The organism is Streptomyces sp. NPDC020422 (assembly GCF_044386705.1).
Taxonomy (GTDB): domain Bacteria; phylum Actinomycetota; class Actinomycetes; order Streptomycetales; family Streptomycetaceae; genus Streptomyces.
On record NZ_JBIRVJ010000002.1, the window covers coordinates 52,820 to 106,375 of the forward strand.

The 53,556-nt window shown below is 73.4% G+C and carries 58 protein-coding genes, 1 tRNA gene and 1 pseudogene (2 of these 60 only partly in view); 34 read left to right on the top strand and 26 right to left on the bottom strand.

Annotated elements, in window-relative coordinates:
- Positions 1 to 385: the final stretch of a hypothetical protein gene (locus ACH414_RS04275; RefSeq protein ID WP_382543151.1), read on the top strand. 509 nt of this gene lie to the left of the window's left edge; 385 of the gene's 894 nt are visible here — the last part of the coding sequence; the start codon falls outside the window, past its left edge; it ends in the stop codon at positions 383 to 385.
- A 22-nt stretch (positions 386 to 407) separates the two neighbouring features.
- Here the strand turns inward: ACH414_RS04275 and ACH414_RS04280 are convergent, their stop codons facing one another.
- The gene (locus ACH414_RS04280) at positions 408 to 2,147 is read right to left on the bottom strand and encodes a hypothetical protein (protein ID WP_398940770.1); all 1,740 of its coding nucleotides are present in this window, start codon (positions 2,145 to 2,147) and stop codon (positions 408 to 410) included.
- 73 nt (positions 2,148 to 2,220) lie between these two features.
- On the opposite strand from ACH414_RS04280, the gene ACH414_RS04285 reads away from it, so the two are divergent.
- The 3 genes from ACH414_RS04285 to ACH414_RS04295 all read left to right on the top strand — a co-directional run bounded on the left by ACH414_RS04285 (position 2,221) and on the right by ACH414_RS04295 (position 5,219).
- Positions 2,221 to 3,123: an N-acetylmuramoyl-L-alanine amidase gene (locus ACH414_RS04285; protein WP_398940771.1), complete on the top strand. Its 903-nt coding sequence runs from the start codon at positions 2,221 to 2,223 to the stop codon at positions 3,121 to 3,123.
- Positions 3,124 to 3,244: 121 nt separating this feature from the next.
- Entirely contained in the window at positions 3,245 to 4,093 is an 849-nt protein-coding gene (locus ACH414_RS04290) for a DUF5336 domain-containing protein (protein ID WP_382543161.1), read from the top strand.
- Positions 4,094 to 4,208: 115 nt separating this feature from the next.
- Positions 4,209 to 5,219 (top strand): LLM class F420-dependent oxidoreductase, encoded by a 1,011-nt coding sequence (locus ACH414_RS04295; RefSeq protein WP_398940772.1) that lies wholly within the window; start codon positions 4,209 to 4,211, stop codon positions 5,217 to 5,219.
- A 26-nt stretch (positions 5,220 to 5,245) separates the two neighbouring features.
- On the opposite strand, the gene ACH414_RS04300 is transcribed toward ACH414_RS04295, so the two are convergent.
- A complete protein-coding gene (locus tag ACH414_RS04300; protein ID WP_382543167.1) occupies positions 5,246 to 5,806 on the bottom strand; it encodes a hypothetical protein in 561 nt (186 codons plus the stop codon).
- A 383-nt stretch (positions 5,807 to 6,189) separates the two neighbouring features.
- Between ACH414_RS04300 and ACH414_RS04305 the strand changes: the two genes are divergently transcribed.
- From ACH414_RS04305 to ACH414_RS04315, 3 genes are all read left to right on the top strand, one after another.
- Entirely contained in the window at positions 6,190 to 6,885 is a 696-nt protein-coding gene (locus ACH414_RS04305) for a helix-turn-helix domain-containing protein (protein ID WP_382543170.1), read from the top strand.
- Positions 6,886 to 7,004: 119 nt separating this feature from the next.
- Entirely contained in the window at positions 7,005 to 7,448 is a 444-nt protein-coding gene (locus ACH414_RS04310; RefSeq protein ID WP_386569725.1) for a hypothetical protein, read from the top strand.
- 107 nt (positions 7,449 to 7,555) lie between these two features.
- Positions 7,556 to 8,491 (top strand): hypothetical protein, encoded by a 936-nt coding sequence (locus tag ACH414_RS04315; RefSeq protein ID WP_386569726.1) that lies wholly within the window; start codon positions 7,556 to 7,558, stop codon positions 8,489 to 8,491.
- Positions 8,492 to 8,499: 8 nt separating this feature from the next.
- On the opposite strand, the gene ACH414_RS04320 is transcribed toward ACH414_RS04315, so the two are convergent.
- The 4 genes from ACH414_RS04320 to ACH414_RS04335 form a co-directional block, all read right to left on the bottom strand.
- Positions 8,500 to 9,321, bottom strand: a complete 822-nt coding sequence (locus tag ACH414_RS04320; RefSeq protein WP_382543179.1) for a DUF2690 domain-containing protein — start codon at positions 9,319 to 9,321, stop codon at positions 8,500 to 8,502.
- Positions 9,322 to 9,419: 98 nt separating this feature from the next.
- Positions 9,420 to 10,478: a prenyltransferase gene (locus ACH414_RS04325; protein WP_386569801.1), complete on the bottom strand. Its 1,059-nt coding sequence runs from the start codon at positions 10,476 to 10,478 to the stop codon at positions 9,420 to 9,422.
- 14 nt (positions 10,479 to 10,492) lie between these two features.
- Positions 10,493 to 11,242 (bottom strand): class I SAM-dependent methyltransferase, encoded by a 750-nt coding sequence (locus ACH414_RS04330; RefSeq protein ID WP_382543182.1) that lies wholly within the window; start codon positions 11,240 to 11,242, stop codon positions 10,493 to 10,495.
- Positions 11,243 to 11,375: 133 nt separating this feature from the next.
- Positions 11,376 to 12,695 (bottom strand): glycosyltransferase family 4 protein, encoded by a 1,320-nt coding sequence (locus ACH414_RS04335; protein ID WP_382543185.1) that lies wholly within the window; start codon positions 12,693 to 12,695, stop codon positions 11,376 to 11,378.
- 229 nt (positions 12,696 to 12,924) lie between these two features.
- Here ACH414_RS04335 and ACH414_RS04340 point away from each other — a divergent pair, with 229 nt between their 5' ends.
- Positions 12,925 to 13,551 carry a TetR family transcriptional regulator gene (locus ACH414_RS04340; protein WP_382543188.1) on the top strand — a complete coding sequence of 209 codons (627 nt, stop codon included), beginning with the start codon at positions 12,925 to 12,927 and terminating at the stop codon, positions 13,549 to 13,551.
- An 11-nt stretch (positions 13,552 to 13,562) separates the two neighbouring features.
- On the opposite strand, the gene ACH414_RS04345 is transcribed toward ACH414_RS04340, so the two are convergent.
- From ACH414_RS04345 to ACH414_RS04360, 4 genes are all read right to left on the bottom strand, one after another.
- Positions 13,563 to 14,096: a hypothetical protein gene (locus tag ACH414_RS04345; RefSeq protein ID WP_382543191.1), complete on the bottom strand. Its 534-nt coding sequence runs from the start codon at positions 14,094 to 14,096 to the stop codon at positions 13,563 to 13,565.
- 78 nt (positions 14,097 to 14,174) lie between these two features.
- Positions 14,175 to 14,735 carry a hypothetical protein gene (locus tag ACH414_RS04350; RefSeq protein WP_382543194.1) on the bottom strand — a complete coding sequence of 187 codons (561 nt, stop codon included), beginning with the start codon at positions 14,733 to 14,735 and terminating at the stop codon, positions 14,175 to 14,177.
- A gap of 56 nt (positions 14,736 to 14,791) precedes the next feature.
- Positions 14,792 to 15,025: a ferredoxin gene (locus tag ACH414_RS04355; protein WP_382543851.1), complete on the bottom strand. Its 234-nt coding sequence runs from the start codon at positions 15,023 to 15,025 to the stop codon at positions 14,792 to 14,794.
- Positions 15,025 to 16,494, bottom strand: coding sequence for an aldehyde dehydrogenase (locus ACH414_RS04360; protein WP_382543196.1), 1,470 nt, complete (start codon positions 16,492 to 16,494; stop codon positions 15,025 to 15,027). The genes ACH414_RS04355 and ACH414_RS04360 overlap by 1 nt, the downstream gene beginning before the upstream one ends.
- Before the next feature lie 207 nt (positions 16,495 to 16,701).
- Here ACH414_RS04360 and ACH414_RS04365 point away from each other — a divergent pair, with 207 nt between their 5' ends.
- The 8 genes from ACH414_RS04365 (at position 16,702) to ACH414_RS04400 (ending at position 24,934) form a co-directional block, all read left to right on the top strand.
- On the top strand, positions 16,702 to 17,160 hold the full coding sequence (locus ACH414_RS04365) for a hypothetical protein (protein ID WP_382543199.1): 459 nt from the start codon (positions 16,702 to 16,704) through the stop codon (positions 17,158 to 17,160).
- A gap of 91 nt (positions 17,161 to 17,251) precedes the next feature.
- Entirely contained in the window at positions 17,252 to 18,307 is a 1,056-nt protein-coding gene (locus ACH414_RS04370; RefSeq protein WP_398940773.1) for an MBL fold metallo-hydrolase, read from the top strand.
- A 275-nt stretch (positions 18,308 to 18,582) separates the two neighbouring features.
- A complete protein-coding gene (locus ACH414_RS04375; RefSeq protein WP_382543206.1) occupies positions 18,583 to 19,830 on the top strand; it encodes a prenyltransferase/squalene oxidase repeat-containing protein in 1,248 nt (415 codons plus the stop codon).
- Positions 19,831 to 19,871: 41 nt separating this feature from the next.
- Entirely contained in the window at positions 19,872 to 20,516 is a 645-nt protein-coding gene (locus tag ACH414_RS04380) for an SCO2322 family protein (RefSeq protein WP_382543854.1), read from the top strand.
- Positions 20,513 to 21,622 (top strand): energy-coupling factor transporter transmembrane component T, encoded by a 1,110-nt coding sequence (locus tag ACH414_RS04385; protein WP_382543209.1) that lies wholly within the window; start codon positions 20,513 to 20,515, stop codon positions 21,620 to 21,622. Before ACH414_RS04380 ends, ACH414_RS04385 begins: the two co-directional genes overlap by 4 nt.
- Positions 21,619 to 23,358 (top strand): ABC transporter ATP-binding protein, encoded by a 1,740-nt coding sequence (locus ACH414_RS04390; RefSeq protein ID WP_386569735.1) that lies wholly within the window; start codon positions 21,619 to 21,621, stop codon positions 23,356 to 23,358. The genes ACH414_RS04385 and ACH414_RS04390 overlap by 4 nt, the downstream gene beginning before the upstream one ends.
- The gene (locus ACH414_RS04395; protein ID WP_398940774.1) at positions 23,355 to 24,242 is read left to right on the top strand and encodes an ECF transporter S component; all 888 of its coding nucleotides are present in this window, start codon (positions 23,355 to 23,357) and stop codon (positions 24,240 to 24,242) included. The genes ACH414_RS04390 and ACH414_RS04395 overlap by 4 nt, the downstream gene beginning before the upstream one ends.
- A 290-nt stretch (positions 24,243 to 24,532) precedes the next feature.
- Positions 24,533 to 24,934: a transglycosylase SLT domain-containing protein gene (locus tag ACH414_RS04400; protein WP_382543857.1), complete on the top strand. Its 402-nt coding sequence runs from the start codon at positions 24,533 to 24,535 to the stop codon at positions 24,932 to 24,934.
- Positions 24,935 to 25,026: 92 nt separating this feature from the next.
- Here ACH414_RS04400 and ACH414_RS04405 read toward each other — a convergent pair whose 3' ends face one another.
- Positions 25,027 to 25,623, bottom strand: coding sequence for a TetR/AcrR family transcriptional regulator (locus ACH414_RS04405; protein ID WP_398940775.1), 597 nt, complete (start codon positions 25,621 to 25,623; stop codon positions 25,027 to 25,029).
- A gap of 91 nt (positions 25,624 to 25,714) precedes the next feature.
- On the opposite strand from ACH414_RS04405, the pseudogene ACH414_RS04410 reads away from it, so the two are divergent.
- Both ACH414_RS04410 and ACH414_RS04415 read left to right on the top strand, forming a co-directional pair.
- Positions 25,715 to 26,314 (top strand): annotated as a pseudogene (locus ACH414_RS04410) (nitronate monooxygenase); the annotation flags it as partial.
- Between the two features lie 61 nt (positions 26,315 to 26,375).
- The gene (locus ACH414_RS04415) at positions 26,376 to 26,807 is read left to right on the top strand and encodes an NAD(P)H-dependent flavin oxidoreductase (protein ID WP_398940776.1); all 432 of its coding nucleotides are present in this window, start codon (positions 26,376 to 26,378) and stop codon (positions 26,805 to 26,807) included.
- On the opposite strand, the gene ACH414_RS04420 is transcribed toward ACH414_RS04415, so the two are convergent.
- The gene (locus ACH414_RS04420) at positions 26,791 to 27,960 is read right to left on the bottom strand and encodes a steroid 3-ketoacyl-CoA thiolase (RefSeq protein WP_382543223.1); all 1,170 of its coding nucleotides are present in this window, start codon (positions 27,958 to 27,960) and stop codon (positions 26,791 to 26,793) included. The two genes, ACH414_RS04415 and ACH414_RS04420, sit on opposite strands and share 17 nt — an antisense overlap.
- Positions 27,961 to 28,187: 227 nt before the next feature.
- On the opposite strand from ACH414_RS04420, the gene ACH414_RS04425 reads away from it, so the two are divergent.
- The 3 genes from ACH414_RS04425 (at position 28,188) to ACH414_RS04435 (ending at position 31,411) form a co-directional block, all read left to right on the top strand.
- On the top strand, positions 28,188 to 29,432 hold the full coding sequence (locus tag ACH414_RS04425; RefSeq protein ID WP_398940777.1) for a cytochrome P450: 1,245 nt from the start codon (positions 28,188 to 28,190) through the stop codon (positions 29,430 to 29,432).
- Positions 29,433 to 29,672: 240 nt separating this feature from the next.
- Positions 29,673 to 30,740: a DUF2330 domain-containing protein gene (locus ACH414_RS04430; protein WP_386569746.1), complete on the top strand. Its 1,068-nt coding sequence runs from the start codon at positions 29,673 to 29,675 to the stop codon at positions 30,738 to 30,740.
- A complete protein-coding gene (locus ACH414_RS04435; protein ID WP_382543232.1) occupies positions 30,737 to 31,411 on the top strand; it encodes an O-methyltransferase in 675 nt (224 codons plus the stop codon). Before ACH414_RS04430 ends, ACH414_RS04435 begins: the two co-directional genes overlap by 4 nt.
- A 6-nt stretch (positions 31,412 to 31,417) precedes the next feature.
- On the opposite strand, the gene ACH414_RS04440 is transcribed toward ACH414_RS04435, so the two are convergent.
- The gene (locus ACH414_RS04440; protein WP_398940778.1) at positions 31,418 to 32,461 is read right to left on the bottom strand and encodes a serpin family protein; all 1,044 of its coding nucleotides are present in this window, start codon (positions 32,459 to 32,461) and stop codon (positions 31,418 to 31,420) included.
- A 12-nt stretch (positions 32,462 to 32,473) separates the two neighbouring features.
- Here ACH414_RS04440 and ACH414_RS04445 point away from each other — a divergent pair, with 12 nt between their 5' ends.
- A complete protein-coding gene (locus tag ACH414_RS04445) occupies positions 32,474 to 32,806 on the top strand; it encodes an antibiotic biosynthesis monooxygenase family protein (RefSeq protein ID WP_382543238.1) in 333 nt (110 codons plus the stop codon).
- Between the two features lie 61 nt (positions 32,807 to 32,867).
- On the top strand, positions 32,868 to 33,353 hold the full coding sequence (locus ACH414_RS04450; RefSeq protein WP_382543241.1) for a GNAT family N-acetyltransferase: 486 nt from the start codon (positions 32,868 to 32,870) through the stop codon (positions 33,351 to 33,353).
- An 8-nt stretch (positions 33,354 to 33,361) separates the two neighbouring features.
- Here ACH414_RS04450 and ACH414_RS04455 read toward each other — a convergent pair whose 3' ends face one another.
- On the bottom strand, positions 33,362 to 35,422 hold the full coding sequence (locus ACH414_RS04455; protein WP_382543244.1) for a DHA2 family efflux MFS transporter permease subunit: 2,061 nt from the start codon (positions 35,420 to 35,422) through the stop codon (positions 33,362 to 33,364).
- A 163-nt stretch (positions 35,423 to 35,585) separates the two neighbouring features.
- On the opposite strand from ACH414_RS04455, the gene ACH414_RS04460 reads away from it, so the two are divergent.
- The 5 genes from ACH414_RS04460 (at position 35,586) to ACH414_RS04480 (ending at position 40,165) form a co-directional block, all read left to right on the top strand.
- Positions 35,586 to 37,094 (top strand): peptidoglycan-binding protein, encoded by a 1,509-nt coding sequence (locus ACH414_RS04460; protein ID WP_398940779.1) that lies wholly within the window; start codon positions 35,586 to 35,588, stop codon positions 37,092 to 37,094.
- A gap of 162 nt (positions 37,095 to 37,256) precedes the next feature.
- Positions 37,257 to 37,922 carry an HAD-IA family hydrolase gene (locus ACH414_RS04465; RefSeq protein WP_398940780.1) on the top strand — a complete coding sequence of 222 codons (666 nt, stop codon included), beginning with the start codon at positions 37,257 to 37,259 and terminating at the stop codon, positions 37,920 to 37,922.
- Between the two features lie 285 nt (positions 37,923 to 38,207).
- Positions 38,208 to 38,858 carry an HNH endonuclease family protein gene (locus tag ACH414_RS04470; protein WP_386569773.1) on the top strand — a complete coding sequence of 217 codons (651 nt, stop codon included), beginning with the start codon at positions 38,208 to 38,210 and terminating at the stop codon, positions 38,856 to 38,858.
- Positions 38,859 to 38,964: 106 nt separating this feature from the next.
- On the top strand, positions 38,965 to 39,426 hold the full coding sequence (locus ACH414_RS04475; RefSeq protein ID WP_382543256.1) for a DoxX family protein: 462 nt from the start codon (positions 38,965 to 38,967) through the stop codon (positions 39,424 to 39,426).
- A 94-nt stretch (positions 39,427 to 39,520) separates the two neighbouring features.
- Positions 39,521 to 40,165, top strand: a complete 645-nt coding sequence (locus ACH414_RS04480) for a DedA family protein (RefSeq protein ID WP_382543860.1) — start codon at positions 39,521 to 39,523, stop codon at positions 40,163 to 40,165.
- A 700-nt stretch (positions 40,166 to 40,865) separates the two neighbouring features.
- Here the strand turns inward: ACH414_RS04480 and ACH414_RS04485 are convergent.
- The gene (locus ACH414_RS04485; RefSeq protein ID WP_398940781.1) at positions 40,866 to 41,120 is read right to left on the bottom strand and encodes a DUF2277 domain-containing protein; all 255 of its coding nucleotides are present in this window, start codon (positions 41,118 to 41,120) and stop codon (positions 40,866 to 40,868) included.
- A gap of 42 nt (positions 41,121 to 41,162) precedes the next feature.
- Entirely contained in the window at positions 41,163 to 41,387 is a 225-nt protein-coding gene (locus ACH414_RS04490) for a hypothetical protein (protein ID WP_382543262.1), read from the bottom strand.
- Positions 41,388 to 41,581: 194 nt separating this feature from the next.
- On the opposite strand from ACH414_RS04490, the gene ACH414_RS04495 reads away from it, so the two are divergent.
- Positions 41,582 to 42,346 (top strand): GntR family transcriptional regulator, encoded by a 765-nt coding sequence (locus tag ACH414_RS04495; protein WP_386569778.1) that lies wholly within the window; start codon positions 41,582 to 41,584, stop codon positions 42,344 to 42,346.
- Here ACH414_RS04495 and ACH414_RS04500 read toward each other — a convergent pair.
- Positions 42,288 to 43,130, bottom strand: coding sequence for an MBL fold metallo-hydrolase (locus tag ACH414_RS04500; protein ID WP_398940782.1), 843 nt, complete (start codon positions 43,128 to 43,130; stop codon positions 42,288 to 42,290). The genes ACH414_RS04495 and ACH414_RS04500 overlap by 59 nt on opposite strands.
- Positions 43,131 to 43,349: 219 nt before the next feature.
- Between ACH414_RS04500 and ACH414_RS04505 the strand changes: the two genes are divergently transcribed.
- Complete coding sequence (locus ACH414_RS04505) at positions 43,350 to 43,799, top strand: lamin tail domain-containing protein (protein ID WP_391769153.1); 450 nt, start codon at positions 43,350 to 43,352, stop codon at positions 43,797 to 43,799.
- Here the strand turns inward: ACH414_RS04505 and ACH414_RS04510 are convergent.
- Entirely contained in the window at positions 43,789 to 44,436 is a 648-nt protein-coding gene (locus tag ACH414_RS04510; RefSeq protein WP_382543271.1) for a DUF4231 domain-containing protein, read from the bottom strand. The two genes, ACH414_RS04505 and ACH414_RS04510, sit on opposite strands and share 11 nt — an antisense overlap.
- 32 nt (positions 44,437 to 44,468) lie before the next feature.
- Positions 44,469 to 45,416 (bottom strand): RNA polymerase sigma factor SigJ, encoded by a 948-nt coding sequence (sigJ, locus tag ACH414_RS04515; RefSeq protein ID WP_398940783.1) that lies wholly within the window; start codon positions 45,414 to 45,416, stop codon positions 44,469 to 44,471.
- Positions 45,417 to 45,503: 87 nt separating this feature from the next.
- Here sigJ and ACH414_RS04520 point away from each other — a divergent pair, with 87 nt between their 5' ends.
- The gene (locus ACH414_RS04520; RefSeq protein WP_386569787.1) at positions 45,504 to 45,878 is read left to right on the top strand and encodes a hypothetical protein; all 375 of its coding nucleotides are present in this window, start codon (positions 45,504 to 45,506) and stop codon (positions 45,876 to 45,878) included.
- A 261-nt stretch (positions 45,879 to 46,139) separates the two neighbouring features.
- On the opposite strand, the gene ACH414_RS04525 is transcribed toward ACH414_RS04520, so the two are convergent.
- The gene (locus tag ACH414_RS04525) at positions 46,140 to 46,712 is read right to left on the bottom strand and encodes a DUF4262 domain-containing protein (protein ID WP_398940784.1); all 573 of its coding nucleotides are present in this window, start codon (positions 46,710 to 46,712) and stop codon (positions 46,140 to 46,142) included.
- An 83-nt stretch (positions 46,713 to 46,795) separates the two neighbouring features.
- Complete coding sequence (locus tag ACH414_RS04530) at positions 46,796 to 47,857, bottom strand: HNH endonuclease (protein WP_398940785.1); 1,062 nt, start codon at positions 47,855 to 47,857, stop codon at positions 46,796 to 46,798.
- 180 nt (positions 47,858 to 48,037) lie between these two features.
- On the opposite strand from ACH414_RS04530, the gene ACH414_RS04535 reads away from it, so the two are divergent.
- The gene (locus tag ACH414_RS04535; protein WP_398940786.1) at positions 48,038 to 48,631 is read left to right on the top strand and encodes a hypothetical protein; all 594 of its coding nucleotides are present in this window, start codon (positions 48,038 to 48,040) and stop codon (positions 48,629 to 48,631) included.
- A gap of 32 nt (positions 48,632 to 48,663) precedes the next feature.
- Here the strand turns inward: ACH414_RS04535 and ACH414_RS04540 are convergent, their stop codons facing one another.
- The 3 genes from ACH414_RS04540 to ACH414_RS04550 all read right to left on the bottom strand — a co-directional run bounded on the left by ACH414_RS04540 (position 48,664) and on the right by ACH414_RS04550 (position 49,577).
- Complete coding sequence (locus ACH414_RS04540; RefSeq protein WP_398940787.1) at positions 48,664 to 49,095, bottom strand: VOC family protein; 432 nt, start codon at positions 49,093 to 49,095, stop codon at positions 48,664 to 48,666.
- Between the two features lie 78 nt (positions 49,096 to 49,173).
- Positions 49,174 to 49,386 (bottom strand): hypothetical protein, encoded by a 213-nt coding sequence (locus ACH414_RS04545; RefSeq protein WP_382543283.1) that lies wholly within the window; start codon positions 49,384 to 49,386, stop codon positions 49,174 to 49,176.
- A 119-nt stretch (positions 49,387 to 49,505) separates the two neighbouring features.
- A tRNA-Val gene (locus ACH414_RS04550) sits at positions 49,506 to 49,577 on the bottom strand.
- A 158-nt stretch (positions 49,578 to 49,735) separates the two neighbouring features.
- Between ACH414_RS04550 and ACH414_RS04555 the strand changes: the two genes are divergently transcribed.
- Both ACH414_RS04555 and ACH414_RS04560 read left to right on the top strand, forming a co-directional pair.
- Entirely contained in the window at positions 49,736 to 50,986 is a 1,251-nt protein-coding gene (locus tag ACH414_RS04555; RefSeq protein WP_398940788.1) for a hypothetical protein, read from the top strand.
- 23 nt (positions 50,987 to 51,009) lie between these two features.
- Positions 51,010 to 51,225 carry a zinc ribbon domain-containing protein gene (locus tag ACH414_RS04560; RefSeq protein ID WP_382543289.1) on the top strand — a complete coding sequence of 72 codons (216 nt, stop codon included), beginning with the start codon at positions 51,010 to 51,012 and terminating at the stop codon, positions 51,223 to 51,225.
- 11 nt (positions 51,226 to 51,236) lie between these two features.
- On the opposite strand, the gene ACH414_RS04565 is transcribed toward ACH414_RS04560, so the two are convergent.
- Positions 51,237 to 52,109: an HAD family hydrolase gene (locus ACH414_RS04565; RefSeq protein WP_398940789.1), complete on the bottom strand. Its 873-nt coding sequence runs from the start codon at positions 52,107 to 52,109 to the stop codon at positions 51,237 to 51,239.
- Positions 52,106 to 53,556 carry the 3' portion of a phosphoribosyltransferase gene (locus ACH414_RS04570; RefSeq protein ID WP_398940790.1) on the bottom strand. 979 nt of this gene lie beyond the right edge of the window, so 1,451 of the gene's 2,430 nt are visible here — the last part of the coding sequence; the start codon falls outside the window, past its right edge; its stop codon occupies positions 52,106 to 52,108. The genes ACH414_RS04565 and ACH414_RS04570 overlap by 4 nt, the downstream gene beginning before the upstream one ends.

The window sequence follows — 53,556 nt, forward strand, 5'->3', positions numbered from 1 at the left end:
CCTCTCGGCGCTCACCATCATGTGGCTGCTCCGGGGGCACGGCCTCGACGGCATCTGGATGACGTCGCTCGCCTATGTGTTCGCGTTCTTCATCGACGACTGGATCATCATCAGCGAGTACAGCATCCGGCTGGACGTCTCCTCGCTCCCCTTCCACCGCTGGCGGCTCCGGCTCGCCTATGTGTGCCTGCTGATCCCGAGCGTGGTCCTCGCGTGGGACGCGTTCGGCTGGTGGGGAGCGGGCGTCATGGTCTGGTACGCCGTCTCGCTGTTCGCCGTCCAGTCCCCGCACCGGCGCGGGCCCGACGGCTCCCGGCCGAGGCCGCGACTGCCCCGGCAGCGGGAGGCGGAGGCCGGCCGTCCGGCGTCCCGGCCGGCCCCCTGATCCCCGCCGTGCGCGTCCGCGCTCAGAATCCCGAGGTCACGTACAGGCAGTTGGTGTAGCTGTAGCCCGATTCGATCTTCGTGTTGCTCGGCTTCTTCATGCCCGCGGAGCTGCCCGTCGCCGCCCGCTTCTGGAGCATCTGGTAGTTGCCCGGAGGCAGCGTCAGCGTCCGCTTCGGGTACTTGGAGGAGGGGCCCGAGCACGGCTTGAGCTTCGGGCTCGGCAGCAGGAGGGTCGGGTAGCTGGTGCACGTGCCGCAGGCCGGGATCGTGATGCGGCCGGTGACCGGCCCCGTGTAGAGGAGCTCGACCTCGCCCGGGCCGTCGTTGCTGACGACCATGACCATGCCGGAGCCGTCGGACGTGGCGGCCGAGGGCACCTTGTCGCCGGCCGCCGGGGTCTCCTCGGCGATCTCGGCGGCGATGGCGATGTTGCGCGCCTGGGCGGTCTGCGGGCTGGAGGGGTACGCCTTGGCGTAGTCGTTCATCGCGGACAGGGCCTCGGCGAACTCCTTCTTCTTGAAGTAGTCGAGCCCGCAGGCGAAGTCGCCGCGCTGGATCGCCCGCCGGGTGTCCTCGCCGAGGTCGGCGTAGGTCGCGCTGGGAAGCAGGGCGACCGTGGTGTCGAAGCGGCGGAGCTCGGCGATGGCGTCGCAGGGCGCGGTGCGCACGGCCTTGTCCCGGGTGCGCAGGCCCTCGCGGAGGGTGGGCTCGATCCGCTGGGTGAAGGGGGACTGCGGGAACGTGGCGATCAGGTCGTTGAGGTGGCCGCCGGACGCGGTCTCCTGGCCGGCCGAGCCGATCGTCCGCGTGCCGCACTCGAACCAGGACTCGGCCAGCGGCTCGTCGGCCTTGCCGACCAGGTTGCCGAGCAGCTTGCGGTCGACGGTGCCGGGCAGGGCGCGCAGGTGCTCCAGCGCGGGAACGGCGGCGCAGTAGTCCTTCTTGGCGTACGGGGCGGAGACCGAGGTGTAGTAGGCGGCGAGGCGGTCCGGGACGAGCTTTCCGGCGCGCGAGCCGGCGTGCCGGGTGCCGAGGTCCTGGTAGGTCGCGAGGACCTTGCGGTAGGTGGCCTCGACGCTGGTGAAGCTCTGGCCCTCGCTCTGTTTGACCTGCGCGTCGGCGGCGGCCAGCCGGTCCAGGAGCTGCTGCTCGACGGCCTCGTCGCGGGCGGCCCCGTAGGCGAGGGTGCCGCCCGCCGGGACGAGGAGCAGGAGCACGAGGGCGAGGGGGAGCACCAGCTTGCGGCGGCCGGGGGCCTGGAGGGCGGGGGCGTGTCCGCGCAGCCCGCGGCGGGCGCCGTCGGCGGCCACGACCAGCAGGAAGACGCCGTACCCGACGAGGACGCCGGGCGGGACGCCGTCCGGGTCGGCGGGGAGCGCGACGACGAGCAGGGCCGCGGTGGCGGCCCAGCAGAGGGCGGCGGACTTCCAGTGCTTGAGCAGGACGTAGCCGAGGCCCAGGCAGGAGAGGTTCAGGAGGGCGACGGCGAGGGCCTGCGCCGGGTTCGGCGGGCCGGGCGGAGGGCCGGGCGGGGGCGGCGGGGCGGCGACCGTCACCGGCGGCCGGCCCGGGGGCTCGGGCGGCTGCCCGTACGGACCGGGCGCCGGCTGCGGCGGTAAGGGCTGCGACTGCGGCGGACCCGACGGCGGCTGCTGGGCCCCCGGGCCGGTCCATTCCCATGGGGAGGGCTGCCTCCCCGCCCCGTGGGCGTCGTGGGCGTCGTGGGCGTCGTTGCTGCGGTCCTGGTCTTCCCCCGCCACAGGTTCCCCCTCTGTGGTCGTTGCGACAGTGCCCCGCACATACCCTTCACGCTCTCCCCACACACGTCCGGCGATGCGCGCAATCCGGCGCCGGAACGCCTACAGTCGCGGGGTGCCGTACGACCACCGGAAACTCCTCGCCCTCCCCCTGGCCCTGACCGCCTGCGCCGCGTTCGCGGGCTGCGGGGGCTCCGCCGAGTCGGCGACGCAGGCGTCGTCGGGGCCCTCTCCGCGTACCGGCGAGGCCAAGGCGTCGGCCCCCGCGACCGGGGCGATCCCGGCCGGGCCGCCGCGGAAGAAGCTGCCGCTCGCGGGGCGGACGATCGTGATCGACCCCGGTCACAATCCCGGCAATTTCCGTCATTCCTCGGAAATCAATCAGACCGTGAACATCGGGACGAACCGCAAGGAGTGCGACACCACCGGGACCTCCACGAACGCCGGTTACACCGAGGCCGCGTTCACCCTCGATGTTTCACACCGTCTCCGCGATCTCCTCAAGGCCCGCGGCGCCGAGGTCGTCCTGGTCCACGACGCCGAGCGCCCCTACGGGCCCTGCATCGACGAGCGCGCCCGGATCGGCAACGCGGCCGGGGCGGACGCCGTCGTCTCCGTCCACGCGGACGGCTCGGCCGTGGGGCACCGCGGCTTCCATGTGATCCTGCCCGCACGTGTGCACGAGGGCGCCGCCGACACCACCGCGATCGTGGGACCCTCGCGGACCCTGGGCGAGAAGCTGGTCACGCAGTTCGGGCGCGCGACCGGCACCCACCCCGCCAACTACATCGGTTCCGGGACCGGGTTGGATGTACGCAGGGATCTCGGGGGGCTCAACCTCTCGACCGTCCCCAAGGTCTTCATCGAATGCGGCAATATGCGTGATCCGCAGGACGCCGCGCTGCTGACCGAGGCCGCGTGGCGCCAGAAGGCCGCGCAGGGGATCGCCGACGGCATCGGCGCCTACCTCAAGGGGTAGGGCCACCGTCCGAGCGGACGGACGATAGATTCGCTCCGTACGATGCTCGATGCTCCGTACGATGGGGCCGCCCCCGTGATCCGCGCCACCCCGACGAGACGACCCGACGAAGGACTCTTACGTGAATATCCGCTCCCTCACTCGAGGCGATGGCGTGCTGATCGGTGCAGCGGTGGTGCTGTTCATCGCCTCGTTCCTCGAGTACGTCTCCTACAAGGGCCTGGGGCCCGAATCCCCCAACGCCTGGGACTCCCTGGGCAACGCCATCGGCGTGTACCTGGTGGGCGTGATCGGCGCGGCGCTGATCGTCCTCACCCGGGCCCTGCCCCAGCCGCGCAAGGTGCTGGGCCTCGACCTCGGCCAGTTCGGCGTCGCCGCCACGATCTTCACGGCCTGGTCGCTCTTCTGGACGATCATCGACCTCGGCGGGGTCGACGCCGGCGCGGGCCTCATCCTCGGCCTGATCGCCTCGCTGGTGCTCGCCGGCACGGCCGTCGCCGCCCCGCTGGTCCCGGCCCTCGGCGGCCCGCTCGTCGGCGCCCCGAAGCCCCAGACGCCGCAGCCGTACGGCATGCAGCCGGGCGCCCAGCAGGGCGTCCCCGGCGGCTACGGCTACCCGGGCGCCCAGCAGCCGCCGTACGGCGGCCAGCCGGACCCGTCGCTCGGCGGCCAGCCCTTCGGCGCGCAGCCGCAGGCCCAGCAGCACGCCCCGCAGCCCCAGGCCCAGCAGCAGGCCCCGCAGCAGGAGGCCGCCGCTCCGGCGCCCGCCGGGGACTTCGCGCCGTTCTGGTTCGCCGTCCCGGTGGCCCGCCCGCTGTACGCGGAGGACGGTTCCCAGGCGCCGATCGCCGAGCTGGCGCCCGGCACCTGGTACCTGGCGGTCGAGCAGCGCGGCCCGGCCCTGGTCGCGCAGACCCAGGACGGCCGCCGCGGCGTCCTCCAGGACACCACCGGCATCCAGCGCGGCTAGCAGCACCGGCGCGCGGCAGACGGCCCCTCGCCCGGATCCCTTCCGGGCGGGGGGCCGTTGTCGTACAGTCCAGCCGACCGACGAAGCTGACGTACCGTCAGAAAGGCTGGCCGTCATGCGTCTTGGACTCGCCCTCGGCTACTGGGGCCGCGGCCCCTCGGCCGCCCACCTCGACCTCGCCCGCGAGGCCGAGCGGCTCGGCTACCACTCGGTGTGGACCGCCGAGGCGTGGGGCTCCGACGCCTTCACCGCGCTCACCTGGATCGCCGCCCACACCGAGCGCGTCCGGCTCGGCACCGCCGTCGCGCAGATGGCCGCCCGCACCCCGACCGCCACCGCGATGCACGCGCTCACCCTCGACCACCTCTCCGGCGGCCGGATGATGCTCGGGCTCGGGCTCTCCGGACCCCAGGTCGTCGAGGGCTGGTACGGGTGCCCCTTCCCGCGCTCTCCGCTCACCGCGACCCGGGAGTACGTGGACGTCATCCGCCAGGTGCTGCGCCGCGAGGGCCCCGTCCGGCTCGACGGGCGCTACCACTCCCACCCGTACGCGGGCGCCGACGGCACCGGGCTCGGCAAGCCGCTCAAGCCGATCACCCACCCGCTGCGGGCCGGCCTGCCGGTGCTGCTCGGCGCCGAGGGCCCCAAGAACATCGCGCAGACCCTCCAGATCGCCGACGGCTGGCTGCCGCTCTACTGGTCCCCCACCCGCTGGGCGGAGGTCTACGCGCTCCCCGACCGGCTCCCGGAGTCCTTCACGGTCGCCCCGATGGTCCGCGCCCAGGTCTGCGCCGACGTCGCCGAGGGACTGCTCCCCGTCAAGGCGATGCTCGGCTTCTACATCGGCGGCATGGGGCACACCGCCCGCAACTTCCACGCCGACCTCATGGGGCGCATGGGGTACGAGGCCGAGGCGCGGCACATCCAGGAGCTCTTCGCCGCCGGACGGCGCCACGAGGCCGTGCTCGCCGTGCCGGACGCCTTCGCCGACGAGATCTCCCTGGTCGGCCCGCGCGAGCGGATCGCCGAACGGCTCGCCGCATGGCGGAAGGGCCCGGTCACCGACCTCCTGGTCACGGCACCGGACCCCGCCACGCTCCGCGTCCTCGCGGAGCTCAACGCCTAGCGCACGGCCGTCAGCCGCCCGGGCCGTCAGCCGCCGCTCAGCTGGGAGGCACTGGGCACCTTGTCGACGACCTCGGCGCCCGCGCTCTTCCCCGCCTCCTTCACCTGGTTGATGATGCTGTCGAAGGAGCCGATGTCCGCGTCGGTCGCCTCGCCCTTGCGCAGCTTCGTCCCGAGGTTCTTCAGCGACTCGATCCCGGCGCTCATCGGCGCCACCGCCTTGGAGAGCAGCGGGTCGCCCTTGGCGTTGTTCACCGCCGCCTTGAGCCGGTTGTAGGTGAACGCGCCCGCGAGGCCGGCCTTCACGAGGGCGAAGGTGCGTCCGTCCGCGCCCTTCTTGAACTTGCCCGCCCGATAGGGCTTCACGATCCACTGGTACGTGGCGCCGGCCGCCAGGCCCGCGTTGGCCACGAACCGGGTCTTGGCCAGCTTCTGCTGCTCGAAGCTCGCCGAGGCGGTCGGGGTCGAGTCGGCGCTCGTGGTCATGGACTGCGAGCTGTCGCCGCCACAGGCCGCGGTCGTGACGAGCAGCGCACCGGACAGGAAGACGGCGGCGAACGCGCGGCGGGCGCGCAGGAGACTGGGCACGGTGAAACCTCCCGGGACTGGTGGCGCCAGCCTCGCCCGGGGTCTCCCGATCCACCACCGGAGTGACTCCGTTCGGGGTCCACGCGAGGCCCCCTCCGTCCCTTCCTTCCCACATCCCTGCAGGTCAGAGCCGTGGGACGTCCCACCACGTCCCTGGGACGGCGGCGCCTCTGGATCACCTCTCGTGCCCGTCCAAGAGTGGATCGGCGGCCCGGGACGGTTCCGGGCGCGTGACGTGCGGGAGTGCGATGGTGAGGCGCCGCGTGTGTGCGGGGGGCGGCCGGTGTGAGTGGCTCTACAAGAAGCCGGACGCCCGGCTCGGCAGGGGGATCGGTACGTATCGGGGGTTCCGTTCGACGGCGGGGGTCCCCCAGGAGCGGCTCGTGGTGCCGAGCGGGCGGGTGTCGCTGCTCATCGGCTTCGGCGGCGAGCTGCGGGTGCGCGGGGCGGGAGGGCACACGTCCGTGGTGTCGGGGCTGCACACCCGTGCGCGGGTCCTCGGGCACGGCGGGGACGTGCACGGCGTGGAGCTGGCCCTGGCCCCGTGGGCGGCGCAGCGGCTGTTCGGCGCCCCGCTGGCGGAGCTCGCCGACACCCTCGCCGATCCGGCGGACGTGATCGGCGCGCGGGCCCGGGGTCTGGCCGAGGCCCTGGCGGAGGCCCCGGGCTGGCCCGAGCGCTTCGCGCTGCTCGACGAGACGCTGCTGCGCTGGTCGGCCGAGGCGGAGGGGGCCGCGGGCCCCGCTCCCGCGGTCCTGGAGGCCTGGCGGCTCCTGGAGCGCTCGGCGGGGGCGCTGCGGATCGGCGAGGTGGCGGCGGCGACGGGCTGGAGCCAGCGCCATCTGGAGAACCGGTTCCGCGAGCAGATCGGGCTCGGGCCGAAGCGGCTCGCCCGGATCCTGCGCCTGAACCACGCGATCAAACTGCTCACGGCCGGCGGCCGGGCGGCGGAGACGGCGGCCCGGTGCGGCTACTACGACCAGGCCCACCTCAGCCGCGACTTCACGGCGATGACCGGGCTGCCCCCGGGTCGCTTCCTGGCCGACCGGGGGACGGCGAGCGCGTGGATCGCGGGCTGAGGGACCGTTCCGGCCTGCGGTTTTTTCCAATACGGGACCACGCGCCGGGTGTGAGTCTGGCGCTCGCGTGCGGGTGCGTACGCAACGTCGACACGAGTAGGGAACGATAAGTCATGGGCATGAGCACGGGGCTCCGCAGGAAGGCCGCGGCCGTCGCCGCCACCACCGCGCTGCTCGTCGGCGGCGGCATCGCCACGGCGACCCAGGCGTCCGCGGGATACATGTGCGGCGCCGGCTACCACTGCGCGTACTGGGGCAACCTGGGCGACAGCGGCTCGCACGACTTCTACAACAGCGACGCCAACTTCACCAACGACTACTTCAACGACAACAGCCCGGCGCCCGGCACCGGCGCGGTCGTCAACGACAACGTGTCGTCGGCCAGCAACTCCAGCACGGGCGGCTACGAGAGCCACTACTACCGGGACATCAACTACCAGGGCGGCCTGCTGTTCTGCGTGAACCCGGGCAGCCAGGTCTTCATGGGCAGCCTCGCCGACTGGCAGCGCGACCAGGCCAGCTCCCTGCAGCTGCGCCCCTCCACGACGATCAAGTGCTTCTGATCCCGCACGTCTGATCCTCGCTCCCCGCGCGTGACGCGGGCCCGGTGCTACAGGGGTGCACCGGGCCCCCGTCCGCCACTCGCCGCCGACGAAAGGCAACCGCCACCATGTCAGGGACCCGCCGTCCCCGCCGCGTCCAGCTCACGCTCTCCGCCGTCGTGGCGGGCGGAGCGGCCCTCGTCGGCGGAACGCTGCTGGCCACGTCCGGCGGGACTCCCGCGCACGGCGACGAGCCCCTCGCCTCGACGGCGGGCCTGGAGCGGCTGCACCGCCTCCCGCCCATCACGGAGCAGGTGTTCACCTGGGACGAGGTCCAGGCGCGCAGCGCCGAGGCCCAGCGGGACTACGCGATCGACTGCATGGCCCGCGCCGGCTTCCGCTACGCGCCCAAGGCCACTCCCCCGGCGGGCAGCGGCGAGGACGAGCGTCCGCGGCCCTTCGGTCTGGAGACCGCGCCCTCCACGGCGCCGCCCGCTGCGCAGCAGCCGGGCGAGACGCCCCCGAAGCCCGGGAGCCCGGAGGCCTCTGCCGCCTACGCCAAGGCGCTCTTCGGCGACGAATCGAAGCGCATCACGGTCAGGGGCGCGAAGGGCATGAGCGTGACTCGGCCCGGCGACGGGTGTCTGGCCGAGGCCGAGACCCGGGTGCTCGGCGACGGCCGGGCGCGCTGGCTCCAGGTGCGGATCATGCTCTTCGAGGGCCAGGAGTACGCGCGCACGGAGGTCGAGAAGGACCCGGAGTTCCGCAACGCGACCGGCCGCTGGGAGCAGTGCATGGAGCGGGCCGGCTTCCCCGGGCAGCGCGACCCGCAGGCGCTCCTGAAGACGCTGCCGAGCCAGAAGGCGCGGCTCGGCGGGCGGGACGTCCTGAAGGCCGATCTGCGCTGCAAGAGCGAGACCGGCTATCTCACCACCGCGTACACCCGGCTGGCCGCCGTCCAGCAGCGCTGGCTCGACGCCAACCCGGCCGTCGGCAGGGACTGGGCGGCGCTGCTCGCCCGGCAGGACAAGACCTCCCGCGAGGTGCTCGCGGGCAAGGCCTGACCCTGCGGCTACGGCTGCTGCGCCTTCTCCTGGCTGGGGATGAAGCGGCCGGTGCAGGTGGGCACGCTGTCCTTGCCGTTCTTCTTGGGCAGGGCGGCGCAGACGAAGACCGAGCCGTCGTCCGGGGCGGCGATCAGCGGCGTGTAGACGTCGCGGTCGTAGTGGACGACATCGGCCTGGGCGGCGCCGTCGGAGTTGTTGACGACGACGGTGGCGCCGACCTCGGCGTAGGAGATGCGGCCCCAGGCGGCCTTGCAGGCGCGGCTGTAGCGCAGCTCGATGACGAGGTCCTTGGGGATGGAGCCGGTGCGGACGGTGACCGCGTCGGCGCCGCAGTTCATCTTCTTCGGGTCCTTGCCCTCGCACCCGGTGAGGGTGCAGCCGGTGGCCGGGCCCGCGACCTTCACGACGGGCTTCGGCTTGGGCGCCGTGGGCTCGTCGGAGCCGGAGAGGGCGACGACCGCCCAGGTGCCCGCGCCCGCCACCAGGAGGACGGCGAGGACGAGCGAGAGCCACAGGGTGCGGCGGTTCCTGGGGGCCGCCGCGCCCCCGGCTTCCTCGTCCGCGGCGTCCGCCTCCCCCTCGGGAGCGGTGCGCCGGGCCTCCTCCTCGTCCCAGAGGGAGAGGAGCGGCGCCGGGTCGGTCCCGCAGAGCCTGGCGAGGCTCTCGACCGCGTCGCGCGGCGGGAACTGCTTGCCGTTGACCCACCGCTCCCACGACGACTTGGCGTAGTGGGTCTTCTCGCTGAGCTGGGCGAAGCTCGCTCCCGACGCCTTCTTCAGCGCGAGCAGTTCGCCCGCAAGGTCTCTGACCGACCCCGCACGGTCCATCTTGACCGATTCTCCCTGATATGCATGTCCATGCCAGCCATGGACGTGGACATACTAGAGCCGGTCGAACGACCGCTTTTACGTGCATCGCGCACGGATCAGGAACAGCAGTCGGGCTCCAGTCCCCGGGGCAGCCGCTCGCCGCCGAAGACCGCGACCGTGGCCTCGTCGCCGCCGAGCGCCGCCACCGCCAGCAGCAGCGAACCGGCGGTCCAGGTGGTCTGCTCCTCCGGCCAGACCGCCCGGTTGCCCTCGAAGACGTAACCGGTCCAGTAGTTGCCGTTGTCGGCCCGCAGGTGCCGGATGGACTGGAGGATCTCCAGGGCCCGGTCCGACTCCCCCATCGCCCAGAGGGTCAGGGCCAGCTCACAGCTCTCGCCGCCGGTGACCCAGGGGTTCGGCAGCACACAGCGCACACCGAGCCCGGGCACGACGAAGTCGTCCCAGCGGGCGTCGATCCGCGCGGTGGCCTCGGGACCCGTCACCGCGCCGCCGAGGACCGGGTAGTACCAGTCCATCGAGTAGCGGGACTTGTCGAGGAAGCGCTCGGGGTGGCTGCGGATGGCATGGCCGAGCGCGCCGGCCGCCAGCTCCCAGTCGGGCTGCGGCTCCTCGCGCTCCTCGGCGATCGCCAGGGCGCAGCGGAGCGCCTGGTGGATCGAGGAACTGCCGGTGAGCAGCGCCTCGTTCACGGGCGTGCCGTCGGCCTCGCGCTTCCAGCCGATCTCGCCGCCCGGCTGCTGGAGCCGCAGGACGAACTCGACGGCCGCGTAGACGACGGGCCACATGCGGTCGAGGAAGGCGTCGTCGCCGGTCGACAGGTAGTGGTGCCAGACCCCGACGGCGACGTACGCGACGAAGTTGGACTCCAGGCCGCGGTCGGTGACGTCCTCGGGGTCGCCGTCCCGGTAGGCCGCGTACCAGGAGCCGTCGGCGTTCTGGTGCCGGGCGAGCCACGCGTAGGCACGGGCCGCGGCCTCGTGCTCGCCGGCGGTGTCCAGGGCCATGGCGGCCTCGGTGTGGTCCCAGGGGTCGAGGTGGTGGCCGCGGAACCAGGGTATGGCGCCGTCCTCGCGCTGGACGGCGAGGATGCCGGCCACGGTCTCGGCGGCCTGTTCGGCGGTCAGCACGCCCTGCAGGACGAGGTGCTGCGCCATCCGCTCGGGAGAGGTCACTTGGCGGCGTCCACGGCGGCGTCGGACTTCGGCAGGTGCGGCTTGGTCGCGTAGGCGACGAAGCTCTTGCCGACGACCGGGTTGAGCAGCTGCTCGGCGACCCGGGTCAGGGCGGGCTTCTTCATGATGTCCCAGACCAGGAGCTTGTGGTACGCGCGGACCGGCAGCGCCTTGTCGTTGTCCACGCCGAAGGCGCACTTGAGCCACCAGTACGGGGCGTGCAGGGCGTGCGCGTGGTGGGTGCCGTACGGCTTGAGGCCGGCCTGGCGCATCTTGGCGAGCAGTTCGTCGGCCTTGTAGATGCGGATGTGGCCGCCCTCGACCTCGTGGTACTCGTCGGAGAGCGCCCAGCAGACCTTCTCGGGGCCGTAGCGCGGGACGGTGACGGCGATGCGGCCGCCGGGCTTGAGGACGCGGACCATCTCGGCGAGCACCCCCTTGTCGTCGGGGATGTGCTCCATGACCTCGGAGATGATGACGACGTCGAAGGACTCGTCGGGGAAGGGCAGGTTGAGCGCGTCGCCCTCCATGGCGGTGGCGCTGGCGCCGGCCGGGGCCTCGCCGGCCTCCTTCATCGCGGCGAACCACTTGGCGACCTCGCGGATCTCCTCGCCGTTCTGGTCGAGGGCCACCACCTGGGCACCGCGCCGGTAGCACTCGAAGGCGTGCCGACCCCCACCGCAGCCCAGATCGAGCACGCGGTCACCGGGGGCGAGCGGGAAACGGGTGAAGTCGACGGTCAGCACGGGGTCTGCCTTTCGGGGGTACGGGGGTTGTGGGCAGTCGTTCCGCTCGGGGGCCGCCCCGGAGGAGGTCCGGGGGTGGAACGGGTGGGCACGGCCCACCCACCGGGCTGCACCCGGCCGACAGGGCTGCGTGTCACCGGCGGACCCCGGCACCCTGCCGGGCGACGGCCTCGCGGTACAGCTCGGCCGTTCCCTGGGCGGCCCGCGCCCAGGTGAAGTTGGCCAGGACACGCTCACGGCCCGCCGCGCCGAGCCGGGCCCGCAGCTCGGCGTCACCGAGCATCCGCCCCAGCGCCGCCGCAAGTGCCCCCGCATCCCCCGTGGGCACCGCCAGACACGTCTCCCCGTCGGGCCCGGCGACCTCCGGAATCGCCCCGCCGGTCGTGGCGACGAGCGGCGTGCCGGTCGCCATCCCCTCGGCGGCGGGCAGCGAGAAGCCCTCGTAGAGCGAGGGCACGCAGGCCACCTGCGCGGACCGGTAGAGGTCGACCAGCTCCGCGTCCGTGACGCCCTTGACGAACGACACGGCGCCCTGAAGCCCGTACCGCTCGATCGCCTGGGCGACCGGCCCGTCCTCGGCGCGCTTGCCGACGACGACGAGGTGGGCGTCGGGGTTCTCGGTGCGCAGCTTGGCGAGCGCCTCGACGAGGTACACGAGGCCCTTGAGCGGCACGTCGGCGCTGGAGGTGGTGACGATCCGGCCGGGGACCTCGGCGACGGACGGGTCGGGCGACCACAGGTCGGTGTCGGCGCCGATGTGGACGACGCCGATGCGGTCCTCGCGGACGCCGAGGTGCTCGACGATCTCCTGACGGGAGGTGCCGGAGACGGTCAGGACGGAGGGCAGCCGCCGGGCGACCCGCTTCTGCATCCGGGTGAAGGCGTACCAGCGGCGGACGGAGGCGCGGCGCTTCCAGTCGGCGGCGGCGTCGAGCTCCAGCTGCCGGTCGACGGTGATCGGGTGGTGGATCGTGGTGACGAGCGGGGCGCCGAGGGCGCGGGGGCCGCCGAGGAGTCCGTACCCGAGGGTCTGGTTGTCGTGGATGACGTCGAAGTCGCCTCGGCGGGCCGCGAGCATGCGGCGGGCGCGCAGCGAGAAGGTCAGCGGCTCGGGGAAGCCGCCGGTCCACATGGTGGCGACCTCCAGGCCGTCGATCCAGTCCCGGTACTCCTCGCGCCCGGGGGTGCGGAACGGGTCGGGCTGGCGGTAGAGGTCGAGGCTGGCGATCTCGGTGAGCGGGACGCCCTCGTCCAGGGTGGGGTACGGCTGGGAGCCGATGACCTCGACGCTGTGGCCGAGGCGGGCGAGTTCGCGGGAGAGGTGGCGGACATAGACGCCCTGACCACCGCAGAACGGATTCCCCTTGTACGTGAGGAGAGCGATCCGCAACGGACCGTCACCGCCCGGACGGGCGCCCTGCCGGGGGCTTGCCTCTATGGCCTCCGCGGTCATGTGCGACCCCCTTCGAGCGTGCGTTTCGCGGGAGCGTATCCGCCCGCGCTAATCTAGAACAAGTTACAGACTTGATCGTTCATGATCTTCTGGCTTGATCTTCTTGATCCTTCAAGGAGCACAGAATCTACCGGCAGGTAGCTCCACCGTGAGAGCCGGATCAGGTGATTCGCGCCACGGCGGGAGCCCGGCCATACTGTCGCTCCGCCACCGCACGGAACGGGACCTCATGACCGCGGAAGACAGACCTGCGTCGCCGCCCCTGACAGAGCGCCAGGAGGCGCGCCGACGGCGCATCCTCACCGCGAGCGCGCAGCTCGCCGGGCGGGGCGGGTTCGAGGCCGTGCAGATGCGCGAGGTGGCCGAGGCGGCCGGGGTCGCGCTCGGCACGCTCTACCGCTACTTCCCGTCCAAGATCCATCTGCTGGTCGCCACCATGCAGGACCAGCTCCAGCACATGCACACCACGCTCCGCAAGCGTCCGCCCGCGGGCGCGGACCCGGCCGAACGGGTCGCCGAGACGCTGATGCGGGCCTTCCGGGCGCTGCAGCGCGAACCGCAGCTCGCGGACGCCATGGTCCGGGCGCTGACCTTCGCGGACCGGAGCGTGAGCCCCGAGGTGGACACCGTCTCGCGGCTGACCACCGCGATCATCCTGGACGCGATGGGGACCGAGCACCCGACACCGCCGCAGCTCTCGGCGGTGCGGGTGATCGAGCACACCTGGCACTCGGCGCTGATCACCTGGCTGTCGGGACGGGCCTCGATCGCACAGGTGAAGATCGACATCGAGACGGTCTGCCGGCTGATCGACCTGACCGCGCCGGGGACCGGGCAAGCCCCCGCGCGCGGCTGACCCCCGAGGGGTCAGGAGGACTTCTTGCCCTTGTTCTTCTCCAGGTCGGCCTTGAACAGCGCCTCGCACTGAGGGGAGTTGTCCGTGGCGATGAACATCACCATCTTGAACTCGCCCATGGTGTGCTCGCTGGCCTTCAGCTTCCACTGGGCCTTGGTGAAGGGCACGATCCTGGACTCCGCCTGGTCGATGCCCTGCCCCTCCTTCCAGCCGCCCTTGCCGAGGGCGTCCAGCGTGTCCGTGTAGGACTTCTTGGGGTTGACGGCCTTCTCGGTGTCGGGCGTCCAGGAGACCATGCAGTTCTCCAGGCCGGCCGGCACGTCGTCGCCGGTGGCGTCCTGGGTGAAGCCCGCGCCCGTGGCGGCGGTCTCGATCTCCTTCTTCACCGCGGCGGCGGAGAGCCCGCCCCCGGCCGCCGAGCCACCGCCCGTCCCCGGGCCGGCCTCCTTGCCGGTGTCCTTGGCCGTGTCCCCGCCCTGCCCGCTGCACCCCGCGACGAACAGCACCACACCGGCGGCCGCGGCCGCCCACATCGCCTTGCGCACAACTCTCCCGATTCCCCGTCCACGAGGGCCCGTTGCCCCCGTGATCAAGGGAACAGTTTTGCACGTGGGAACGACTGCTCAGCCCTTCCGGACCCGCCGGGTGCAGGCGTCCTCGAAGGCCACCAGGCTGACGCTCCCCTCCTCGGGGAAGGCCCGGAACTCCGCCACCAGCTTCCAGCCGCGCTTCCTGAGGCCGTTCTGGACCAGGCCGACCGTGCCGTCCTGGGCCTTGCGCTCGTTGCGCTGCCCGGTCTCCTGCCAGCCCCGCTCGCGCAGCTTCGCCAGCACCGCCTCGTAGGTGCCGACCTCGACCCGCTCGCCCTGCGTGCCGAAGCCCTTGTAGTTCACCGTGCAGGCCCCCAGCGAGCCGGCCGGGGCCTCCTTGGACATCGACGCCCAGTCCGGGTCGGGGGCGGGAGCCCCCGCGTCCGCGGCAGCCGCCTCCAGCTCCGCGCGCGCCCGCTCCTTCGTGAACGGCCCGGAGTCCGCCGTGGCCGAGGGCGAGGGCGAGAGCGAGGGCGAGGACACCCCGGCCGCCCCGGCGGCCCCCGCCCCGCTCGTCCCACAGCCCCCCGCCGCGAGGACGGCGGCCACGGCCGCCGTGACTCCGGCGGCCCGCAGCCCCACTGCCTTGCGCATACGCGTTCTCCCACCCCTGGTCGTGCGCAGGAGTGTTCCACACGGCGGCCGCCCCTCTACTCCTCGGGAGGGAAGACCGTCTCGCCGCCGTCCAGGAGCGTGATCGAGATGGCCTCCACGGGACAGCCCTCCGCCGCCGCCAGGACCCGCTCGTTGGCGTCCAGCTCGCCCTCGCGCGGGTGGGACTGGCGTGCGGAGTCGAGGCGGAAGCCGTCGGGGGCGTGGTTGACGCACATGCCGGAGCCGATGCACACGCTGCGGTCGACCTCGACGTGCCAGCGGTCGCCCATCACGCGCCACCCGGCCCCTCGTAGCCGGCGGGCAGGTGGATCATCTTGTGCTCCAGGTACTCCCCCAGGCCCTCGGGGCCGAACTCGCGGCCCAGGCCGGAGTTCTTGTAGCCGCCGAAGGGGCCGAGCATGTCGAGGCTGAAGGTGTTGACGTTGAAGGTGCCGGTGCGCACCCGGCGGGCGAAGTCGATGCCGTGCTCGACGTCGCCGGTCCACACGCTGCCGGACAGGCCGTAGTCGGAGTCGTTCGCGACCCGCAGGGCCTCGGCCTCGTCCGCGTACGGCAGGAGGCAGATGACCGGGCCGAAGATCTCCTCGCGGGCGATCCGCATCGAGTTGTCGACGCCGCCGAAGAGCGTCGGCTCGACGTACCAGCCGCGCTCCAGGCCCGCCGGGCGCCCGCCGCCGGTGAGGACCTTGGCGCCCTCGGCCTGGCCGATGCCGATGTAGTCGAGCGAGCGCTGCTGCTGCCGCCGGGCGACCAGCGGGCCGACCTGGGTGGCGGGGTCGAGCGGGTCGCCGACCACGAGCGCGCCGGCCGCCGCCGCGAAGGCCTCGGCGATCTCCTCGTAGCGGGAGCGCGGGGCGAGGATGCGGGTCTGGGCCACGCAGGCCTGTCCGTTGTTCATCCAGGCGGCCGGGACGATCCCGGCGACGGCCGCGTCGAGGTCGGCGTCGGGCAGGATCACGGCGGCGGACTTGCCGCCGAGTTCGAGGGTGACGCGGGTGAGGTTGCGCGAGGCGACCTCCATCACGCGCTTGCCGGCGCCGACCGAGCCGGTGAAGGACACCTTGTCGACCCCGGGGTGCGCCACCAGGTACTCGCTGACCTCCCGGTCGGCGGGCAGGATGCTCAGCACGCCCTCCGGGAGCCCGGCCTCGGCCGCGATCTCGCCGAGGATGTAGGCGTCGAGCGGCGACTCCGGCGAGGGCTTGAGGATCGCGGTGCAGCCGGCCAGCAGCGCGGGCCCCAGCTTGGCGGCGGCGGTGAACTGCGGCACGTTCCAGGGGACGACCGCCGCGACCACCCCGACGGGCTCGCGGCGCACCAGGAGCGGGCCGAGGACGCCCGCGCGCCGCTCCTCGTAGGCGTAGGCGCGGGCCACCGTGATCGCCGAGTCCCACACCATCATCGCGCCGAGCGCCTGGGCGAGGACGGACCAGGAGTACGGGGAGCCGTTCTGCGCGCTGATCGAGCGGGCGATCTCCTCGTGCCGCACCGCGATGGCGTCCTTGATCCGCCCGACGACCTCGATCCGCTCCTCCAGCGACATCCGCGGCCAGGGTCCCTCGTCGAAGGCGCGGCGGGCGGCGGCGACGGCCCGGTCGACATCGGCCTCGGCCGCGTGCGGCACGCGGCCGATGACCTCCTCGGTGTGGGGCGAGACCACCTCGATGACGTCGCTGCCGAGCGGGTCGGTCAACTCGCCGCCGATGAACAGTTTTCCGTGCTCCACAAGCTCGGTCATGACCGGCTGCCTCCCGGAACCACGCGATATCTGACTGTGTTTCAGAACTGATACCAGTTCTAGTTATGCTTGACCAGACTCGGGACCGGCCGACAGGCGTGGCGGACGCCCCTGTTCTAGACTTTGAGACGGAGCGGAAGAACCAGCGGCCCGCGCGCGCTCCCGGCCGCCGACGTCACCGCCCCTCCCCCGCCCTGAGGAGCAGCCATGCGTACCCTCACGCGCTCACGTCAGCGCCAGGGCCGGCGCCTCGCGGCCGTCGCACTCTCGGCCGCCGCCGCTTTCGCCCTCACCGCCCCGACCGCCTCGTCGGCCCCCGCGCCGGCCGCACCCGCCCCGCAGCAGAGCGCCGCCGTCCCGGCCAAGGCCCACGAGTCCTTCCTGTTCCAGTACACCTTCAACGGGCACCTGAAGATCGGCGGCGGCAACTTCACCGTCGGCGGCCGGGTCACCCTGTACGTCAAGTACAACAACGGCACGGTCGCCTTCCGGCAGACGGTCACCGCCCAGACGCACCCGGTCACCCCTGGCGGCGCGATCTACGTCGAGACCAACATCGCCTCGCCGTGCGCCCCGGGCAACAACGGCTACGCGCGGGCCTACGACCGCACGACCGGGATCTGGTCGCCGCGACTGCCCGTGCCGATCTGCCAGCGGATCGACTGACCGCCCCTTGCTCCCCACCCTTCTGACGCTGCGTCAGTTCTCGTTATAGTGCTGCGACGGGCCGTACCGGTACGCAGAGACGAGGGCGCTCATGACGCAGGCGACCGACCAGGTGACCGAGCACGGCGGAGGCGTCTGGTCCCTGCGCGTGCCCATCCCCGACAACCCCCTCGGCCACACCCTCGTCCACGTCCTCGACACCGACCGCGGCCCCGTCCTCGTCGACACCGGCTGGGACGACCCCCGGTCCTGGATCGAACTCACCACCGGACTGGGCGCGCTGGGCATCGACGTCCGGGACGTGCACGGTGTCGTCGTCACCCACCACCACCCCGACCACCACGGCCTGTCCGGCCGGGTCCGCGAGGAGTCCGGGGCGTGGATCGCCATGCACGCCGCCGACATCGCCGTCGTGCGCCGCACCCGCGGCGCCGAACCCGGCAGCTGGCTCGACTACCTGGCGCGCAAGCTCACCGCCGTCGGCGCCCCCGAGGAGCACGCCGCCCCGCTGCTCGCCGCCCGCGCCGGCGGACGCATGCGGACCCTGCCCGGCCTGCGCTCCGCCCTGCCCGACCGCGAGATCGTCCCCGGCGAGCTCCTCGACCTGCCGGGGCGCCGGCTGCGCGCGGTCTGGACCCCGGGCCACACCCCCGGCCACGTCTGCCTCCACCTGGAAGAGGCCCACCCGGCCGGACTGCCCGGCCACGGGCGGCTCTTCTCCGGCGACCACCTGCTCCCCGAGATCAGCCCGCACATCGGCCTGTACGAGGACCCGGACGACACCACCGGCCCGTCCGGCGACCCCCTCGGCGACTACCTCGACTCCCTCGAACGCATCGGGCGGCTCGGCGTCGCCGAGGTGCTCCCCGCCCACCAGTACGCCTTCCCCGACGCCGCCCGCCGGGTCCGTGAGCTCCTCGACCACCACGAGGAACGGCTCGCCGGGCTGCTCGCCCTGCTCGCCACCCCGCTCACCCCCTGGCAGCTCGCCGAACGGATGGAGTGGAACCGGCCCTGGGAGCTGATCCCGCACGGCTCCCGCAACATCGCCGTGAGCGAGGCCGAGGCCCATCTGCGCCGCCTGGTGAAGCTCGGCCGCGCCGAGCCGGTCGCCGGGACCGACCCCGTCGCCTACCTGGCGGTGTGACGTACCGCGCCCCCGGTGACCAGGGGCGCGGCCGGTAGACTCGGCGGTCGTCGTCACGCCCGTACCCGGGGGGAGCCGGTGGAATCCGGCACTGGCCCGTCCCTGAGCCCTCGACTTCGCTCGAGCAGGGGACACCCCCGTCCGTGACATGCCCGGAACGGGCATGGAGTCGGAATGCCCGGTACGGGACGTGAGCGCCGGCACCGTCGAGGAACACGGCGCCGGAGGCCGGCCCCCCGGGGCGCCGGCGTCCGGCGCCCGCAGGAGAGGGATCCATGATCAGCGTTCGCCGCGTCGCCGCCGCACTCGCGGCCGGTGCCGTGCTCAGCACCACCGCCGCCGGAGTGGCCGCCGCCGCACCGTCGCCGACGCCCTCCCCCGCGAAGATCCCGGCCGGTCTGTACGGCACCAAGGACCCGACCTACGACGGCGTCTGGCGCCAGTCGGTCGCCTTCCTCGCCCAGCGCACCTCCGGCATCCAGCCCGCCGACCAGGCCGTGGACTGGCTGCTCGGCCAGCAGTGCGCGTCCGGCGCCTTCGCCTCCTACCGCCCCGACCCGGCGAAGCCCTGCGACGCCAAGACGATGCTCGACAGCAACGCCACCGCCGTCGCCGTACAGGCGCTCGCCGCGGTGCAGCGCCAGTCCGCCGACCCGGCGAAGGCCGAGCAGGCCGCCAAGGCGGGCGCCGCCTGGCTGAAGAGCGTGCAGAACAAGGACGGCGGCTGGAGCTACCTGCCCGGCGGCGCCAGCGACGCCAACTCCACCTCCCTCGCCGTCAGCGCCTTCGTCGCCGCGGGCCGGCGCCCCGGCGAGGTGAAGTCCGCCGAGGGCAAGAGCCCGTACGACGCCCTGCTCACCTTCGCCCTGCCCTGCACGGCCAAGGACGGCTCCGCCGGAGCCTTCGCCTACCAGCCCGACAAGACGGGCAAGCTCTTCGCCAACGCCGACGCCACCGCCGCCGCCACCCTCGCCGGGCTCGGCAAGGGCATCACCGCCCGCGGCGTCGAGCCCGAGCAGCCCCCGGTCTGCAAGGACCAGCCGAAGCCGACCGCCGAGCGGGCCGCGCTCAACGGCGCCTCCTACCTCGCCGGCCTGCTCGCCGACACCGGCCACCTCACCGCCCCGCCGATGCCCGGCGCCGCCGAGACCGCCGAACTGCCCGACTACGGCAACACCGCCGACGCCGTCGTCGCGCTCGCCGCGGCCGGCGCCAAGCAGGAGGCCAACGGCGCGCTGACCTGGCTGCAGAAGAACTCCGCCGCGTGGGCCAAGGAGAACGGCCCCGCCGCCTACGCCCAGCTGGTCTTCGCCGCGCACGCCATGGACACCGACCCGCGCAGCTTCGGCAGCGCCGACCTGCTGGAGCAGCTCAGCGCCACCGGTCCCGCCCCCAAGGCGCCCGACAACTCCGAGGCGTCCACCGGCACCGAGGAGTCCGGCTTCGACGTCTGGTGGATCATCGGCATCGGCACCGTCGTCGGCGTCGGCATCGGCTTCCTCCTGAGCGGCCGCAAGAAGTGAAGCTCCGCACCGGGCTCGCCGGCGGCGCCGCAGGACTGCTGATGCTGCTCGCCGCCGCGCCCGCCCAGGCGGCCGGCTACCGCTACTGGTCCTTCTGGGAGGGCGAGGGCAAGAGCGGCCACTGGGCGTACGCCACCCAGGGCCCGGCGACCGCCCGGCCCGCCGACGGCGACGTCCTCGGCTTCCGCTTCGCGATCAGCAAGGACTCCGCCGACGCCGCCCAGCCCTCCGCCGCCCCCGACTTCACGCACATCTGCGCGGGCGTGGCGAAGAAGGACGGCACCAAGCGGATCGCGATCGTCGTCGACTTCGGCACCCCCCAGGACGCCCCGCCCGGCGAGGCCCCGCCGACACCGGCCCGCACGACCGGCTGCCCGCAGGTCCGCGAGGACGCCACCGCCGCGGAGGCCCTCGCGGCGGTCGCCAAACCGCTGCGGTACGACGGCAACGCGCTGCTGTGCGGGATCGCGGGCTACCCGGCGAAGGGCTGCGGCGAGCAGGTGGAGCTGCCTGACGCCTCGGCACCGTCCGCCGAGCCGTCCGCCGAGCCCTCCGCGAAGCCCACCGCCGGTGCGGCCGCCCCCGAGCACTCCGGCGGCCCGTCCTTCGGCCTCGTCACGGGCGGGGCCGCCGTGCTGCTCCTCGGCATCGCCGGCGTCTGGCAGGCCCGCCGCCGCCGCGGATGAGCCGCACCGGCCGGCTGCGCGCCCCCGAGGCGAACCGCTCCAACGCCCTGCACCCGGGAGCCTGGTGGCTCTGGGCGCTGGGCCTCGCCGTGGCCGCCTCCCGCACCACCAACCCGCTGCTCCTCGGGCTCGTCGTCGGCGTCGCGGGCTATGTCGTCGCGGCCCGCCGCACCGACGCGCCCTGGGCCCGCTCGTACGGCGCCTTCGTGAAGCTCGGCCTGTTCGTCGTCGCCCTGCGGGTGGTGTTCTCGCTGCTCCTGGGCTCGCCGATCCCCGGCGAGCACCTGCTGTTCACGCTGCCCGAGGTGCCGCTGCCCGACTGGGCGCAGGGCGTGCGGATCGGCGGCCGGGTCACCGCGGAGCAGCTGGTGTTCGCCGTGTACGACGGGATGAAGCTGGCGGCCCTGCTGATCTGCGTGGGCGCGGCGAACGCGCTCGCCAGCCCCGCGCGGCTGCTGAAGTCGCTGCCGGGCGCGCTGTACGAGGCGGGGGTCGCCGTCGTCGTCGCGATGACCTTCGCCCCGAACCTGGTCGCCGACGTGGTCCGGCTGCGCACCGCCCGGCGGCTGCGCGGCCGCCCGGCCGGCGGCGTGCGGGCGCTGCTCCGGATCGGCCTGCCGGTCCTGGAGGGCGCCCTCGAACGCTCGGTGGCCGTCGCCGCCTCCATGGACGCGCGCGGCTACGGGCGTACGGCGCAGGTGCCGCCCGCCGTGCGGCGCACCACGAACGTGCTGACCCTCGGCGGGCTCCTCGGCGTGTGCGCCGGCTCGTACGGGCTGCTCGCCGCGCAGGGCGCCGGCTACGGCCTGCCGCTCCTCGCGGGCGGGCTCCTCGCGGCCGTCGCGGGGCTGCGGCTCGGCGGCCGGCGGGCCGCCAGGACCCGGTACCGGCCGGACCGGTTCGGGGTGCGGGCCTGGCTGGTCGCCGGCTCGGGCGCCGCGGTCGCCGCGGCGATGGTCTGGGCCGGGTCCGTCGCCCCGGAGGCGCTGCACCCCGGCGTCGTCCCGCTCCGGGCGCCCGAGCTGCCGCTGTGGCCGGCGGTCTCGGTGCTGCTCGGCCTGCTGCCCGCCTTCGTCGCCCCCGTACCGAGGGAGTCCCCGCGTTGATCCGCTTCGAGAACGTCTCGGTGACGTACGACGACGGGGCAGCCCCCACCCTGAGCGGTCTCGACCTGACCGTGCCCGAGGGCGAGCTGGTGCTGCTCGTCGGTCCCTCGGGCGTCGGCAAGTCGACGCTGCTCGGCGCGGTCTCCGGGCTCGTGCCGCACTTCACCGGCGGCACGCTGCGCGGCCGGGTCACCGTCGACGGCCGCGACACCCGCACCCACCCGCCCCGCGAGCTCGCCGACCTGGTCGGCACGGTGGGCCAGGACCCCCTGGCCCATTTCGTCACCGACACCGTCGAGGACGAGCTGGCGTACGGCATGGAGTCCCTGGGGCTCGCCCCGGCCGTCATGCGGCGACGGGTCGAGGAGACCCTGGACCTGCTGGGCCTCGCCGAACTCCGCGACCGGCCCATCGCGACGCTGTCCGGCGGGCAGCAGCAGCGGGTCGCGATCGGCTCCGTCCTGACCCCGCACCCCAAGGTCCTCGTCCTGGACGAGCCGACCTCGGCGCTCGACCCCTCGGCCGCGGAGGACGTCCTCGCGGTGCTCCAGCGCCTGGTCCACGACCTGGGCACGACGGTCCTGATGGCGGAGCACCGGCTGGAGCGGGTGGTGCAGTACGCGGACCAGGTGCTGCTGCTGCCGGACGGGCTGCTCGGCCGGCCCGCGGACGTCATGGCGGTGTCGCCGGTGCATCCGCCGGTGGTGGCGCTGGGGCGGCTGGCGGGCTGGGACCCGCTGCCGCTGTCGGTACGGGACGCGAGGCGGGCGGCCGGGGCGCTGCGGGAGCGGCTGGCGCCTGCGGCGGGCCGCCTTCCCCGCCCCGCCGCCCCTTCCCGCACGCCGCTCTCGGCCGGGAATCCGGCCCCGCCGGCGAGTGGGACGCCGGGGTCCGGGGGCGGCGCCCCCGGTTTGGGCAAGGGGCGCGTCGGGGGCTTTCCCCTCTTCCGGCGCCGCGCCCGGACGACCGCCCCGGCCGCTCCCGGCCTCCCCCTCGTCCACCTCGACCGGCTCGCGGTCCGCCGCGGCCGCGTCGAGGCCCTGCGCCAGGTGACGCTCCAGGTCGCCGCGGGCGAGACGGTCGCGCTGATGGGGCGGAACGGGGCCGGGAAGTCGACCCTGCTCGGGACGCTCGTCGGCATGATCGCCCCCACTTCCGGCACCGTCCGCGTCGCGGGGCTCACCCCGCACGCCACGGACCCCCGGGCCCTGATCCGGCAGGTGGGGCTGGTCCCCCAGGAGCCGCGGGACCTGCTGTTCGCCGACACCGTCGCGGCGGAGTGCGCGGCGGCGGACGCGGACGCGGGGGCCGCGCCCGGGAGCTGTCGGGCGCTGGTGTCGGAGCTGCTGCCGGGGGTCGCGGACGAGACGCATCCGCGGGACCTGTCGGAGGGGCAGCGGCTGGCGCTCGCGCTCTCCGTGGTGCTGACGGCCCGCCCGCCGCTGCTGCTGCTCGACGAGCCGACCCGCGGTCTGGACTACGCGGCGAAGGCCCGCCTGGTCGCGCGGCTGCGCGGACTCGCGGCGCAGGGGCACGCGATCGTGCTGGCCACGCACGACGTGGAGCTCGCGGCGGAGCTGGCGCACCGGGTGGTGATCGTCGCGGGCGGGGAGGTCGTGGCGGACGGGCCGACGGCCGAGGTGGTCGTGTCCTCGCCGGCCTTCTCGCCGCAGGTGGCGAAGATCCTCGCGCCGGAGCCGTGGCTCACCGTCGAGCAGGTGGAGGAGGCCCTGTGAGCGACGTGCCCGCCGCCCGCCCGATCCGCCTGGGGCCCCGCTCGGTCGCCGCGCTGGTCCTGGTCTCGGTCGTCGGTCTGATCGCGATCGGCTGGCCGCTCTTCGCCGACGCGGACTCGGCGCTGACCGACCACGCCGCCGACGCCCCCTGGTTCTTCGCCCTGCTCCTGCCCCTGCTGATCGCGGTCGTGGTGGCGACGATCGCCGACTGCGGGATGGACGCGAAGGCGGTGGCGATGCTGGGGGTGCTGGCCGCCGTCGGGGCGGCGCTCCGGCCGCTGGGCGCGGGCACGGCGGGTCTGGAGCCGATGTTCTTCCTGATGGTGCTGAGCGGCCGGGTGCTGGGGCCGGGCTTCGGCTTCGTGCTGGGTTCGGTGACGATGTTCGCGTCCGCGCTGCTCACGGGCGGGGTGGGGCCCTGGATGCCGACGCAGATGCTGGCGATGGGCTGGTTCGCGATGGGCGCGGGGCTGCTCCCGGGGCCGGGCCGTGGGCCGGGCCGGGCCGGGGGCCGGGGCGAGCTGCTGATGCTCGCCGCGTACGGCTTCGTGGCGGCCTTCGCGTACGGCACGGTCACCAATCTCTACGGCTGGGTGACGGTCGGCGGCATGGGGCAGGGGATCTCGTTCCAGCCGGGGGCGCCGGTGCGGGAGAACCTGGTCCGCTTCCTGGCGTACGTGCTCGCCACCTCGCTCGGCTGGGACCTCGGCCGCGCCGTGCTCACCGTGGTGCTCACCCTGACCGTCGGCGGAGCCCTCCTGAGGGCGTTGCGGCGGGCCACGCGACGGGCGAACTTCGAGGCCCAGGTCACATTCGAGGCCCCTGAGAGGGCCCCCGCGGGTGAGGCGCCTCATAGGACCCACGTCACGTACGACCAGGGGTAGTAGGCGAGGACGTACCGCCCAAATCCCCCCATAGACCGGTTTGACCTGCGCAAAGGGGGCAGGGTCGGCGCCGGGACCTGTGGGCGGGGTCCGAACCTTCCTCGTACTGGGGGTCGTTGCGCCTCCCCCGCCGGGTTTGTTTCAGTAGTGGACGTCGCCAGGCAGCGGGTGCTCTTCGCACGGCACCCAGGCCGGCCGGTTCCCCCCAGTTCCCGGGTCTCCCGGGCTCTGGTTCCGGCATGCCGAAAACGCCCGGCGCGACCCATGTCCCCGACGTTAGGTATGACGTTTTGTTCCGCTCGATCGCCACTCGTGTCAACGCCCGCAAGAAGACCTTCGCCGCCACCGCCGCCGTTCTGGTCGGCGCCTCCGGCGCGGTGCTCGGCACGACGGGTACGGCCTCGGCCGCCACGGAGCAGGAGATCGCCCGCCAGATCGTCCCGCCGGCGCAGTTCGCGTCCTTCAGCAAGATCGTCGAGCACGAGTCCGGCTGGAACCACACCGCCACCAACTCGTCCTCCGGCGCGTACGGCCTGGTCCAGGCCCTGCCCGGCTCCAAGATGGCCTCGGCCGGCTCCGACTGGAAGACCAACCCCGCCACCCAGATCAAGTGGGGTCTCAACTACATGAACGAGCGCTACGGCTCCCCGAACGGCGCCTGGGAGTTCTGGCAGTCCCACGGCTGGTACTAAGAGTCACCACGCCGCACCGCGCACCCGCAAGGCCCCGCCCTCCGCTCGGAGGGGCGGGGCCTGCGGCGTTTTCCGAGGCGTGCGTCCGGGGCTCAGACGGCGCCGAGCAGCATCCGGACCTGGGGCCACAGGCCGTCCAGGACCGCCGGGTCGTTCTTGAGCTTGGCGAGCAGGACCAGCCCCTCCAGCTGGGCGATCACCGCCCGGGCCGGCCCGGTGCCGGTGCGGTCCGCCGGGATCGCGCCCTCGGCCGCCGCCTCGGCGAGGACGCCCTCGATCAGCGCGGTCTGCTCGTCGAAGATCCCGTCCAGGCGGGCCCGGACGTCCGGCTCCTGGGTGCTCAGCTCCAGGGCCAGGTTGCCGAGCAGGCAGCCGACGACGTTTCCGGAGCCCTCCTTGGCGCTCCGCTGCACGGCCGCGGGGCCGGCGAGGACGTCCCGCAACCGGTCGAGCGCGGGGGCGTCGGCGGAGAGGGCGGCGGTCCAGCGGGCGCGCTGGGCGTCCCAGTAGGCGTTGACGACCTCGACGGTCAGGGCCTGCTTCGACTCGAAGAAGTAGTAGAAGCTGCCCTTCTTCACCTCGGCTCGGGCGCAGATCTCGGCGACGCCGAGGGCGGCGTAGCCCCGGCTGCCCATGAGTTCGCCGGTGGCCTCGACGAGCCGTTCCCGTGCCGTGCTGGTGCGTCCCATGCGGCTCACTATATGGCCGGTCAACTATGCGGGGAACCGCCCCCCGGAGGTTTAGTTGACCGGTCGTCTACCACCCCCTAGTCTCCTCGCCATGAGACCCGGACGCCTCGGGGAGCTGCTCCCCGTCACCCTCCCCGTCGTACAGGGCCCCTTCGGCGGCGGCCTGTCCTCCGTCGAGCTGACCGTCGCCGTCTCCCAGGGCGGCGGCCTGGGCTCCTACGGGGCGCACATCCTCTCCCCCGACGCCATCACCGCCCTCGTCGCCCGGCTGAAGTCCGCCACGGACCGGCCCTTCGCCGTGAACCTCTGGGTGCCGCAGGACGGCGAGGACGAAGCCGTGGACCCCGGCCCGCACCTCGACCGGCTCCGGCCCTTCTACGAGGAGCTCGGGGTACCCGTCCCGACCGGCGCCGAGGCCGCCGCGCACTCCGACTTCGACGAGCAGCTCGACGCCCTGATCGCGGCGGCCCCGCCCGCGATCAGCCTGGTCATGGGCCCGCCGCCGCCCCGGCTCGTCACGGCGGCCCGCCGGCTGGGCATCGTGCTGATCGGCACGGCGACGACGGTCGAGGAGGCGGTGGCGCTGGAGGAGGCCGGCGTGGCCGCGGTCGTCGCCTCGGGCAGCGACGCGGGCGGCCACCGGGGCGCCTTCCTGCGGCCGGTGCGGGAGTCCCTGGTCGGCACGTTCTCCCTGGTCCCGCAGGTGGCGGACGCGGTCGCGGTCCCGGTGATCGCGGCGGGCGGCATCGCCGGTGGACCGGGCTCGCGCCGCCCTCGCGCTCGGCGCCGACGCGGTCCAGATCGGCACCGGCTTCCTCGCCACCCGCGAGTCCGGCGCGAGCCCGGTCCACCGGCGGGCGCTCGGCACGCCGGAGGCCCGGACGACGGTCCTGACCCGGCTCTTCTCCGGCCGCACGGCCCGCGGCATCCCGAACCGCTTCGTCCGGGAGATGTCCGCCCACGAGGAGCTCGTGCCGCCGTATCCCGTGCAGAACGCGCTGATGCAGCCGATCCGGCGGGCCGCGGCGGCCCAGGACCGGCCCGAGTACGTGAACCTGTGGGCCGGCCAGACCGCCGGGCTCAGCCGGCCGGGCATCCCGGCGGCGGAGTACCTGGCGGCCCTGGTCGCGGACGCGGAGAAGCGGACGGCCCCGGAAGGGACGGCGGCTACAGCCGCTGGATGATCGTCCCCGTCGCCAGCGCCCCGCCCGCGCACATCGTGATCAGCGCGAACTCCTTGTCGGTGCGCTCCAGTTCGTGCAGGGCGGTGGTGATGAGCCGGGCCCCGGTGGCACCGACGGGGTGCCCGAGGGCGATGGCCCCGCCGTTGACGTTGACCCTTTCCAGGTCCTGGTCGAAGACCTGTGCCCAGCTCAACACCACCGATGCGAAAGCCTCGTTGATCTCGACCAGGTCGATGTCCCGGAGCGACATCCCGGCCTTGCCGAGCACCGCGCGGGTCGCGTCGATCGGCCCGTCGAGGTGGTAGTGCGGGTCGGCGCCGACCAGGGCCTGGGCGACGATCCGGGCGCGCGGCCGCAGCTTCAGGGCGCGGGCCATGCGCTTGGAGGCCCACATGATGGCGGAGGCGCCGTCGGAGATCTGGGAGGAGTTGCCGGCGGTGTGGATCGCGGTCGGCATGACGGGCTTGAGCCGGCCCAGGCCCTCCATGCTGGTGTCGCGCAGCCCCTCGTCGCGGTCGACCAGCCGCCACATGCCCTGGCCCGCCGCCTGCTCCTCCTCGGTGGTGGGGACCTGGACGGCGAAGGTCTCGCGCTTGAAGCGCTCCTCGGACCAGGCGGTCGCGGCCCGTTCCTGCGAGAGCAGCCCGAGGGAGTCGACGCGCTCCCGGGTGAGTCCGCGGCGGCGGGCGATGCGCTCGGCCGCCTCGAACTGGTTGGGCAGGTCGACGTTCCACTCGTCCGGCCAGGGCTTGCCGGGACCGTGCTTGGAGCCGGAGCCGAGCGGGACCCGCGACATCGCCTCGACGCCGCAGCTGATGCCGATGTCGATGACGCCGGCCGCGACCATGTTGGCGACCATGTGGCTGGCCTGCTGCGAGGAGCCGCACTGACAGTCGACGGTGGTGGCGGCGGTCTCGTACGGGAGGCCCATGGTGAGCCAGGCGGTGCGGGCGGGGTTCATGGACTGTTCGCCGGCGTGGGTCACCGTGCCGCCGACGATCTGCTCGACGCAGTCGGCGTGGATGCCGGTGCGGCCGAGGAGTTCGCGATAGGTCTCGCCGAGGAGATAGGCGGGGTGGAGGTTGGCGAGCGCGCCTCCGCGCTTGCCGATGGGGGTGCGTACGGCTTCGACGATGACGGGTTCCGCGGCCATGGGCTCGTCCTCTCCTCGCCCGCTCGGAGTGTCCCGGCACTCCGGTGCGGACTCACATCCGGAACTGGTACGCGTTCTAGTTCTGAGTGCAGTCTTATGACTGCTACCGCGGGTACGCAAGGGTCCGGGAGGCAACAGTTCCCGCTCCATGCCTTGCCAGTTGTAGAACTCGTTATTACCTTTCCGGGCAACTTCTGATGGGCCATCAGATATGGAGCGTGTTGCCGATGCCCTGTCCCCACCTCTCCGAAGGGTTCGACGCCACCGACCCCGATCTGCTCCAGGACCGGATACCCCATCCGGAGTTCACCCGGCTGCGGCAGACCGCACCGGTGTGGTGGTGCGCCCAGCCCCCCGGCATCACCGGCTTCGCCGACGAGGGCTACTGGGCCGTGACCCGGCACGCCGACGTCAAGTACGTCTCCACCCATCCCGAGTTGTTCTCCTCCAACGAGAACACCGCCGTCATCCGCTTCAACGAGCACATCACCCGGGACCAGATCGAGGTCCAGAAGCTGATCATGCTCAACATGGACCCGCCGGAGCACACCCGGGTCCGCCAGATCGTCCAGCGCGGCTTCACCCCCCGCGCCATCCGCAGCCTCGAGACCGCGCTGCGCGATCGCGCCCGCGCCATCGTCGAGGAGGCGAGGGCGGCGGCCGGCGAGGGCGGCACCTTCGACTTCGTCACCAAGGTCGCCGTGGAGCTGCCGCTCCAGGCCATCGCCGAACTCATCGGCGTACCACAGGAGGACCGGGCCCGGATCTTCGACTGGTCGAACAAGATGGTCGCCTACGACGACCCCGAGTACGCCATCACCGAGGAGATCGGCGCCGAGGCCGCGATGGAGCTCATCGGCTACTCGATGAACCTCGCCGCCGCGCGCAAGGAGTGCCCGGCCAGGGACATCGTGAGCCAGCTGGTCGCCGCCGAGGGCCAGGGCAACCTGTCCTCCGACGAGTTCGGCTTCTTCGTGCTGCTCCTCGCCGTGGCCGGCAACGAGACCACCCGCAACGCCATCAGCCACGGCATGCACGCCTTCCTCACCCACCCCGACCAGTGGGAGCTCTACAAGCGCGAGCGGCCCGCGACCGCCGCAGAGGAGATCGTGCGCTGGGCCACCCCGGTGGTCTCCTTCCAGCGGACCGCCACCCAGGACACCGAGATCGGCGGCCAGAAGGTCAGGAAGGGCGACCGGATCGGCCTCTTCTACTCCTCCGCCAACAACGACCCCGAGGTCTTCGAGAACCCCGAGACCTTCGACATCACCCGCGACCCCAACCCCCACCTCGGCTTCGGCGGCGGCGGACCCCACTTCTGCCTCGGCAAGTCCCTCGCCATCAAGGAGATCGAGCTCATCTTCGAGGCGCTCGCCGACGAACTGCCCGACCTCACCCTCGCGGGCGACCCGCGCCGGCTGCGGGCGGCATGGCTGAACGGCATCAAGGAGCTCCAGGTCAGGGTGGCCTGAAGCGGAGGGAGGCGGGGCCCGCCCCCCATGCCCCGAGCCCCGCCTCCCGTCTCCCGCCGCCCCGTGCTTCCGCGCCCGCCGCCACCTCCCGCCGCCCGCCGCTTCCGCGCCCGCCTCCCGTCTCCCGCCGCCCGCGCCCGCCGCTTCCGCGCCCGCCGCCACCTCCCGCCGCTGCTCCGGAACCGGGTGATCCGCTCCCACGTCCGAGCAGGCATGCGGGGGACACAGAGACTTCTCACCATGCTCGTCGCGCTGCTCGCGCTCCAGCTCGGCTCGCTCGTCGCGCCGGCCTACGCGTGCGGCTGCGGCGCGATGGTCACCGACCGGATGGCGCGGATCGGCGTCGACCGCGAGACCTCGGCCGTCCACTGGGACGAGCGGACCGGCACCGAGCAGATCGTCATGCGCTTCACCGTCCACGGCGACGCCGACCGGGCCGCCTGGATCATGCCGGTGCCGCACCGAGCCGACGTGACGCTCGGCGACCCGGCGCTCTTCGACGAACTGGCCGGGCTCACCGCCCCCGAGCACCGGGACCGCGACTACTTCTGGCCGCGCGGGAAGGACTGGCCCTTCGCCTGGGGAGACGCCGACGGCGCCGGCGCCGCGCCGCCCCCGGGCGCCGGCGGTGTCGGCGTCGTGGGCCGCGAACGGCTCGGCCCCTTCGACGTGGCCCGGCTGACCGCCACCGACCCGACGGCCCTGAGCGGCTGGCTGCACCGCAACGGCTTCGAGCTGTCCGACCGCCTCGCGGACGGACTGCGCCCGTACGTCGAGCGGAAGTGGGAGTACGTCGCCGTCCGCCTCGCCCCGCAGAAGACCGGCGAGACGCTGTACGGCACCCTCGACCCGCTGCGGATCAGCTTCCCCAACGACCGGCCCGTCTACCCGATGCGCCTGTCCCGACTGGCCACGACCCCGCAGTCGCTGGGGCTCTTCGTGCTCTCCGGCCACCGCATGGAGCCGCGCGGCAGCATCGGCGGCGACCGGCCCGAGGTCCTCTTCGCGGGCGCCGTCGACAGGCCGTCGGGCGCCCTCGCGGAACTCGCCGGCGCCGGACCGGTGTTCCTCACCGCCGTCGACCAGTCCTTCCCCGAGCCGTCCCGCATCGACGACGACCACGAACTGGTCCGGGCGGCCGCCGACACCCCGTACCGCGAGATCGTCTGGCACGACCGGCTGTGGAGGGTCGGCGAGGTCCCGGTCTGGCTGATCGCCGTGGCGGGCGGACCGCTGCTGCTCGCGGCGGGCACGTACGCCGGGACTCGCTCCCGGCGCGCGCGGGCCGGTGTACGTTCGGCCCCATGAGCAACGACCAGGATCAATGGACCACCGTCGACCGCTACTTCACCGACCTGCTGGCCCCGGACGACGAGGCGCTGACCGCCGCGCTCGACGCCTCCAGGGCCGCCGGCCTCCCGGAGATCGCCGTCGCCCCGAACCAGGGCAAGCTGCTGAACCTCCTCGTGCGCACGCACGGCGCGAAGCGGGTGCTGGAGATCGGCACCCTCGGCGGCTACAGCACCATCTGGATGGCCCGCGCGCTGCCCGCCGACGGCCGGCTGATCACCCTGGAGTACTCCCCCGTCCACGCCGACGTGGCCCGCTCCAACATCGCCCGCGCGGGCCTCGACAAGATCGTCGACGTGCTGACCGGTCCGGCGCTCGACCTGCTGCCGGTGCTGGAGGAGGAGGCCGCGGGCCCGTTCGACTTCGTCTTCATCGACGCGGACAAGGTCAACAACCCGCACTACGTCTCCTGGGCCCTGAAGCTCTCCCGGCCCGGCACGGTGATCGTCGTCGACAACGTGGTCCGCGGCGGGAAGATCGCCACCGCCCACCCGGACGACCCGGCGGTCACCGGCACCCGCGAGATGTTCGACCTGATCGCCCGCGAGCCCCGGCTGGACGCGACGGCCGTCCAGACGGTCGGCTCGAAGGGCTACGACGGCCTGCTGCTCGCCCGCGTGATCGACTAGATCCGGCTAGATCCGGCTCCCGGTCCCCGCCCGCCAGCCGACGAACAAGGGCAGGTCGTCGGCCCCGGCCAGGACGGCGACCCCGAACGGCCGGTCGAAGGCGACCCGCTCGATCGCGAGGGGGCGCGGGGCGGCCGAGCGGGTCATCGTGACGGCGGTGGCCGCGGCCGCCTCGACGCCCTCCTCGGCGATCTCGACCAGCGCCTCCTGGACGACCTTCGAGACGTGCAGGTCCGCGGCGCAGATCCCGGAGAAGTCCGCCCCGGGCCGCAGCGCCCTGCGGACCCCGAGCGCCGCCACCTGCGCATGCGCGTCGATCCGCGTCCACAGCCCGAACCGGGGCAGCGCGAGGTCGACGGCATCGGCGGCGACCGGCCGCCGCTCCCCGGGCCCGGCCCAGGCGGCGGGCAGCACCTCGGCGGGCCCCGCCCCCTCCGGCCCGAGCGCGCACCGCACCCGGACGGCCCAGACCTGCCGCACCGGGATCCGCTGCCGCATGGTCGGTTCGGGCCGGGTGACGCCGTGCGCATCGGTGAAGGGCTCGTCGTGGGTGAGCTGCGCGGGGAAGGGCCTCGCCCAGGCCGCCTTGAGCGCCAGGGCGTTGAGCAGCACCAGGTCCTCGGAGCCGTCGAGCACGAGCGGCAGACTCCCGATCCGCCCCCCGGTGGCCCGCCGCACCCAGGCGTCGAGCGCGGCCTGCGCGCCCCGGGACACCTCGCCGGGGCCGGGCAGCAGCCCGAAGGACACATCGGGCAGCCCGCGCCTGAAGGCGTCGAGGACGGACAGCCTGCTCCACACCCCGGTGGCCACCGCGACCCCGTCCCCGTCCGAGAGGCGCCGGCCGACACGGGTCACGGCCTCGGCGGCCGCGCCCCCGTCGACCCCGAGCAGCCCCCGCAGCTCCCCACCGGTCTCACCCCGCGCCCCGGAGGCCACGGCCCCGAGCGCGAGCCACAGCCCGACGGGCGAGACGACGAAGTCCCGGTCGGCCGCGCCGACGAGACCGAGCCAGTCCCGAGCCAGCTCCCGGATCCGTTCCGTACCGGTCATATCCTGCCCTTCATGAGCATCGTGAAGATCAACGTACTGACCGTCCCGGCCGAGCAGCGTGAGGTCCTGGAGCAGCGGTTCGCATCGCGGGCCGGGGCCGTCGAGGGGGCGGACGGGTTCGAGTGGTTCGAGCTGCTGCGGCCGATGGAGGGCACCGACTCCTACCTCGTCTACACGCGGTGGCGCAGCGAGGAGGACTTCGAGAAGTGGATGAGCGGTTCCATGAAGGCCGCGCACCAGGGCACGGCAGGCGGCGAGGGCGGCGGGGAGCGCCCGAAGCCGGCGGCCACCGGGTCCACGCTGTGGTCCTTCGAGGTCGTGCAGCAGACGCCGCCGAAGAGCTGAGCCCGCGGGTCCGGGGCGCCGCCGACAACTCGGCTGCGCCCCGGGCCGTGCGCGCCGCACAATGGCGCGCATGACCTGGATCTTCAGACCCGAACGCGTCGACACCCCGGACGCCACCGCCCTGCGCCGCGACTACTACGGCGATGTGGCGGGTCGCTACTGGAAGCGTCCCGCGAGCGAGGCGGAGATCGACGAGGGTCTGGACGGCGACGGTGCCGAGCGGCTCACCCCGCCCACCGGGCAGTTCCTCGTGGGGCGTTACGACGGGGTGCCGGCCGCCTGCGGCGGTGTGCTCATGCTGGACGGCGAACGGGCCGAGCTGACCCGGGTGTTCCTGCGCCACGCCCACCGCGGCAAGGGCGGCGCCGGTGCGCTGATGCACCAGCTGGAGGACGCGGCCCGCGCGCTCGGCGCCCGCCGGATGGTCCTCAACACGCGCCTCGACCTCGTGGAGGCGCGGGCCCTGTACACCCGGCACGGGTACGGGGAGATCCCGGCGTACTGCTCGGGGCCGTACATGGAGGTCTGGTACGGGAAGGAGCTCTGAGCCCCGGGTCAGGCCGGGCGGCGGTGGTCGCCCGGCGGCTCCGGTGAGCGGGGGCGTTCCGCGTCGGAGCCGCCCAGTTCCGCGGTGAGCTCCTCCACCAGTTTCACCAGGTCGGTCGGCCGGTCCGGCCCCCACCAGTCGCCGAGCAGCTCGGACAGCGAGTCCTCGCGCGCCTTGGCGAGCCGTACGGCCGTCTGCGCCCCGTCCTCGGTGAGCACGAGGTCGAGGCCCTCGCGGGCCACCAGCCGCCGCTCCTCCAGCTGCCGGGCCGCCTCCGTGATCGCCCGCAGCGGTACGGGGGTGGTCTCGGCGAGCCGGGCGGGCTCGACGGTGCCGTGCCGGCGCACCCGCAGCAGCAGCCAGCTCGCCGCGGGCAGCAGGTCGAGCCCGGCGCGCGCGGTGATCTTCTCGTAGACGGCCTTGCGCCCCTCGCGGGATCCGAGCACGGACAGGGCGCGGGCGCACTCGTCGTAGGAGGAGCGCTCGACGGGGTTGGACGCGAGGGTCTGGCTGGTGTCGGGCGCGGTGACGGAGGCCCGCAGCCGGTCCTCCTTCAGGAAGCAGGCGACGACGAACGCCGCCAGGACGACCGGCACCGCGTACAGGAAGACGTCGGTGATGGAGGTGGCGTAGGCGTGCAGGACCTCGGGGCGCAGCTCCGGGGGGAGCTGCGCGATGGCCCGGGGGTCGGCGGCGACCTGCTCGGCCCCGGTGCCGGGCGGCAGCTGCCGGCCGGCGAGGGCGCTCGTCAGCTTGTCGGTGAGGCTGCTGGTGAAGATGGTGCCGAAGATGGCGATGCCGAAGGAGGCGCCGATGGAGCGGAAGAAGGTGGCCCCGGAGGTGGCGACGCCGAGGTCCTCGTAGGAGACGGCGTTCTGCACGACCAGCACCAGGACCTGCATGACCAGGCCCAGGCCGGCGCCGAAGACGAAGAAGTACGCGCTCATCTCCCCCGTCGAGCTGGTCTCGGTCAGCCTGTGCAGCAGGAGCAGGCCGATGGCCGTGACGGCCGTGCCGGCGAGCGGGAAGATTTTCCATCGGCCGGTGCGGGAGACGATCTGTCCGGAGGCGGTCGAGGTGAGGAGCATGCCGATGACCATGGGCAGCATGTGGACGCCCGACATGGTGGGGCTGACGCCCTTCACGACCTGGAGGAAGGTCGGCAGATAGGTCATCGCGCCGAACATCGCGAAGCCGACGACGAAGCTGATCGCCGCGACGAGGCTGAAGGTCCTGATGCGGAACAGCTTGAGCGGCAGGACGGGTTCGACGGCCCGCTGCTCGACGTACACGAACCACACCAGCAGGACGGCGCCGAGGACGGCGAGCCCGATGATCTGCGGCGAGTTCCAGTCCCAGGTGGTGCCGCCGAGCGAGGCGACGAGGACCAGGCAGGTGGCGACCGAGGCGATGAGGAAGGTGCCGAGGTAGTCGATGGTGTGGCGGGTGCCGCGGGCCGGGATGTGCAGGACGGCGGCGATGACGAAGAGGGCGACGACGCCGATGGGCAGGTTGATGTAGAACACCCAGCGCCAGGAGAGGTGTTCGGTGAACAGGCCGCCCAACAGCGGCCCCAGGACGCTGGTCGCGCCGAAGACCGCGCCGAACAGGCCCTGGTAGCGGCCGCGTTCACGGGGCGAGACGAGGTCGCCGACGATCGCCATCGACAGCACCATCAGTCCGCCGCCGCCGAGTCCCTGGACGGCGCGGAAGCCGATCAGCTGGGGCATGTTCTGGGCGATGCCGCAGAGTGCCGAGCCGATGAGGAAGAGGACGATGGCGGCCTGGAAGAGCTTCTTGCGCCCGTACTGGTCGCCGAGCTTGCCCCACAGCGGCGTGGCGGCGGTCGACGCCAGCATGTAGGCGGTGACGACCCAGGAGAGGTGCTCCATGCCGCCGAGTTCGCTGACGATGGTCGGCAGGGCGGTCGAGACGATGGTCTGGTCGAGTGCGGCGAGCAGCATGCCGAGCAGCAGTGCGCCGATCGCGATCATCACGGTGCGGTGGCTCTGGCCCTCAGCGGGCGCGGGGCCGCCGCCGGTCTGCGGCGCGCGTACTTCCTGGGCCATGGGCGTCTCCTCCGGGCGGGGCGCGGGGGTCCGCACCCCTGGATGCCCCTCCATCCTGATCGGTTTGGCCCGTTATGGCCTGCGGAGGGATGCGACCGTTCACCCTGCCGCCGGGGGTGGGCTGCATAATCGCTCGCAGTTGAACCGGGGAGGGGACCCAACGATGTCCGGACACGTCTGTCTTGAATGCGGTGTACACAGACCCGACTGCGCCTGCGCCCGCGCGCAGGCGCAGGCCGCGGAGCTCGCGGCGGCGGAGGACTTCGATCCGCTGCGCATCCGGCCGTATGTGACGCTGGGGGCGACGGAGGGGGAGCCGGCGGCGACGGAGGGGGAGCCTTGGGCGACGGAGGCCCGCGTGGTGCCGCCGGTCGCGCCCGCGGCCGTGCCGACCGCCGCGGTGCCGCCTGCCGCGGTGCCGCCCGACGCGATGCCGCCCGCCGCGGTGCCGCCCGACGCGATGCCGCCCGCCGCGCCTGTGGCCGAGACCGTCGCCATGCCGCGGGTCGCATCCGCGGCGGAGACCGCTGGGGTGCCGGCCGGCGCGGAGACCGCTGGGGGGCTGCCCGGCGCGGAGACCGCTGGGGTGCCGCCCGTCGCGCCTGCGGCCGAGACCGTCGCGGTGCCGCGGGTCACGCCCGGGGCGGAGACCGCTGCGGTGCCGCGGGTCGCGCCTGCGGCCGAGAGCGGCGCGATACCGCCCGCGGCCGAGAACATCGCGATACCGCCCGTGGCGCCCGCCCCGCAGGGTGCGGCGGCCCCCGCCGCCGGGCCTCTGCCGCCCGTCGCGCCCGCGCCGCCCCTCGCGCCGCACACCGCGCCCGCCGGGCCTCTGCCGCCCGAGGTTCCCGGGCCCGGGTCCGGCCCCGCGGGGGACCCGTCCGAGACGATGTCGCTGTTCCTGCCGCGGGCCGCCGAGTACGGCGCCGGACCGGCCTACGCCCCGGAGTCGGCGTACACCCCGGAACCGGCTCACACCCCCGGGCCCGCATACGCCGCAGAACCGGCCCACACCCCCGGGCCCGCGTACGCCCCCGACGCCGAGCCCGCGCTCACCCTGGCGTACGCCCCGGAGGAGCCCCGCCGCTCCGGGCGGGGCCGGGCGCTGGCCGTCGCGGGGGTGGTCGCGGCCGCCGTCGTGGGCACCGCGGTGCTGGCGACCGCCCTGATCGGCGGGTCCGACACCGACGACCGAGCGGCCGTGCCCGAGGTCACCACCAGCGCGTCCGAGAACGTGGCCGTCTCCGAGCAGCCGAGCACCCCGCCCACCCCCTCGGCGACCGCCTCGCCCTCCGCCCGTACGACGTCGGCGTCCCCCTCCCCGTCCCGGACGGCCCGCCGCTCGGCGTCCGCCACCGCTGCGGCGCCGACCCCCGTCCGGACCACGCCGGTCGCCGTCGCGCCCCCGAGCACGCCCACCACGGCCCCGAGCGCCACCCAGGCGGCTGGCGGGCCGACGCTGAGCCTGGGCTCCACGGGGGACGAGGTGGCGGAGCTGCAGCGGCGCCTCAAGGAGGTGTGGCTGTACACCGGGCCCGAGGACGGCAGGTTCACCAAGAAGGTCCAGCGCGCGGTCGAGGTGTACCAGTCGTACAAGTACATCGAGGACGACCCGCGGGGCGTCTACGGGCCGAGCACGCGCCGCGCCCTGGAGGCCGAGACGACGGGCTGAGGAGGGGCGGGCCGGGTCCCGCGATACGGACGGATTGGCGCCGACGCCACCCCGTTTTGTATCGTGGTGAAACAAAGTGGCCCCGCCCGCACTCCCTGACCGGTGGGCGGGACCGCTCTGTACCCTCATCTCGTCTCCGACCACCCCTCCTGGAGATCCCTGATGACTGCCACCACCCCGGCGTCGCTCACGGCACGTGCCCTCCTGCTCGACATGGACGGCACGCTCGTCAACTCCGACGCCGTCGTGGAGCGCTGCTGGCGCCGGTGGGCGGAGCGCCAGGGACTCGACCCGGTCGAGGTCATGAAGGTGGTGCACGGGCGCCAGGGGTACGCCACGATGGCGGTCCTGCTGCCGGACCGGCCGATGGAGCAGAACTTCGCCGACAACCGCGTGATGCTCGCCGAGGAGACGGCCGACCTCGACGGGGTCGTACCGGTACCCGGCGCGCCCGCGTTCATGGCCGCCCTCGCGACGCTGCCGCACGCCCTGGTGACCTCGGCGGACGAGGCGCTGGCGCAGGCGCGGATGGGCGCGGCGGGGCTGCCGATGCCGGCGACCCGGGTGACCGCGGAGGGCGTCAGCGCGAGCAAGCCGGACCCGGAGGGCTTTCTGAAGGGCGCGGCGGAGCTCGGCTTCGCCCCGGCCGACTGCGTGGTCTTCGAGGACTCCGAGGCGGGCATCCAGGCCGGTCGCGCGGCCGGCATGCGCGTGGTGGGCATCGGGCCCCGCGCCGCCGCCTTCCACCCCGACGCGCACATCGAGGACCTGACGCGGCTGCGCGTCGAGCCGGGCGCCGACGGCACGATCACGCTGACGTTCACGTAGGCCCGCGGGGCTCCCCGCCCCGCCGAAGTCGACCCCCTCACGCCACCCGGACGAGCCGTCCGGGTGGCGTGAGTCGTTTGCGGCCACGGCAGCGCCCCGCGAACTCGGCTCCCCCGCAAGGAGACTGCGACCCCGTCACACCCCTTGATGTGACGTGCCCATGTCGCCACTCTGTTACCTGGCGCACCCCTCACGGAAACCCCGCGCCGCCACGATGACCGGGCCACCCGGCGCCCGAACCGGGGTCCGAACCGGCCAAGGTCCCCCCACCTCAAGGGAGTTCGCATGTCCGCCGCCAGTGTCTACGCGCGTCGAATAGCCGTCCTCGCCGCCTCCGCCGGCCTCGCCGTCACCGGCCTGTTCGCCACCGCCCCCGCCGCCCAGGCCTCGCCGCCCACCCCGGTCAGCGCCGCCACGGCCCGCACCTACCTCGCCGCCCTGACGGTGAAGGCGGAAGGCTCCACCACCGGCTACAGCCGGGACCTCTTCCCGCACTGGATCACCCAGTCCGGCACCTGCAACACCCGCGAGGTGGTCCTCAAGCGGGACGGCGTGAACGTCGTCACGGACTCCAACTGCGCCTCGATCAGCGGCAGCTGGTACTCCGAGTACGACGGCGCCACCTGGACCGTCGCCTCCGACCTCGACATCGACCACGTCGTCCCGCTCGCCGAGGCCTGGCGCTCGGGCGCCAACGCCTGGACGACCGGCCAGCGGCAGTCCTTCGCCAACGACCTGACCCGCCCCCAGCTCATCGCGGTCACCGACAACGTCAACCAGGCCAAGGGCGACCAGGATCCCGCCGAGTGGATGCCCCCGCTCAGCGGCTACCGCTGCACGTACGCCCGGATGTGGGTGCACGTGAAGTACTACTGGAACCTCAGCGTCGACCCGGCCGAGAAGAGCGCGCTCCAGTCCGTCCTGAACGCCTGCTGACGACGGCAAGCCGACCGGAAAAGCGGAATGTTGAACTTGCAAGCACTAGTGAGGGTCGCCTAACCTAAGGGCCTCGGTTCGCCGTCCCCACAGGAGCGCTCCCCCCATGAACAGCCTTGCAAGCCGCCTGAATCAGGCGCAGCCCTACGCCCTCGGGCTCTTCCGCATCGTCGTCGGCCTGCTGTTCGCCTGCCATGGCGCCGCCTCGCTCTTCGGAGTGCTCGGCGGTGCCATGGGCGGCGGCACGGTCGAGACCGGCGCCTGGCCCGCCTGGTACGCGGCCGTCATCCAGCTCGTCGGCGGCGGTCTGGTCCTGCTCGGCGTGGGCACCCGCAGCGCCGCCTTCATAGCCTCCGGCTCCATGGCGTACGCGTACTTCGACGTCCACCAGCCCGAGGGCCTGTTCCCGCTGCAGAACGGCGGCGACGGCGCGGCCCTGTTCTGCTGGGCCTTCCTGCTGCTCGTCTTCACCGGCCCGGGTGCGCTCGCGCTCGACGGGCTGTTCGGTGCGCGCGGCACCGAGGTCCGGCAGTCGGCCCGGGAGAAGCGCCCGACGGTCGCCGCCTGACGCGGACACCCCGGGGCCGGAAGCCGCAACGGCGGTTTCCGGCCCCGGTCGGCTGCGCCGCGACCGGCCCCGCGTAGGCTCTGGCGCTGTGAACGTGCTCGACAGCACGGGGTGGTCACTGCAGGCGCTGACCTCGGGCCCGTGGATCTACGCGGCGGTGACGACGTCGATCCTGCTCGACGTCCTGCTGCCCGTGCTGCCGAGCGGCATCCTGGTGGTGACCGCCGCCACGGCCGCGTCCGCCGCCTCCGCGGCCGCCCCCGGAACGCCGACGGGTGCCTACACCCCGTCCCTCCTCCCCCTGCTGCTCTGCGCGGCCACCGCCTCGGTGCTCGGCGACCTCGTCGCGTACCGCCTGGCCCGGCGCGGCGGGACCCGGCCGGACCGCCCCCTCACCCGCTCGCGCCGCCTGGCGGCAGCGCAGGAACGTCTCGGCGAGACGCTCGCCCGCGGCGGCGGCCTGCTCGTCGTCCTCGCCCGCTTCGCGCCGGCCGGCCGCTCGGTCGTCGCCCTCGGCGCGGGCGCGACCGGCCGCCGCCTCCAGGACTTCCTGCCCTGGTCGGCCCTGGCGGCCGTGGTCTGGGCGACGTACAGCGTCGGCCTCGGCTGGCTGAGCGGCCGCTGGCTGGGCGCGACCTGGCTCGGCGCCTGCGTCCCGGTCCTGGCGCTGTTCCTGGCGGGCGGGGTCGCCGCCTACGTCATACGCCGCCCGGCCACCTCTCCCGCCCCGGCGTCCTGACCACGGACCGCTCTCGGGCCGGGTGGACCGCCCGCCCGGGCCGAGCGGACGGCCGGGGCCGAGTCGATCGCCGCGGTCCGCCGGTCGCCCGGGCCGGGTGGGTCGCTAGGGCCGGATGGGTCGCTAGGGCCGGGTGGGTCGCTAGGGCTGGATGGACCGGCGGGGCCAGTGGCCCCCGGGGCCGAGTGAACTGCCGGGGCCGAGTGGGCCGCCGGGGCCAGCCGGTCACCCGGGCCGAGTAGACCGCCCGGCCGAGTGGACGGCCGGGGCCGAGTCGATCGCCGCGGTCAGCCGGTCAGCCGGTCGGCCGGGGCCAGCCGGTCGCCCGGACCAAGTGGACCGCCCCGACCGAGCGAACTGCCCGGGCCGAGCGGACGGCCGGGGCCAAGTCGGCCGCCGGGGCCAGCCGGTCGCCCAGGCCGAGCGGACCGCCCGGGCCGAGTGGATCAACAGGGCCGGCTGGGTCGCCCGCGCCGGCTGGATCGCCGGGGCCGAGTGGATCGCCGGAGCCGGCTGGTCGCCCGGATCGCCCAGCCGCCGGATCGCCCAGCCGCCGGAGCGTGCAGCCCCCGGATCACCCAGCCGCCGGATCGTCCAACCGCCGCATCGCGCAGCCCCCGCGTCGCCCAGCCGCCCCGATCGCCCCAGCCGCCCGGACGCCTAGGCCGCCCAGGCCCGCCCCCTAGACCTGCTGGGCCCCCTAGACCGGCTGGGTCGCGTGCGGTGGCTCGGCGGGGCGGGGGTGGGCGCCCCGGATCTCCAGGCCATCGAGAAGGCGTGCGGTGGCCTCCGCCATCTCGTCCACGGCCCGGTCGAACACCTCCCGGTTGTGCGCGGCGGGCGCGCGGAAGCCGGAGACCTTGCGGACGTACTGCAGGGCGGCGGCGCGGATGTCTTCCTCGGTGGCCTCCTCGGGGAGGGCCGGGGGTCGGAGTGTCTTGATGCTGCGGCACATGCCTCCAGTGTGACGCGCCCCACTGACAACGCGCTCGCGCCGTCAGCCTCCGAGGCTCCGCCTGCTCCTGGCGTTGATCTCCGCGGCCCGGGCCCGCAGCTCCCGCATCGGCGTGGCCAGCTGGACGTCGGCGGGCTCGGCCTCCCACTCGAGGCCGCCGTGGACGGGCCGGATGAGGAAGCGGCCGGAGACGCTGTCGACGTAGAAGCCGACCCGTCCCGTGGCGGTATCACGGACGAGGTCACCGACCTCGGGCACTGACTGCACGCATTCCCTCCGTCCCCTTGTCGCAGAGATCAGATAGATACACCCAGGGAAGCCCCGAGACCCCCCTCTGTCAACGCATCTCTAGAGATGTCCCCCGAAGGATGGATCGGCGGGGCGGGACGGCGCACAGGTGTACACCACCTCGGAGAACCGGGCCTTAGGGTGTCCCGCAGACGGAAGGGAGTGGTCCACCCATGACTGACCAGGACAGCGGTCGTCGGCCCAAGTACCAGCGCATCGCCGACGAGTTGAGAACCGCGATCCAGTCGGGTGACTTCGCGCCGGGCGACCGCCTCCCCGGCGAGAACGATCTGATGTCCACCTACGACGTGGCCCGGATGACCGCCCGCCAGGCCTTGTCCGTCCTGCGCAACGAGGGGCTGGCCGAGGCCCGCAAGGGCGCCGGGGTCTTCGTGCGCGCCTTCCGCCCGCTGCGCCGCCGGGGCATTCCGCGGCTCGCCCACGGCCACTGGGGCGCCGGCCGCTCGGTCTGGTCCGCGGACATCGAGGACCGCTCCCTGCTCGTCGACCAGATCGAGGTCCGGGAGGCCGTGCCCGCGGGGGCGCGGGTGGCGCGGGTGCTCGACCTGGCCTCGCCCGACGCGGCGGTGTGCGTGCGCAGCCGGCGATTCGTCCTGGACGACAAGCCGGTGCTGCTCTCGGTCTCGTACCTGCCGGCCGGCATCGCCGAGGGCACCGCGATCACGGAGCGGGACACCGGCCCCGGCGGCACCTACGCACGCCTCACCGAGCTGGGCCACCGCCCGGTGCACTTCCGCGAGGAGATCCGCTGCCGCATGCCGACGGCCGAGGAAAGCGCCCGGCTCGCCCTGGAGTTCGGCACCCCGGTGATCCTGATCAGCCGGACGGCCCTCACGGAGGCGGGAGTCCCGGTCGAGCTCAACGAGATGACGCTGGACTCGGCGTCGTACGTCCTGGAGTACGACTTCGACGCGTGACGGCGTAGGTCCGTCCCGGGGCGGCGTACTCGACCGGCCCGGGGAAGGCCGCGGCCGCCCGCTCCACCGCCCGCGCGGGCGCGATCGCGGGTCCGACATGGGTCAGGAGCAGCCGCCCGGCCCCGGCGTCCGCGGCGGTGCGGCCGGCCTGCTCCGGAGAGTGGTGCCCGTGCCCTTCGCCGTCCGCCTCGCAGAGGAACAGATCGCTGTCGCGGGCGAGTTCGGCGAGGGCGGAGCAGGGCTCGCTGTCACCGGAGTAGGCGAGGACGCTCCCGTCGGCGCCTCGCACCCGCAGCGCGAAGGCGGGCGGGCCGCCGTGCTCGACGGCGCGCGAGAGGAGATCGATCCCGCCGAGGCGGACGCCGTGCCCGTCGTACAGCTCCTCGATCGCGAAGGCGCTCTCGACCGGGCTGCGCTCGGGCCCGTTGGTGAGGAAGCCCGCGAGCCGGTCGGCGATGCCGGGCGGGCCGAACAGCGGGAGCGGGCGCGGGCGTCGGACGTCGGCGTAGCGCAGGCCGTAGAAGGCGGTGAGCAGGTCGGCGCAGTGGTCCGCGTGCAGGTGCGAGATCCAGACGGCGTCGATCTCGCCGAGGCCCACGTACCGCTGGAGCTCGCCCAGCGTCCCGCTGCCCGCGTCGACCCAGACGCGGACGCCGGCGCCTTCGACGAGGTACCCGGAGCAGGCGTTCCCCGGCCGGGGGGACGGGGTGGCGGAACCGAGCACGGTGATCCGCAGAGAGCCGTCGGTGCGGGCAGAGCCGTCGACGCGAGCAGGGCCGTCCATGCGAGCAGGGCCGTCCATGCGAGCAGGGCCGTCGACGCGAGCAGATCCGTCGACGCGGGCTGAGCCGTCCATGCGCGCAGTTTAGGCCGCGCCCGGGCCTCCTCTCCGGCCATTTCCCGAACTCCGTGCGGAAGTTGTGAAGGCCGTGTCTATTCTGTGTGCGCGCCGGGCGGCCATCAGGGACCGTGCCCGGATCGCAACGACCACCAAGGGACCTCCATGCTCCGTACGCGCACCGTCGCGGCCGCCGCCACGGCCGCCGCAGCCGGCCTGCTCCTGCTGCCCTCGCCCGCCCAGGCGGCCGGTTCCGTCCATCTGTACAAGATCTACTACGACAGCCCGGGGGCGGACCGGGGCGGCGACGCCAGCCTCAACGCCGAGTACGTGCAGATACGCAACACCACCGGCGCGGCGGTCAACCTGCGCGGCTGGACGCTGACGGACGCGTCGAACCACAAGTACACCTTCGGCAACTTCACCCTCGGCAAGGGCAGGACGGTCACCGTCCGCACCGGCCACGGCACCAACACGGCCTACAACCTCTACCAGGGCCGCGGCTGGTACGTCTGGAACAACGACCGCGACACCGCCACGCTGCGCAAGTCCAACGGCACGCGGATCGACACCTGCTCGTACAACTCGACGCGGGTCGACTACGTCATGTGCTGACGGCCGCCCCATCGGCCCCGGCGGCCCCACCGGCTCCGGCGGCCCCACCTGCCCCACCGGCCCCGGTGGCGCCACCGGTCCCGCCGACCGCTCCGGCCCCACCGGCACCCGACGGGCTCCCCTCGCGCTGCGGGGGGAGCCCGTACTGCTGGAGCTCGCTGCCGACCTGCCCGCCGAGCGTCATGACGTTGAGGGTGGCCGCGTTCTCGTTGGCGATCGCCTTCTCCACCCGGGCGACCAGCGCCGTGAACGCGTCCCGCTCCGAGAGCCGGTCGTACGGCCCGACCCGGGCGGCGAAGTACACCCGCTCGTGGCCGAGGAGCTGCTCGGTCGACCGGTAGTTCTTCCACTGCTCGCGATAGCGGTAGACGCTCTCCAGCGACACGGACGCCACCACGACCAGGCTGATCACGGTCGCGGTGATCCGGGCGAACCCCATGTCCAGGTTGACGAGGACCGGCACGAGCGCGCCCCCGACCACCGAGACGGTGCGCATCCGCAGATGCATCGCCTTCATCCTCGTGGCCTTGCGGTCGTACCACTGCTGATACTGCGCGAGCCGTTCGTCCACGTACGTCCGCGGCGTCATCTCGCCGCGCTGCGCGCCCACTTCGGGAGCGTCCCCCACCTCGTCCATGGCCGGAGTACACCGTCGGCGCCCCGCGCGCGTCAACCTGACGCCGCAGCCGCCCCGAAGGCGAGCCAGGGGCGCAGCTTCTCCGGGTTGCGGACGACCCAGATGCCGCCGATCCGGCCGTCGTCGGCCAGGTCGAAGGCGGCGACGGTCACGGTGACGCCGTCGTGCTGGGCGACCAGGCCGGGGCGCCCGTTGACCGTCCGTTCCAGGAGGGTGAGGCCGGGGGCCTTGCCGGCGATGAAGAGCAGGTACTCGGCGATGCGGTCGGCGCCGTCGACGGGCCGCAGCACCGTGCCGACCAGGCCGCCGCCGTCGGCGGCCATCCGGGCGGCGGGGTCGAGGAGGCCGACGAGGGCCCCGATGTCCTTGGCCTCCCACGCCTCCTTGAAGTCCCGCACCACACCGGCCTGCCGGGCCGCGGCGGGCTTCGCGTGGGCCGCCCCCGCGGTGTCGACCCGGCGGCGGGCCGACGAGGCGAGCTTGCGACAGGCCGCGGGAGTCCGGCCGACGATCCCGGCGACCTCCGCGAAGGGATAGCGGAAGACGTCGTGCAGCACGAACACGACGCGCTCGGCGGGGGTCATCGACTCCAGGACGACGAGGAAGGCCATGTGCACGGACTCGTCCAGGGTCACCCGGTCCGCCGGGTCGTCCGCGCCCCCGCCCCCGCCCCCACCCCATTCCCGGCGGTCGGGCAGCGGCTCCGGGATCCAGGCGCCGACGTAGCGCTCGCGCCGGACCCGCGCCGAGCCGAGCAGATCCAGACAGACCCGCCCCGCGACCGTCGTCAGCCACGCCCCGGGCGCCCGGACGGCGTCCCGCCGCTCCGGCGGCATCGCGTACCAGCGGGCGTACGTCTCCTGGACGGCGTCCTCGGCCTCGGCCAGCGAGCCGAGCAGCCGATAGGCGAGGTTGGTCAACCGCCGCCGCTCACCGAGTACGTCGCCGCCACCGACACCGATCCCCGTCACGTCGCTCATGAAGCCGCCCCCGCCCCCCACATCACATTCCACGGCCCTGCGTCGTCGAACGACCGAGACCCTACCGACGCCAGAAAGGCCCCGATCATGACCACGCCCCCCGCCCTCGGATTCCTCCGGCTCTCGGCGGCCCTGCAGACCCTGACCCTCTTCCTCCAGGCGACCAGCGCGGGACTGCTGCTCTCCACCTCCTACGGCGAGACGCTCCACGGCGTCGGAGCGCGCGTGATGTACGGGGCGTCGATGCTGTACGTGCTCGCCGCGGTCCTGGCCTGGCGGCCGGGGGGCGGCTCGCCGCGCCCCGTCCTGTACTCCATCGGCTTCCTCGTCCTGGCCTCGGCTCAGGTGATCCTGGGCATCGCCCACAAGCCGGCGCTGCACGTCCCCCTCGGCGTCCTGATGTTCGGCCTCAGCGCCCTGGCGCTCGCCGCCCACACGGCCGCCCCGAGACGAGCCGCCTGACCCGACGGCTCGGCCGAAGCCGGGAAGCGGGATGGCCGGGGACGGAGACGCGGGGCGAGGCGCTGGGCGATCGTCTGGACGGTGTGACCGCCTAACGCCCTGGCCTCCCGGGCCTCCCTGGATGGTGGACGGCGATGGCGAGCCGCTGCGAAAGGAGGGAGGCGCTCGTCCTCGACCCGAGCCGGTAGGCCGGTATTCAGGGGAACCCGAGCCCCGTCACCGCCGTAGACTCCTACGTCCGCCCCGTCAATTCGCATCCGCTCACTGCTCGGCTGCCTCCTCGGTCCAGACGCCGGTCGGGTGCGCGTCGACCGGAAGCCACAGGCTGGGCTGCGCGCGGCAGCCCGGGCTGGCCTGGTCGTGCGACGGCCAGCGGTGATCCCGGTCAGGCCAGACGAGCTGGACGACGGGGACCGGGGTCTGGCGATAGAAGCCGACGGCCGTGCCGAGCAACGGGCGGTGCCAGCTGACGTCCACCGGTTGGACCTGGACCTCGTACCCCTCGATGACGCCTGGGAGCAGCGTGCCGGGCTCCGTCGAAGCCCCATCACGCAGCTCGGCGGCCGCGGCATTGACCCAGTGCATCAGGCCCTGAAGCTCCAGACCGAACATGGCGACCTCTGGGATCCGATAGGAATGCCACAGGCCGACCGTGAAGGACCAGTCCGGGATGTCCCCACCGCCGACACCCACGACGTGCCAGCCATGCTCACGGACATTCGCCATCTCTTGGGACCAGTACTTCTCCCTCAGTCGACGTGCCCGGAGGGTCTCCGAGGCGGCGGGATCACACAGCACACAAGGGCACGACGAGGAAGCGGTCTGGTCGGTCACCCGCGCATCCAAGCAGATCGGGGTCGAGACCCCGCTGGTCGGGGTCTCACATGGCCGCGGCGCTCAGGGAAGTGGATATCGGATCACGGATTCAGGATCTCTTGGTCAGCCGCCCTGCGCGGTCGGGCAATGAATTCCGCGGCGCGCCTATCAGCTGCATGCTTCCGCTCGATGGAGGCCCGCAACTCCGCGGGGGTCGGCCACGGCGCATGCCGGTGGATCATGCGGTGACAGTTGGCGCATATGAGGGCGAGATCGCTGAGCTTGGTGCGCCCCTCGCCTGCTTCGTGCAACGGCACGACGTGATGGCATTCGATGTACCCAGCGCCGCGGTCGCCGTAGACCTCTTCGAAATCGAACCCACACGCCTCGCACGCCAGCCGCCCACCGCGCTGAATCACAGAAGCGATCTTCTTCTTCCGCAGGCTCTTGTTCCGCTCGCGGGCCCGGTGACGGCGCATGAGGAGCCGACCCTCTGGAGCGCTGTAGTCGTCGAATTCCTCGTCATCCGTTGGTGCAAGGCTCTGCAGGTCGCCTGCCGCAATGCCCTGCCTAATGAGCCGAGCGACCTCAGTCATCTCGTCTGGCCGGGCAAGGAACTCCATCAGCACCGCAACGTCGAGGGCGCCGCCGTTGGTGGGCCTGCCTTGGTACTCGGGATGTCGCGTGGCGATGTCGATCGTCTTGCGCGCCACCCCGTTCGGGTTGCGGAACTTCTCGTTGCGATCCGCCTCGGCATGGATGGGAAGCAGCTGGAGCAGGCCAGACAGTTCGACCACTCTGGCATCCTGAGCGTCGAGCCCCTTCCAGCCGTTCTCCCTTACGAGCTGACAAGCAAGGATGATCTCGTCCCGTGCCCAGTCGGGATTCTTGACGGCCTTGACCTGGAAGCCTGCCAGCTTCAGCCACGCCGCGGCATGCTCCTTGCCTCCGCTGAACTCATCAGGCCTGAGTGCTCGTCCCTGTTCCCACTGGTGCGCCACGCCGGCTATGGCTTTGGCGTCGTACTCCCGCCCGCCGTGCACCACGACGTACGAGCGCGCCTCGCCGAAGCCGTACTTCGCCAGAAACGCAGCCTGTCCCAATTCGTCGTACTCCGCGATGGCCTTGAGTACGGATCCCCGTGTGATCGCTCCTCTGCGCATGACGGCAGCGTACGGATCACCACTGACGGCCGCCTTACACCCGAGGTGACCAAGCGTCGGGCGCCGTGCGCCCGTTCATGCGCCGGATGCCCTCTTGCGCGGCTCACACCTTGCCTGCACGGTTTCGTTGAATGCTGCTCGGCGCTCAGGCGTCACCAGGGGGAAGGGCGGTAGTGACCGATGCCAACCGTGACAGGGTGGGCCGAGAAGGCCTTCGGCGACGCGGCCGGGCCGTTGGCCGAACTGATCCCCGCCAGCTTGGTCAGAGCCCACGACCGAGCCCGCAGCGGCCACGAGGGAGTGCAGACGCAGACGCTGGAGGCGTACGGACACGGCCTGTACGCGGCGCAGTTCGAGGAGCTGGAAGTGAGCCTCGCCTCGCTCCCCGAGGCCGCCCCGGTGCGCTTACAGGGACGAACGGTCATGACCGTTGGCGGCCATGTGATCTACCCGCTCCGCTACGCGAAGAAAGACGTCCCCGTCACGACGGCACGACTGCGACGCGCCACGGGCTTCCGTGCCGAACTGATACGCCGACACGGCCCCGAGCCCATGCAGCAAGCCTTCGACCTGGGCCTCGCCGAGTTGGACGAGCAGGAGCCCCATCCCGACCTCGCCCTGCTGTCAGGCGACGCCAAGCTCGTACTCGTCGCCTACGCCTGCTCCATGACTCAGGGCGTCATGCGCATCGAGTGGGGCTCCGCCGAACTGTGCCGCGAGAACCGATACCTCATCTGGCACCACCACGACCCACTTCATCTACCGTCGCGGTGACCTCTGTCCGGCAGCACGGTCTCGCAAGGGGCTCAGGTGAGGCAGAACTCGTTGCCCTCGATGTCCTGCATCGTGATGCAGGACTCGTTCACGCCGTCGGCGAGCTGCGTCAGCACGTGCTTCGCGCCGAGCGCCGTCAGCCGGGCGCATTCGGCCTCGAGCGTGGCAAGGCGCTCGTCACCCACGAGCCCGGCGCCGGTCCGCACATCGAGGTGCACCCGGTTCTTGACGACCTTGCCCTCGGGAACCCGCTGGAAGAGCAGGCGCGGGGCCACACCCGAGGGGTCGGTGCACCCGAAGTAGATCTCGTCCTCGGGCGGCAGCGTGCGGTGGTACTCCTCCCAGGTGGCGTAGCCCTCCGGGACCGGCGGTACGACGTACCCCAGCGCCTCGCACCAGAAGGCGGCGAGGCGCGCCGGCTCCGCGCAGTCGAAGGTCACCTGGAACTGTTTGATCGTTGACATCGGCGCACAGTAACAGGGGCCCTGACCTGGATGTCGAGGCGCCCGCGGCAGGCGACCGGCCTCCGGTGCCGCTCCGGCCTACGCCGCGGCGTAGTCGTGTTCCCGGCCGCCTCGCCACGTCACCCAGGCGGGATCGTCGAGGAGGGCGTCGGCATCAGGGAGGCCCGCTCGCCGGAGGAACTCGACGACGTCGACATCGCTGTAGGCGAGACCGAGGAAGTGACCGCGCAGGGTCACTCGCCGACCACCGGTGCCGACCGCCCGGTGCACCACTATGGGACCGTCTGCCATGTCTCCAGGATGCACGGCCGGAGCCGCCCACCACGAACCTCGCCCCCGGAGGCCCGGAACGCCAAGGGCCCCGCACGGATGGAAGGTCATCCTGACGGGGCCCTGGGGCTTTTCACCGGTGGGCGCGGACGGTTTCGAACCGCCGACATCTGCTTTGTAAGAGCAGCGCTCTACCCCTGAGCTACGCACCCGTGGAAGGAAGCAACAGCGTACATGGCGGACCGGTGGGTGCGGCAAACCGATACGGGGGCGGGTTCCGGCGAACTGACGGGGCCGTGTGCTCGTCCTTGGGGGGTGGGAGAATGTACCGGACCCGGCAGGGCGGCGGAGACAGCGCGGGAGAGGGAACGTGGCGACCGAGAGGACCCGGCGGTGGTTCGGGGGGCGGGACGAGAGTCGGCGGGCCGAGGCGCAGGCGGCGAAGGACGCCGCGGCGGCCGCGTTCTACGAGCTCGACACCGCGCAGCGGGGGCTGCGGATCTCCATAGAGACGATCACCGCCGTCGACGACTCGGCGGACGCCCGGCGCGCCGTGGACGGGTTCGCCGCGCTGGGGCGGCGGATCGACGAGGTCAGTCACGCGTACATCGGCGCCGTCGACGCGCATGACCTCGACCGGGACGAGCTCGACGCCGCCACCGCCACCCGCGCGAAGACCGAGCTCGACCGCGCCCGGGACGAGCTCGTCCGGGTCAAGGGCGAGCTCGACCGCTTCGAGGAGGGGCTCGCGCCGCTGCTCGGCCGGGCGGAGACCCAGCTGGCCCGCCTCGCGCCCGCCGTCGAGCGGGCCAGGCAGGCGCTGCGCGCGGCGGGGGACGCGCTGGAGGCCGCCCGGGAGCAGGGGCTCCGGGCCGACGACCTCGCGCGGCGGCTCGCGCTGCTCGGGCCCGAGCTGACCCGCCTCAACGAGGGGGCCGGGCGGCACGGCGTCGCCGAGACCCTGCAGCGCGCCGACCGGGTTCTGCGCGAGGCCGAGGCGGTACGGGCCGAGGCCGCCCGGCTGCCCGAGCGGGCCGCCGAGATCGACAAGCGGCTCGTCTCGCTGCGCACCCGCGCCCAGGCCCTCGCCACCCGTGCCGACGGGGTCGAGCCGGTCCTGTCCGAGCTGCGCCGCCGCTTCTCGGCGGCCTGCTGGCAGGACCTCCAGCACGTGCCCGAGCAGGCGGCCACCGCGTCCCGGCAGGCCGAGGAGCGGCTCGCCGAGGCGGCGAAGGCCCGCGAGGAACAGCGCTGGCCCGACGCCACCTCGCTGATGGCCACGGCCCGCGCCCTGCTCAACACGGCCGACGAGGGCGTGGCCGCCGCCGGCGAGCGGCTGCAGCGGCTCAACGCGGTCGCCAAGGACCCGGGGGCGGAGATCGACCGCACCCGGTTCGCCGTACGGGACGCCCAGCGGCTCGCCATGAGCGGCCGCACCACCCCCGACCCCCGGCACGCGGCGCCCCTCGACGAGGCCGTGGCCCGGATCGACCGGGCCGTCGGCACCCTCGACAGCGGCCGGCACCCCGACTACTGGGCCTTCCTGAAGGAGCTGGAGGCGATCCGCGCGACCGCCGGGCGGGTCGTCGAGCAGATTCGCGAGGAGCGGGGGAAGGCGTAGGCGGCGGCCCGTAACCTGTCCCCATGCCTCGTTACGAGTACCGCTGCCGCACCTGCGGCGACACCTTCGAGCTCAGCCGTCCCATGGCCGAGTCCTCCGCCCCCGCCGCCTGCCCCGCCGGGCACGACGACACCGTCAAGCTGCTCTCCGCCGTCGCCGTGGGCGGCGGCAGGGCTTCCGCCCCGGCGCCCGGCGGTGGTGGCGGCGGTGGGTGCTGCGGGGGCGGCTGCTGCGGCTAGCCGGGCAGCGGTCAGACCGGGTCCGCCAGCGCGGCGGGCGCGCCGTTGAGGCGGGGGGACGTGTGCTCCCGGGCCGCCGCCCGGAAGCGGCGCAGGATCTCCTCCCCCGCCGCCACGCCCCGCTCGGCCAGCGCCTGGACGTGCGGCGCCGTCCAGGCGCCGTCGGCGAGTTCGCCGTGGCCCGGGCGCCAGCCGCGGTCGGCGGCGAGCAGCAGGTCGGCGTCGAGGAGCGAGTCCCCGGCGGCGAGGGTGAGCGTGGCGCCGGTGCGGCGGGCGACCTCGCGGACGGCCGCGCTCTTGGTGAGCGGCTTCGGCACCGCGTACACCTTGCGGCCCTGCAGGGAGACCGTCCAGCCGCGTTCGCCCGCCCAGTCGGTGAAGCGCTCCAGCCACTCCTGCGGCAGCCGCTCCCGCTCGACGACGAGATAGGCGAACAGGTCCTCGGCGACGCGGTGCTTGCGGACCCAGGACAGGTCGGTGGTGGCGGTGAAGTAGGCGCGGATCTCGGCGAGCGGTGCGCAGGCCTCGGCGACCCGGCGGAGCACCTCGGTGTGCCAGTCGGGGTCGGAGACGCCGTCGACGAGCAGATGCCCGCCGTTGGCGCAGATCGCGTACTTCGGCGACCGGTCGCCGGGCAGCCGGATGCGCTGGTACTGCTTGCGGGTGCGGGTGGTCGTCGGCACGAAGACGGTCTCGGCGGCCAGCGCCCGCAGCTCGGCGGCGGCGCTCTCGGTCAGATAGGAGAGCGGCTTGGACTCGTGCACCTCGACGCACAGCAGCCGGGGCGCCTGGGCGTCGGCCATGCCGAGGGAGAGCGCGGCGGTCGAGTAGATGAGGGTGCGGTCGAGGTCGCTGGCGACCAGGACGGTGCGGTCGGCGCTCACTGGGACACCACCGCCTTGCCGTCGGCGCCGGTCGCCCCGCGCGTGTACTGGGGGTGGATGAGTCCGACGCAGCTGTACGGCAGGTCGTCGACCTCCTCGACGGGTACCCCCCGCTGTTCGGCGAGCAGGCGTACGTGCGCCAGGTCGGCGCCCGCGCCCCGCTTGGCCAGGATCTTCCACGGGACCCGGCGCAGCAGCACCCGGGTGGTCTCGCCGACGCCCGGCTTGACCAGGTTGACGTCGTGGATGCCGTACTCCTCGCTGATCCGCTCGACGGCGGCCCAGCCCTCCCAGGTGGGGGTGCGGTCGGCGGCGAGGAGCTGCTTGGCCTCCTCGTCGACGGCGGGGGCGACCTCGTCGAAGCGGGCGGCGACGGCGTCGAGGAAGGCGCCGGAGACGTCCGCTCCGGCGAGCTCCCGGTAGTACTTGGCGCCGTGGAAGTCGTGCGGGCCGACCAGGTCGGCGCGCAGCACGGTGCGCGAGATCAGGCCGGAGACGGTGGAGTTGAGGCACGCGGAGGGGATGAGGAAGTCCTCCCGGGTGCCGTAGGTGCGCACGCAGGAGCCGGGGTCGGCGAGGACCGCGACCTCGGGGTCGAAGCCGGGGAAGTCCCGCAGGGCGGCGCCGAGTTCGCGGGTGATGGCGCCCTTGCCGGTCCAGCCGTCGACGAAGACGACGTCGGCCGGGTCGTGGTGGGCGGCGAGCCAGCGCAGCGCGTTGGCGTCGATGCCGCGGCCGCGCACGATGGAGACGGCGTAGTGCGGGAGCTCCAGGCCGTGCCGGTGCTGCGCCCAGCGGCGCATCAGGACGCCGACGGGGGTGCCGGCCCGGGCGAGGGAGACCAGGACGGGCCGCCCGGCCCGCTCGGCGAGGACGGTCTCGGTGACGGTGCCGACGGCGCGGGCGATCCGGGCGGCGGAGCCGTCCAGGGCGGCCTGGAACAGCTCCTGGTAGCGCTCGCTCGGCTGGTACTCGACGGGGAGCGACTCGGCGTAGTGGGCGCCGCCGCTCTGGATGGCCTCCTCGCGCTCCTCGGTCGGGGCTTCCAGCTCCACGTCCGAGAGGTCCTGGAGCAGCCAGCCGACCTCCTCGGGCGCGTACGAGGAGAAGGCGGGGCCGCGGAGGGGCTCGGGCAGCATGGAGCTCCTTTCGGGAGCTTCGGTGACCTGGGGGGTGTACGAGGGGACGACGGCCAGCACGACCCGCGGTATGTGCGCCGCGAGCTGGGCGAGCAGTCCGTCGGGCGCGTGGAGTTCCGGGGTGTCGGCGACCGAGTCGACGACGGCGACGACCGCGTCGAAGCCGCCGCCCGCCACGTTGTAGGCGTACCGCTCGCCGGGGCCGTCGGCGGGCTCGTCGTGCGCGGGGAAGACGAGCCGGGTCCTTATCGCGTAGCCGGGGTCGTCGACGGCGAGGACGGGCGAGCGGGTGGTGGTGGAGTAGCGCA

Excerpts from the sequence above, each read along its gene's own strand:
- ACH414_RS04285 (WP_398940771.1), top strand. The coding sequence starts at position 2,221 with ATGCGCGCAATCCGGCGCCGGAACGCCTACAGTCGCGGGGTGCCGTAC.
- ACH414_RS04295 (WP_398940772.1), top strand. The coding sequence starts at position 4,209 with ATGCGTCTTGGACTCGCCCTCGGCTACTGGGGCCGCGGCCCCTCGGCC.
- ACH414_RS04310 (WP_386569725.1), top strand. The coding sequence starts at position 7,005 with ATGAGCACGGGGCTCCGCAGGAAGGCCGCGGCCGTCGCCGCCACCACC.
- ACH414_RS04315 (WP_386569726.1), top strand. The coding sequence starts at position 7,556 with ATGTCAGGGACCCGCCGTCCCCGCCGCGTCCAGCTCACGCTCTCCGCC.
- ACH414_RS04320 (WP_382543179.1), bottom strand. The coding sequence starts at position 9,321 with ATGGACCGTGCGGGGTCGGTCAGAGACCTTGCGGGCGAACTGCTCGCG.
- ACH414_RS04325 (WP_386569801.1), bottom strand. The coding sequence starts at position 10,478 with ATGGCGCAGCACCTCGTCCTGCAGGGCGTGCTGACCGCCGAACAGGCC.
- ACH414_RS04335 (WP_382543185.1), bottom strand. The coding sequence starts at position 12,695 with ATGACCGCGGAGGCCATAGAGGCAAGCCCCCGGCAGGGCGCCCGTCCG.
- ACH414_RS04340 (WP_382543188.1), top strand. The coding sequence starts at position 12,925 with ATGACCGCGGAAGACAGACCTGCGTCGCCGCCCCTGACAGAGCGCCAG.
- ACH414_RS04350 (WP_382543194.1), bottom strand. The coding sequence starts at position 14,735 with ATGCGCAAGGCAGTGGGGCTGCGGGCCGCCGGAGTCACGGCGGCCGTG.
- ACH414_RS04355 (WP_382543851.1), bottom strand. The coding sequence starts at position 15,025 with ATGGGCGACCGCTGGCACGTCGAGGTCGACCGCAGCGTGTGCATCGGC.
- ACH414_RS04360 (WP_382543196.1), bottom strand. The coding sequence starts at position 16,494 with ATGACCGAGCTTGTGGAGCACGGAAAACTGTTCATCGGCGGCGAGTTG.
- ACH414_RS04365 (WP_382543199.1), top strand. The coding sequence starts at position 16,702 with ATGCGTACCCTCACGCGCTCACGTCAGCGCCAGGGCCGGCGCCTCGCG.
- ACH414_RS04370 (WP_398940773.1), top strand. The coding sequence starts at position 17,252 with ATGACGCAGGCGACCGACCAGGTGACCGAGCACGGCGGAGGCGTCTGG.
- ACH414_RS04375 (WP_382543206.1), top strand. The coding sequence starts at position 18,583 with ATGATCAGCGTTCGCCGCGTCGCCGCCGCACTCGCGGCCGGTGCCGTG.
- ACH414_RS04380 (WP_382543854.1), top strand. The coding sequence starts at position 19,872 with ATGCTGCTCGCCGCCGCGCCCGCCCAGGCGGCCGGCTACCGCTACTGG.
- ACH414_RS04385 (WP_382543209.1), top strand. The coding sequence starts at position 20,513 with ATGAGCCGCACCGGCCGGCTGCGCGCCCCCGAGGCGAACCGCTCCAAC.
- ACH414_RS04405 (WP_398940775.1), bottom strand. The coding sequence starts at position 25,623 with ATGGGACGCACCAGCACGGCACGGGAACGGCTCGTCGAGGCCACCGGC.
- ACH414_RS04420 (WP_382543223.1), bottom strand. The coding sequence starts at position 27,960 with ATGGCCGCGGAACCCGTCATCGTCGAAGCCGTACGCACCCCCATCGGC.
- ACH414_RS04425 (WP_398940777.1), top strand. The coding sequence starts at position 28,188 with ATGCCCTGTCCCCACCTCTCCGAAGGGTTCGACGCCACCGACCCCGAT.
- ACH414_RS04430 (WP_386569746.1), top strand. The coding sequence starts at position 29,673 with ATGCTCGTCGCGCTGCTCGCGCTCCAGCTCGGCTCGCTCGTCGCGCCG.
- ACH414_RS04435 (WP_382543232.1), top strand. The coding sequence starts at position 30,737 with ATGAGCAACGACCAGGATCAATGGACCACCGTCGACCGCTACTTCACC.
- ACH414_RS04440 (WP_398940778.1), bottom strand. The coding sequence starts at position 32,461 with ATGACCGGTACGGAACGGATCCGGGAGCTGGCTCGGGACTGGCTCGGT.
- ACH414_RS04445 (WP_382543238.1), top strand. The coding sequence starts at position 32,474 with ATGAGCATCGTGAAGATCAACGTACTGACCGTCCCGGCCGAGCAGCGT.
- ACH414_RS04450 (WP_382543241.1), top strand. The coding sequence starts at position 32,868 with ATGGCGCGCATGACCTGGATCTTCAGACCCGAACGCGTCGACACCCCG.
- ACH414_RS04455 (WP_382543244.1), bottom strand. The coding sequence starts at position 35,422 with ATGGCCCAGGAAGTACGCGCGCCGCAGACCGGCGGCGGCCCCGCGCCC.
- ACH414_RS04460 (WP_398940779.1), top strand. The coding sequence starts at position 35,586 with ATGTCCGGACACGTCTGTCTTGAATGCGGTGTACACAGACCCGACTGC.
- ACH414_RS04465 (WP_398940780.1), top strand. The coding sequence starts at position 37,257 with ATGACTGCCACCACCCCGGCGTCGCTCACGGCACGTGCCCTCCTGCTC.
- ACH414_RS04470 (WP_386569773.1), top strand. The coding sequence starts at position 38,208 with ATGTCCGCCGCCAGTGTCTACGCGCGTCGAATAGCCGTCCTCGCCGCC.
- ACH414_RS04475 (WP_382543256.1), top strand. The coding sequence starts at position 38,965 with ATGAACAGCCTTGCAAGCCGCCTGAATCAGGCGCAGCCCTACGCCCTC.
- ACH414_RS04485 (WP_398940781.1), bottom strand. The coding sequence starts at position 41,120 with ATGTGCCGCAGCATCAAGACACTCCGACCCCCGGCCCTCCCCGAGGAG.
- ACH414_RS04495 (WP_386569778.1), top strand. The coding sequence starts at position 41,582 with ATGACTGACCAGGACAGCGGTCGTCGGCCCAAGTACCAGCGCATCGCC.
- ACH414_RS04500 (WP_398940782.1), bottom strand. The coding sequence starts at position 43,130 with ATGGACGGCCCTGCTCGCGTCGACGGCTCTGCCCGCACCGACGGCTCT.
- ACH414_RS04505 (WP_391769153.1), top strand. The coding sequence starts at position 43,350 with ATGCTCCGTACGCGCACCGTCGCGGCCGCCGCCACGGCCGCCGCAGCC.
- ACH414_RS04510 (WP_382543271.1), bottom strand. The coding sequence starts at position 44,436 with ATGGACGAGGTGGGGGACGCTCCCGAAGTGGGCGCGCAGCGCGGCGAG.
- sigJ (WP_398940783.1), bottom strand. The coding sequence starts at position 45,416 with ATGAGCGACGTGACGGGGATCGGTGTCGGTGGCGGCGACGTACTCGGT.
- ACH414_RS04520 (WP_386569787.1), top strand. The coding sequence starts at position 45,504 with ATGACCACGCCCCCCGCCCTCGGATTCCTCCGGCTCTCGGCGGCCCTG.
- ACH414_RS04530 (WP_398940785.1), bottom strand. The coding sequence starts at position 47,857 with ATGCGCAGAGGAGCGATCACACGGGGATCCGTACTCAAGGCCATCGCG.
- ACH414_RS04535 (WP_398940786.1), top strand. The coding sequence starts at position 48,038 with ATGCCAACCGTGACAGGGTGGGCCGAGAAGGCCTTCGGCGACGCGGCC.
- ACH414_RS04540 (WP_398940787.1), bottom strand. The coding sequence starts at position 49,095 with ATGTCAACGATCAAACAGTTCCAGGTGACCTTCGACTGCGCGGAGCCG.
- ACH414_RS04545 (WP_382543283.1), bottom strand. The coding sequence starts at position 49,386 with ATGGCAGACGGTCCCATAGTGGTGCACCGGGCGGTCGGCACCGGTGGT.
- ACH414_RS04560 (WP_382543289.1), top strand. The coding sequence starts at position 51,010 with ATGCCTCGTTACGAGTACCGCTGCCGCACCTGCGGCGACACCTTCGAG.